The sequence below is a fragment of the Flavobacterium calami genome (assembly GCF_038290035.1).
GTDB classification, from domain to species: domain Bacteria; phylum Bacteroidota; class Bacteroidia; order Flavobacteriales; family Flavobacteriaceae; genus Flavobacterium; species Flavobacterium calami.
Genome location: NZ_JBBYHS010000013.1, coordinates 25,265 through 82,935 on the forward strand (window position 1 = coordinate 25,265; position 57,671 = coordinate 82,935).

A 57,671-nucleotide genomic window follows, 5' to 3' on the forward strand; every position below is an offset into this window, starting at 1 on the left:
CCCAGCAACTAATTGTGAAAGCGCTGTTAGACTGCAGGTTGCTGTAACAATAAACGATCCAGGCACACCGACTACCGCAGATGCAACACAGGATTTCTGTTTAGTGAATGCGCCGACAGTTGCCAATATTCAGGTGAATGAATCCAACGTAGTTTGGTATAATTCATTGACAAGCACAACTGCTATTGCACCGACAACTGCTTTGGTAAACGGAACTTATTTTGGAGCTATTTTAGACCCAGCAACTAATTGTGAAAGCGCTGTTAGACTGCAGGTTGCTGTAACAATAAACGATCCAGGCACACCGACTACCGCAGATGCAACACAGGATTTCTGTTTAGTGAATGCGCCGACAGTTGCGAATATTCAGGTGAATGAATCCAATGTGGTTTGGTATAATTCATTGACCAGCACTACAGCGATTGCACCAACAACTGCTTTGGTAAACGGAACTTATTTTGGAGCGATTTTAGATCCGGTAACAGGTTGTGAAAGTGCTGTGAGATTACAAGTTGCAGTAACTGTTACTAATCCATTAACACCAACTACCGCAGATGCAACACAGGATTTCTGTTTGGTAAATGCGCCGACAGTTGCCAATATTCAGGTAAACGAGGCTAACGTAGTTTGGTATAATTCATTGACCAGCAGCACAGCGATTGCACCAACAACGGCTTTGGTAAACGGAACATATTTTGGAGCGATTTTAGACCCAGCCACCAATTGCGAAAGCGCTGTTAGACTACAGGTTGCTGTAACAATAAATGATCCGGGCACACCGACTACAACAGATAATACACAGGATTTCTGTTTGGCAAATGCGCCAACGGTTGCCAATATTCAGGTAAATCAGGCTAATCTGGTTTGGTATAATTCATTGACCAGCACTACAGCTATCGCACCAACAACCGCTTTAGCAAACGGAACATATTTTGGAGCGATTTTAGATCCGGTAACAGGTTGTGAAAGTGCTGTGAGATTACAGGTTACGGTTACAGTAACCAATCCGGGTACACCAACTACTACAAATAATTCACAAAATTTCTGTGTCTCAAATTCACCTACAGTAGCTAATATTCAGGTGAATGAAACAAATGTAGTTTGGTATGGTACTTTAACAGGAGTAACACCATTAGCGCCTACAACAGCTTTAGTAAACGGAATTTATTATGGAGCTATCCTGAATCCGATGACAGGTTGCCAGAGTAATACGAGACTACAGGTAAATGTGACAATTAATAACCCAACTGCAACACCAACTACAAATTCAGCAACTCAAAACTTCTGTTCATTAAACGCACCAACAGTAGCTAATATTCAGGTAAATGAGTCAAATGTAGTTTGGTACAGCAATCCAATTGGCGGAACACCATTAGCACCAACAACAGCCTTGACTACAGGTCTTTATTATGGAGCTATTTCAAGTGCAATAGGATGTGAAAATTCTGTTCGATTGGTTGTTACGGTAAATGTAAACGCTCCAGGAGTGGTTACAACAATAAGCACAGCGCAAAAGTTTTGTTTATCTAAAATACCGACAATTGCCAATATTCAGGTAAATGAATCTAATGTAGTCTGGTACAGTAATCCAATTGGAGGAACTCCATTAGCAGCAAATACACCGCTTACAGCTACAACCTATTATGCTACATTGCTTAGTAATACAACAAATGGCTGTACAAATGCTACACGTCTGGCAATAGCGGTTAGTTTTGAAAACGATGCGTTGGCTCAAATCACTTCTTCAGATGATACACCATGTGTTTTCCAGGGAGTAGCGTATTCAATAGCTAACGGAAAATCAAACTATGTGTGGTCTGTTACTAACGGAACAATAACTTCTGGTGGAGGAACTGCTGATGGAACTGCAACAGTTTCATGGTCTGATGTCGGTTCGGGAACAGTTTCGGTAACTTATATTAATACATGTGATGAAACTACTACAAAAACATTAAATGTAACAGTAGCAACATGTTCAGATCTTACGATAACCAATACAGTTAGTAATCCAACCCCTAATTTTGGTGATGAGGTAACCTTTACAATAACTGTAAATAACGTGGGTCAGGGCATTATTCTTAACACGCTTGTTAGCGAATTAATTCCAAGCGGATATGAATTAGTATCGTCTTCGACAACTACAGGAGTATATGATCCTGCGACTCAGATATGGACAATTCCAACTTTAAATCCGGGAGAAAGTGAAACACTTGAAGTTAGAGTGATTGTACTACCAAATGGTGATTACTTAAACGTTGCCACTATCGAAATTTCAACTCCTTTAGATGTTGATCCTACAAACAATTCGGCTTCAGCTTCTGTAGAACCAATTTGTCTAACGGTTTACAATGAGTTCACACCAAATAATGACGGATCAAATGATCTTTTCAGAATTGATTGTATAGAATCATATCCAAATAATGAATTGAAAGTTTTTAATAGATACGGCGCTTTAGTATACAGCAAAAAAGGTTATGAAAATGATTGGAACGGTACTGCAAATGTATCCGGGGTTATAAATAGAGGAGATATGCTGCCAACCGGTACTTATTTTTATGTAATAGAAATTGGAGACGGAAAAGTTAAAAAAGGCTGGTTATCTATAATGAGATAAACACCGTTATTAATCATCTAATTAATTAAAACTAAATAAGTATCGTTATGAAACTATATATAAAATCATTAGAAGCGTATTTAATCTTAATATGTTCTATAATCACATTTAGTGCAAAGGCACAACAGGATCCTGAGTATACACAATATATGTATAACACCATGGCGGTAAATCCGGCTTATGCCGGGTCTACCGGTGTTCTGGAAGCTACACTTTTACATCGTTCACAATGGGTAGGAATTTCAGGTGCTCCTCAAACACAGTCTTTTTCGATACATGCACCGCTTCGAAACGAAAAAATTGGTTTAGGATTAAGCGTTGTCAATGACAAAATTGGTCCTTCTGACGAATTGTACCTTGACGGAAACTTTTCTTATTCTTTGGCATTAGGTTACGAAAAAAGACTTGCTTTTGGTTTAAAAGCCGGTATGCGAATGCTGAATATTGACTGGACCAAAGGAAGATATTATGATCCTAATGACGTTCTGTTGAATCAGAATATCGACAATCAGATGAAACTAGCCGTAGGAGCAGGGGTTTATTATTATACTGACAAATGGTATTTAGGATTTTCAATTCCTAGTTTTATCGAAAACGATTATTATGACGATGTTCAGGAATCTGTAAATTATGATCGTCTGCATTATTATTTTATGGGAGGATACGTGTTTGATTTGAATCCGAATTTAAAATTCAAACCGGCATTTTTAGTTAAAGCCGTGAGCGGAGCGCCGCTTACAGCTGATATTTCTGCAAACTTCATGCTTTATGAAAAATTTGTTATAGGAGGTGCTTACCGAACAGATGACTCTGTGAGTATCCTGGCAGGTTTTCAGATCTCAAGAAGCTTTTATATCGGATATGCTTTTGATTATACAGTAAGCGAATTGAATAAGTATAATGATGGTTCGCACGAAATCATTCTGAAATATCAGTTTAACAAAAATCAAAGCAAAATCAAATCACCTAGATTCTTCTAAAAATGAACCTTATGAAAAAACTATATATCCTAAGTCTGGTTTTGAGCTTTACGGTTTGTTTTGCTCAGACTAATTTAAAAAAGGCCGATGCATTGTTTAAAAACTATTCGTATGCTGATGCATCAAAAGCCTATGAAGAAATTTTACAAAACATCAAAAAGCCTTCGACACAAACGATAAAAAATGCGGCCGACTCGTATTATTTTATTTCTGATTCCCGAAACGCACTAAAATGGTACCGAAAATTATACGAAATTCAGGGTAATAATTTAACAGATATTTACTATTTGAGATACATTCAATCCATGAAAGCTGTAATGGATTATGATGAAGCAAACAGGGTAACAAAAGAATATCTGGATAAAAAAGGCGATAAAAACGAAATCAACCGTTATCTGACTCAAAAGAAGCAAATGGATAGTCTCGCTAAAGTAAAATCTCTTTACGAAATAAAAAATCTGGATATTAATACCAGTAAATCTGATTTTGGAGCCACATTTTTTCAGGAAAAAGTGGTGTTCACTTCTGCCAGAGATACTACTAAATTTAGCGAAAAGTTATATACCTGGAACAATCAGCCTTTCCTTAATTTATATGTGTCTGAAAGAAATGCTGCTGATGGGAGTTTATTTAATGAAACTGTTTTTTTGCCAAACGTAATGACCAAATACCACGAAGCAACAGCCAGTTTTGATGCCAGCGGAAAAACAATTTATTATTCGACAAATATTGTTAAAAAGAACAAACTGGTTGTAGACGAAACCAAAACCAATAATTTTCAGATTATCAAAGGTTCTATAGTCGACAATAAATTAGAAAACCCACAAAAAGTGTTTTTTAACAGTGAAGAATATTCTGTAGGACATCCATCATTAAGTGAAGACGGAGAATGGCTTTTCTTTGCATCCGATATGCCTGGCGGATTTGGTGAAACCGATTTGTATTATGTGAAAATTGCTGCTGACGGAACCATGAGTTCTCCTGTAAATTTAGGCCCAAAAATTAATACTATTGGCAACGATCTTTTTCCGTTTTTTAGTAAAGGAGTACTTTATTTTTCTTCTGACGGGCATTACGGATGGGGTGATCTGGATGTATATGAAAGTAAGCTTTTGTCTAATGGAAGTTTTTCAGATCCAAAAAATCTGGGTGCGCCAATAAATAGTAACAAAGATGATTTTGCTTTTATAATTGACAAAACTGCTCATTTTGGTTATTTGTCTTCCAACAGGGAAGGAGGAAAAGGAGACGACGATATTTATTCTTTTACAAAAGCAGATCCGGTTTGTAATCAGACAATTTCAGGAATTGCTGTAGATCGTAAAACAAAATTACCTCTTGCAGACGTTACTATTATGGGTTACAATTCTTTTAGCGATATTCTTGGCGAAACAAAAACAAATTTTGAAGGTAAGTATGCCCTGATTGTGCCGTGCAACAAAACTGTTAAAATGATTGCGGCAAAACCAAATTACAGCAGTGACGAAAAAACCGTAGAAACCACATTAGAAAACGAAGGAGAGATTCCAAATGTCAATTTTGAACTTAGTAATTATGATGATTTGGTGGTAAAGAAAAAAGGTGTTGAGAAAGTGGATGTAAAACCAATTTATTTTGATTACGACAAATATGATATAACTCCTTTGGCAATAGAAGAATTGTCTAAAGTAGTTTTTATCATGCAAAAATTTCCTAACATTCGTATCAAAATAGAATCACATACAGATTCTCGCGGAAAAGACGCTTACAATCTGAAACTTTCCGATAACAGGGCAAAATCGACGCGCGATTATATTATTTCACAAAATATAGAGGCTTCACGAATAGAAAGTGCCATTGGTTACGGAGAAAGCCGATTAATTAATAAATGTAAAAATGGTGTAAAATGTACAGAAGAAGAGCATTTGCTAAACAGACGTTCAGATTTTATTATTATTCAAAAATAAATTTGGTTGTTGATTAGTTTGTTGATTATCACTTTTGAAAGGTGGACAAAGTAAAACCATTTGGAAGCTGGTTTTGTTTAAATTCTTTTTTAAGAATAATGGACAAGAAGAAAATCAAGTTGCAAAATAATGCAACTTGATTTTTGATTTTATAAAACTTTTAGTTTTTAATATTTTACAACAAAAAATAATCCTAATTTTGAAACTCAGTTTTTCTAAATTACAATCTGCATTATTTTAATATTTATGAGTATTCAAGAGACAATTCAGGCTTTAAGAAATGAACTTAATCAGCACAATTACAATTATTATGTACTTGATGATGCTACGATTTCGGATTATGATTTTGATCTTAAACTTAAAGAACTTCAGGATTTAGAGAACAAACATCCTGAGTTTTTTGATGAACATTCTCCAACACAAAGGGTTGGTGGAACGATTACCAAAAATTTTAAAACTATTGCACATCAGTTCCGAATGTATTCTCTGGATAATTCGTACTCAAAAGAAGATTTATTGGATTGGGAAAACCGAATTCAGAGAGTTTTGGGCAATGTTGATTTACAATATACATGTGAATTAAAATATGACGGAGCTTCAATAAGCATTACATACGAAAACGGAAAACTGATTCAGGCTTTGACACGTGGAGATGGTTTTCAGGGGGATGAGGTTACAAATAACATTAAAACCATAAAATCAATCCCTTTGAAATTGAAAGGAAATTATCCTGCTAGATTCGATATTCGTGGTGAAATTATTTTGCCTTTAAAAGGTTTCGAAAAAATGAATCAGGATTTGATTGAAATTGGAGAAATACCGTATTCAAACCCAAGAAATACAGCTTCAGGAAGTTTAAAATTGCAAGATAGTGCTGAGGTTGCCAAACGACCTTTAGAATGTTTGTTATACTCTGTAGTAAGTAATAATTTGCCATTTTCTTCTCAAATTGAAGGATTGCAGTCAGCCAGAGACTGGGGGTTCAAAGTACCAAGCGAAGCAAAACTGGCCAATAACATGCAGGAAGTTTTCGATTTTATTGATTATTGGGATACACATCGTCATAAATTACCTTATGAAACCGATGGCGTTGTTGTAAAAGTAAACAGTTTTCGCCATCAGGAAGAATTGGGTTATACCGCAAAATCACCTCGCTGGGCGATAGCGTATAAATTTAAAGCAGAACAGGTTTCTACTAAACTGAAGTCGATTTCTTATCAGGTTGGGCGTACAGGAGCGATTACTCCGGTAGCAAATTTAGAACCGGTACAGTTGGCTGGAACGATTGTAAAAAGAGCTTCTTTACACAATGCAGACCAGATAGAAAAATTAGACATCAGAATAAATGATACCGTTTTTGTTGAAAAAGGAGGCGAAATTATTCCTAAAATTATTGCTGTGGATTTAGAACAGCGTCCTGAAGATTCTCAAAAAACACATTATATTACGCATTGTCCTGAATGTGAGACAGAATTAGTTCGAAATGAAGGAGAAGCCAATCACTATTGTCCTAATTTTTATGGATGCCCTCCTCAGATTATTGGCAGGGTTCAGCATTATATTTCGAGAAAAGCTATGGATATTGAAGGGCTTGGCGGAGAAACGGTTGCCCTGCTTTTCAAAAATAACCTGGTTCACAATTATGCTGATTTGTATGAATTAAAGGTAGAAGATATTTTGCATCTGGAAAGAATGGCGCAAAAATCAGCTGAAAATCTGGTAAATGGTGTTGAAAAATCAAAAGAAATCCCTTTTGAAAGCGTTTTGTTTGCTCTCGGAATTCGTTTTGTTGGAGAAACTGTTGCCAAAAAATTAGCCAAGCATTACAAAAATATCGAGGCATTAAGTCAGGCTTCATTGATGGATTTGATTTTAGTAGATGAAATTGGAGAGCGGATTGCAAAAAGTGTAATTGAATTTTTCGAAAATGAAGAGAATAAAAGGATTATCGAAAGATTAAAAAAATATGGGGTTCAGTTTGAAATTGTTGAAAAAATAAACCCAAATGCAACCGATAAATTTATTGGGAAAACATTTGTAGTTTCGGGTGTTTTTACTGAGTTTTCAAGAGATGAATTAAAGAAAACCATAGAAGATAACGGAGGAAAAGTTGGAAGCTCCATTTCTGCAAAAACAGATTTTGTTGTAGCCGGAGATAATATGGGACCTGCCAAATTAGAAAAAGCGAATAAACTAAATATTCCAATACTATCTGAACAGGAATTTATAACCAAACTCAATGAAAGCGAGTAGACCTTCACTTATTCTATTTTCGACGGCATTTTTATTTACAATTATGTTCGATGTTCTGCAATACGAATATCTTACGACTTGTATGAAATCAATTGTTATTCCTTCGGTTTTTTTTTATTTCTATTCGTCAAATAACTTTAAAATCAACAGAAATCAGGCTCTGATTTACATACTGTGTTTTACTGGAGAAGTTTTTCATATCATGGATGTAGAAATCTCCGATGAAGGCTCAATGATATGTTTTTTGTTTGTGTATTTATTACTTATTAAAACAATAGTTAACGACTATGAAAGGGTCAAATTAAGGAAGAATGATATGCTGCCAATAATTTTGGTGGCAGTATTGATTGTCTATTTATTATGTTCTGTTCTAAGTTTGCAGTTTGAGAAAATGAATAAATTTCATTTTCTATATACCTTATATGGCGTTGTTTTAAGTGTTTTAGGATTTATTTGTTATGCAAATTACATAACCAGAGGTTCGTATGTTACTTTGCTAATGACATTAATGGTTACTTGCTTTATTATTTCTGATATGTTTTTTATTTTCAACAAATCGTCTTATTCCTTAGTATTAGTCTTAATTTGTGATGTAACTCAAATTCTGGCTTACTTTTTCATGTCAAAATTCTTTATAAATTCCGGTAAAAAGAGAGTTAGACGATAATTGATTTTCCTTGATTGGTATGCGATTTATTTTTATCAAAATAAAAATCGATTCGGCCTAAATTTATTCCGTAGCATCCCACCTGATTTACGAGAACGTCTTCACCTGCTTTGTTTTTTACAATGGTAGGTTTGTCTAAAAAAGTGTGAGTGTGTCCGCCTATAATTAAATCAATATCCTGAGTCAATTCGGCCAATTTTAAGTCGCAGATTTTTGTAGCGTTGTCTTTGTATTTATAGCCTAAATGTGAAAGACAAATAATAAGATCGCATTTTTCTTCCTTTTTTAGCACTTGAGTCATATCCTGAGCAATTTCTACAGGATTGTTATAGACTGTTTCTTTGTACATTTTTTTATCAACCAGTCCTTCAAGCTCTATTCCTAATCCAAAAACGCCAACTTTAATTCCGTTTTTATTAAAGATTTTATATGGTTTTACAAGTCCGTTCATGACCGTATTTTTAAAGTCATAATTAGAATTAATGAATTCAAATTTGGCATGAGGCATTTGAGCATACAAACCATCAACACCATTGTCAAAATCATGGTTTCCAATTGTTGAGGCATCATATTTCATCATGCTCATCAATTTAAATTCCAATTCACCTCCATAGTAATTAAAGTAAGGGGTTCCCTGAAAAATATCGCCGGCATCCAGCAACAATACATTTGGGTTTTCTTTACGAATACTTTCAATAAGTGCGGCACGACGTGATACTCCGCCTTTATTAGGATTGCGGGGGTCATCAGCCGGAAAAGGATCTATATGACTGTGCACATCATTGGTGTGCAGGACGGTTAGATGTTTTATATCGTTGGTTTCAAAACTGCTCAATGATAAACCTAGGCTTAATAAAGCAGTACTTGCAGCGGTTTTTTCGATAAATTCTCTTCTTTTCATTGTGTATGTTTTTTGCGATAACGCCTGTATTTTTATTTTGAATTTGTGTCTGAATTATTCTTCGGTGATTCTAATGTCTTTTGGAACCGGAATCGTATCTACGTCTTTAAAATAATCGATTAATACGTTTCTAAGTTTATAATTCAGATCGTATTTCTGTACCGCTTTTAGAAAAAAGTTCATGCTGTCACCGCCATTTGCCAGATAATCATTTGTGGCAACATAATAGGTTTTATTGGTATCAAGTGGTTTTCCCTGAATTTGAATATTTTTGGCAGTATTCTCTTTTGAAATTGTAAAAGTCATTCCGGCCAGTGGATGAGGTTTTTTCTCTTTAATTATATAGTCAGTCATTTCAAGAATCTGATCACCTTTTAAAGCCAGGACAACCAATTTGTTTTCAAAAGGCATAATTTCGAAAGCAGTTCTTGTCGTTACATTTCCTTTTGGTAGTATAGCCCTGATCCCGCCATGATTTAAAAAGCATAAATCAATATCTTTTTTCTCCCGGGTTTTAAAAACCTGATTTCCTTTTTGTAAACAAATATCAGCCATTAGGTTTCCAATGCTGGTTTGCCATTTTCCGGTACTTTTATCCAGTGTTTCAGGACAATATGCCAATACGTTGTCTAAATCTTTATTAATGTGATCGCGATAAGGTTTTATGAAATTTTCAATCTCAGGAGTCTGACTGTCCTTTTCTGTAACCGGAAGCTGTTTTCCTTCTATCTTAGTTAAGTTGTAATTCTGACTGCAAGAGAATATAAAAAAAAGTGTTAAGAATATAACAAAAAGTTTTAAAAATCCGTTATACTTTTTTAGTTTTACCATCTTAAATGCGACTTAAATAATTAATTTTGTAATCTGGTAAAAGTACTATGTTTTTAAATTATTTGAAGGATTTTTTCATAAAAAAAACATTAAATAATAATTTGCATAATGTAAAAAAAGAGATTTTTACCAGTAATGTACAAACGGTTGGTTTGTTGATCGATGAGAGTAATTTCAGTCATTCAGAAGCTCTCATGAAAGAGTTGGTTTCAAAAGGAATTGATTCAGGGAACATTAAGATTGTCGTGTACAGGAATAAATTTAAGGATAAAAAAGAGTATTCGTATCCAACTTTTGGACAAAAGCATGTTGACTGGAACGGAGATGTTAAAATAACTTTTTTAACCGGATTTATTGAGACAGAATTTGATATTTTGATTAGTTATTATGATGTTCAGAAACCAATTTTGAAACTGATAACAAATAAATCAAAGGCTAAATTTAAAGTTGGATTTGCTTCCATTGATAAAAATATAAATCGTTGGATGATAAATACAGCTTTAGAGAATTATGAGCTTTTCGTTTTCGAATTGTTTAAGTATTTAAAAAGTATAAAATAAAAATATAATTTAGAATATGCAATCATTAATAGGAACTGGTGTTGCCCTTGTTACTCCATTTAAAAAAGATTTTTCAATTGATATTGAAGCTTTACACAGAATTGTTAATTTTTCGATAGACGGAGGGGTTGAATATCTTGTTGTGATGGGGACAACTGCAGAAAATGCGACCTTGACGCAAACCGAAAAAGAACTCGTTATTAATACCGTTATTGAAGTTAATAACGGAAGATTGCCTTTGGTTCTTGGGGTTGGGGGTAATAATACAATACAGGTTGTTGAAGAGCTAAAAACCAGGGATTTTTCAGCATTTGAAGCTATTTTGTCGGTTTCTCCTTATTATAATAAACCTACTCAGGAAGGAATTTATCAGCATTTTAAAGCTATTGCAGAAGCTTCGCCTGTTCCGGTGATTTTATATAATGTTCCGGGAAGAACATCAAGCAATATGGCTCCGTCAACAGTTATCCGTCTTGCAAATGATTTTGATAATGTTGTAGCGATAAAAGAAGCAGCAGGTGATATGGCTCAGGCTTTGCAGCTGATTAAAAATGCACCAAAAGATTTTCTGGTAATTTCAGGTGATGATATTATTGCTTTGCCAATGGTTTTAGCAGGAGGAGCAGGAGTTATTTCTGTTATTGGTCAGGGATTTCCAAAAGAATTTTCAGAAATGATTCGTTTAGGACTGAACCGAAAAGTAAATGAAGCTTTCAAAACCCAATATTTTTTATCTGATTGTATTGATATGATTTTTGAACAGGGAAATCCTGCCGGAATTAAACATGTGTTCCAGTCTTTAGGGATTGCAGATAATACAGTTCGTTTGCCATTAGTTTCTGTTGATGAGTCATTAGCGGGCCGCTTGGATAAATTTGTAAAAGAAGCACTAAAATAGTCTGAAAATAAGGGTTTTTATTATACCTAAAAAATATTTTGCAGTAGCTAAATTAATAACTAAATTTGCCACCGAATCTTCGGTGTGATTTTGCTTTGGCATAATTGTCTAAGAAATAATCATAATATAAAGTAAGAAAATGAAAAAAATAGTATCGCTGTTAATTGTTGTTGTCCTTTTTTGTTCGTGTAGTGATTACCAAAAAGCATTAAAAAATGAGGACGTTGCTGCAAAATTTGAAATTGCAACAAAAATGTATGAGGCAGGTAAATATAATAAGGCAATCAGACTTTTTGAGCAATTAGCGCCGACATACAGAGGGAAACCTCAGGCAGAAAAACTGTTTTATATGTTTTCTCAGTCTTATTATAAAACAAAGCAATATTATCTGGCAGGTTATCAGTTTGAAAGTTTTGTTTCAGGATACCCACGAAGTGAAAAAGTTCAGGAAGCGGCTTTTTTAGGAGCTTACAGCTATTCGAAATTAGCTCCGGTTTATAGCTTGGATCAGACAGATACAGTTAAGGCATTAGATAAATTACAGGCTTTTATTGATAATTATCCAAATTCAGAATATATACCTCAGGCAAATGAGGCTGTAAAAATTCTAAACGGTAAGTTGGAGAAAAAAGCATACGAGAATGCTAAAGGTTATAATACGATTTCAGATTACAAATCAGCATTAATCGCTTTTGATAATTTTATTGCAGATTATCCGGGAACCCCATTTAAAGAAGATGCTTTGTTTTACAAATATGATTCTGCATATCAATTGGCTATAAACAGTGTTTCTCAAAAAATGGAGGAACGTTTGAATGTTGCAAAAGTGGCTTACAATAATTTGCTTAAGTTTAAAAGCGATACAAAATATAAAAAACAGGCAGACGAAATGAATGCCAGAGTTGAAACAGATTTACAAAAATTTACTAAATAAATAAAGTCATGGATTTAAAAAAGACGAATGCTCCTGTTAATACAATAACTTATAATAAAACAGTTATTGAAGAGCCAACAGGAAATGTGTATGAGGCAATTACCATTATGGCTAAAAGAGCAAACCAGATTAATTCTGAAATTAAAAAAGAATTGACTGAAAAATTAGAAGAGTTTGCCACTTATAATGACAGTCTTGAAGAAGTTTTTGAAAATAAAGAACAAATTGAGGTTTCTAAATTTTACGAAAAATTACCAAAACCACACGCTTTAGCTGTTCAGGAATGGTTAGACGGTAAAACATACCACAGAAGCTCAAACAAATAATACAGTACAATGTCAGTTTTAAACGGGAAGAAAATTTTACTGGGGGTTTCCGGTGGAATTGCAGCCTATAAAACAGCCTCATTAGTACGACTCTTTATAAAAGCAGGTGCACATGTTCAGGTGATCATGACACCTGCTTCTAAGGATTTTGTAACTCCACTTACGTTATCTACGTTATCAAAAAATCCTGTGTTTTCCAGTTTTTTTAATGAAGACGATCAGGATGCTGTCTGGAACAATCATGTAGATCTGGCACTTTGGGCTGATCTTATGTTAATTGCTCCGGCAACTGCAAACACGTTATCTAAAATGGTAACAGGAAACAGTGATAATCTCTTAATTGCTACTTATTTATCGGCTAAATGTCCTGTTTATTTCGCTCCTGCAATGGATTTGGATATGTATAAGCACCCTTCTACTTTGTCCAGTTTTAATGCTTTAAAGCAATTTGGAAATACAATGATTCCTGCTGAAAATGGAGAGCTTGCAAGTGGTTTATCAGGTGAAGGCCGAATGGCAGAGCCTGAAAATATAATTGCCTTTTTAGAAGCAGATTTAGAAAGTAAATTACCTTTAAAAGGAAAAAAAATACTTGTTACAGCAGGGCCTACCTACGAAGCTATTGATCCTGTGCGTTTTATAGGGAATCATTCTTCAGGAAAAATGGGGTTTGATATTGCAAAGGTAGCTGCAGATTTGGGAGCTTCTGTTGTTTTGGTTTCAGGTCCTACTAATTTAAGGATTGAAAACTCTCTCATTGAAGTTATTAACGTAGTTTCAGCCCAGGAAATGTATGATGCCTGTCATTTGCATTTTAATGATTCAGATGTGGCTATTGCAGCTGCGGCTGTTGCGGATTATAAACCAAAAGTAATTGCAGCTCAGAAAATTAAGAAATCAACTGATGAGTTTTCCATTGAACTAGAAAAAACTAAAGATATTTTATTCTCATTAGGGAAAATTAAAAAAAATCAGTTTTTGATTGGTTTCGCTTTGGAAACTGAGAATGAAATTGAAAATGCCAAGTTGAAAATCCAGAAAAAAAACTTAGATTTGATTGTTTTAAATTCATTGCAGGATAAAGGAGCTGGTTTTCAACAGCCGACTAATAAAGTCACTTTTATAGACAAGGAATTTAAAATTGAACCAATGGATTTAAAATCAAAAGAATCTGTTGCAGTAGATATTTTAAACAAAGTTATAGGGCATTTTTATGTATAAATTAGTTACTTTTTTAACGCTTCTGTTTTTTGGTTTTGCACAGGCACAACAGTTAAATTGCACGGTTACAATAAATACGGAAAGATTGCCAAATCCAAATCTGCAGGTTTATAAAACACTTCAGACTTCCTTATCTGAATTTGTGAATAAAACCGATTGGATGGGAGCTGTTTTAAAACAAAATGAGCGTATAAACTGTTCCATGTATATTACTCTTATGTCTCATAACTCAGACCAATTTTCAGGAACAATACAAGTACAGTCTTCGAGATTAATTTATAATTCAACGTATTCGTCACCTGTTTTTAATTTTAATGATAAAGATTTTAATTTCAGGTATACAGAATATGAGCCTCTATTGTATAATCCTGCCACATTTGAATCTAATTTGGTTTCGGTAATATCCTTTTACAGTTATATGATTTTAGGAATGGATGCTGATACATTTCAGTTTGCCGGAGGAAATCCTTATTTTGAAACCGCACAGAATATTGCCAATGTAGCCCAGCAGGGTGGTTCTAAGGGCTGGACTCAGGCTGATGGACTTCAGAATCGTTATTTTCTGATAAACGACATGGCTGCTCCGGTTTATTCTGACCTGAGACAAACTACTTTTCTTTATTTTTCAGGTTTAGATATAATGAGTCAGGATTTAAAAGCAGCAAAGGAGAAAATAAAATCGTCTTTAATGTTAATAGGAAAACTGAACTCAGTTAAGCCTAATGCTTTTTTAACAAGAGTGCTTTTTGATGCAAAATCAGATGAGATTGTTTCAATTTTCTCAGGAGGTCCAAGTATTACTATTACAGATTTAGTAGATAATCTAAACCGTGTATCGCCATTGAACTCTACAAAATGGTCACAGATTAAATATTAATTATTTTTATTTACGTCAATAAATTTACTTTAAAACTATATGATCACTTCGCTGTCAATTAAAAATTACGCATTAATTGAAAAACTTTCTATAGATTTTTCGAAAGGATTTTCTATAATCACAGGTGAAACTGGGGCGGGGAAATCCATTATTTTAGGGGCTTTAGGGTTGGTTTTGGGAAAAAGGGCCGATTTGACATCTCTTAAAAATAAAGAAGAAAAGTGCGTAATCGAAGCACAATTTGAAATTTCAAAATACAATTTGAAAGCTTTTTTTGAAGAAAATGATCTGGATTATGAAGATGAAACGATTATCAGACGCGAAATCCTCCCTTCTGGTAAATCTCGTGCTTTTATCAATGACAGTCCGGTAAATCTTCAGGAATTACAGGATCTTAGTCTGTTTTTGATTGATATTCATTCGCAACAGCAAACACAGGAACTTTCAGATGAAGAAGTACAGTTTAAAATAATTGATGCAATTGCGCAGAATTTAGAAACTATAGATTCGTATCAAAAATTGCTTAAATTATATAAATCAGATAAATCAAAATTAAATGCTTTGCTTAAAAAACAAAGTGATGCAGGGAAAGAGCAGGAATACAATACTTTTTTATTGAATGAATTGGTTGCTGCGAAATTAAAATCAGGAGAACAGGAAGAACTGGAGGCTGATTTTGAGAAACTTAATAATGTTGAGATTATCAAAGAATCGATTGATAAATCGCTGGTAATAGCAAATGAAGAACAATTTGGTGTTTTTCATAATTTGAATGAAATTAAGGCTTCATTGCATAAAATTGTTGCTTTTTCATCGGAATACCAAAGTTTATTTGATAGAATTTCAAGTGTTGCAATAGAATTTGATGATGTTTCGAAAGAGTTGCAAAATGCTGTAGAAAAATTATTAAACGATCCAGAGAAGTTAGAGCTGACTAATCAGAAATTGCAGTTGATCCATAATTTACAGAAAAAACATAAGGTTACAACAGTAGATGAATTATTGCAAATTCAGTCAAATCTGGAAAATTCAGTTTTGGAATTAGGAAATATTGAAGAAGAAATAACCGTTTTGTCAAAATCAATTGAGCAAAAAACAGAAGAATTAGACAATCTGTCAGCCAAAATTCATTCGAATAGGGAAAAAGCTATTCCCGTTTTGTCAAAACAATTGATATCGATACTGGAAAATTTAGGGATGCCTAATGTGCAATTTAGGATGGAACTTATTCCTTCTGAAACTTATTTTCAAAACGGAAAAGATGAATTGCAGTTTTTGTTTTCGGCAAATAGAGGAACAGACTTTGGTTTACTCAAAAAAGTAGCTTCTGGTGGTGAAATGTCGCGTATAATGTTGGCAGTAAAAGCAATTTTAGCTCAATATTCTAAATTACCAACTTTGATCTTTGACGAAATAGACACAGGTGTTTCAGGGGAAATTGCTATTAGAATGGGGGAAATCATGAAAGAGATGAGCGCAAAAATGCAAATCTTTGCTATTACGCATTTACCTCAGATTGCCGCAAAAGGCGATTCCCATTTCAAGGTGTTCAAATCTACAAGAAATGAAGACACGCAATCTGAGTTAAAACTTTTATCTCAGGATGAAAGGGTAACAGAAATTGCTCAAATGTTGTCAGGAGCCAATATCTCTGATTCGGCATTGAATCACGCAAAACAATTATTAAATTAATTCAAAATGGAAAGTCTGAGTTATTACGAAAATCAATTTATAAAAGCAGATTCACTGATTTCTGATGGAAATATTGCAGAAGGAAAGGAGTTGCTGGAAGAGATATTATCCCAATACCCGGATTTTGGTAAAGCACATAATCATCTGGGATGGATTTATTATAATAAGCTAAGTAATTATGATAAAGGGATTTATCATTATAAGCTGGCGATGAAATTTGAACCAAAATACCCTGCAGCTTATATAAATTATACTTACCTGCTTATTGATATCGGCAGGTACAAGGAAGCAAAAGAGCATATTAGTTTTACTATGCAAACTCTCGAGAATTTTGATTCGTCATCTTATAATAGCGAATTAGGAAGAATGGCAGAATATGAAAGCCAATATATAGCTGCTTACAATTACTACAAACTAGCCAAAAAAAATGCCTTAAATCCTAGTTTTATAGACAATATGAATGCAAACATGAAAAGGGTTAAGGATAAAATGTCTATTTTTGAAAAATTAAAACAGAAATTGAATTAATACAATAAATAATTACATGATGATTATAGAACCTAGAATGAGAGGATTTATTTGTTTGACATCACACCCAAAAGGATGCGAGCAAAATGTTAAAAATCAAATCGAATATATCAAATCAAAAGGCCCTATTGAAGGAGCTAAAAAAGTGCTTGTAATTGGTGCTTCAACAGGTTTTGGACTAGCTTCAAGAATTACAAGTGCTTTTGGATCAGATGCAGCAACTATTGGTGTGTTTTTCGAAAAACCATCTGCTGAAGGTAAAACGGCTACACCAGGCTGGTATAACTCAGCAGCTTTTGAATCAGAAGCTCATAAAGCGGGATTATATGCGAAAAGTATTAATGGAGACGCTTTCTCTAATGAGGTAAAAAGAGAAGCTTTAGATTTGATTAAGGCAGATTTAGGACAAGTAGATCTTGTAATTTATAGTTTGGCATCTCCTGTACGTACAAATCCTATAACAGGAGTTACGCATCGTTCAGTTTTAAAACCAATTGGACAAACCTATACTAATAAAACTGTTGATTTTCATACAGGAAAAGTAACTGAGGTTTCAATTGCTCCTGCTAATGAGGAAGATATTGCTAATACGGTAGAAGTAATGGGGGGTGATGACTGGTCAATGTGGATTGAAGCTTTAAAAAAAGAAAATTTACTGGCTGATGGTGCTACAACAATTGCATACTCATACATTGGACCTGAATTAACAGAAGCGGTTTACCGTAAAGGAACTATTGGTCGTGCAAAAGATCATTTAGAAGCTACAGCGTTTACTATTGCTGATAGTTTGAAATCAATAGGAGGAAAAGCCTATGTCTCTGTTAATAAAGCATTGGTAACACAATCAAGTTCAGCTATCCCGGTGGTTCCTTTATATATTTCCCTTTTGTATAAAGTTATGAAAGAGAAAGGTATTCACGAAGGTTGTATTGAGCAGATTCAGCGTTTGTTTAAAGACAGATTGTATAGCGGATCTGAAATGCTTACTGATGATAAAGGAAGAATCAGAATTGATGATTGGGAAATGCGTGAAGATGTTCAGGAAGAAGTAGCTAAACTTTGGCTGGAAACTACAACAGAAACATTACCAGAGATTGGAGATTTAGAAGGCTACAGAAATGATTTTCTGAATCTGTTTGGCTTTGAATTAGAAGGAATAGATTATAAAGCTGAAGCAAATGAATTAGTTCAGGTAGAAAGTATCAAATAATCTCTATAAATCATTATAAATGAAAACCATCAACCTAAAGTTGGTGGTTTTTTTATGAATATAACATATCTTTGCGCAAAATTTGAAAATTATAAAATCTGCATTTAATTCCATTATTTTATCATGGTCTTTTCTTTAATAATACCCGTTTATAATCGCCCCGATGAAGTAGATGAACTTTTGGAAAGTTTATCAAAATCCGATTATAATGAAGCATTTGAAATTGTTCTTGTCGAAGACGGTTCGTCAAATCCCTGTAAAAGTGTTGTAATGAATTATCAGGGGAAACTCAATATATCATATTATTTTAAACAAAATTCAGGACCTGGAGATTCAAGAAATTTTGGAATGCAAAAGGCAGTGGGAAATTATTTTATCATTTTCGATTCTGATTGTATTATTCCGTCTAATTATTTAACAGAAGTCAGAAAAGAGCTGGATAGGGAATATGTTGATTGTTTTGGTGGGCCAGACAGAGCTTTAGACAGTTTTTCGGATGTTCAGAAGGCAATAAATTTCGCAATGACTTCTTTTTTGACGACTGGTGGAATTAGAGGAGGTTCTGAAAAAATCGATAAATTTCAACCAAGAAGTTTTAATATGGGGATTTCAAAAAAAGCTTTTGAAGCATCAAAAGGTTTTGGGAATATTCATCCTGGTGAAGATCCTGATTTATCCATAAGGTTATGGAATTTAGGTTTTGAAACCAGATTGTTTCCTAAGGCATTTGTTTATCACAAGCGAAGAATAGACTGGGAGAAATTTTCGATTCAGGTCAATAAGTTTGGAAAAGCAAGGCCAATATTAAATAGCTGGTATCCAGAACATAATAAGCTTACTTTTTTCTTTCCTACCTTTTTTATGCTTGGTTTATTATTAGCTTTTTTATTGTTAATTTTCAATTTTGATTTATTATTACAAATATATTTTGTATATTTCGTTATAATTTTTCTTACATCTGGAATTCAAAATAAAAGCATTAAGATTGGGTGTCTTTCAGTAATTGCTGTCTGGAAACAATTTTATGGTTACGGAACAGGTTTTTTAGAATCTTTTGTAAAAATTATTCTTTTAAAGAGAAAACCACAGACAACCTTCCCTAATATGTTTTTTAAAGTATAGTATGACAAAGATTATAGGTTTAACAGGGGGGATAGGAAGTGGGAAAACAACCATTGCAAATTTCTTTAGAGAAATGGGGGTTCCGGTTTATATCGCTGACAATGAGGCCAGAAAAATAATGCAGTCAAAACTTATAGAGGCAGAAATTAAAGCAGTCTTTGGTGATTTTTTATTTGAAAATGAAGTTCTGAACAGAGCAGAATTAGCTAAAATTGTTTTTAATGATAGTGAGAAGCTAAATCAGTTAAACGCTATTGTGCATCCGGCTGTTAAAAAAGATTTCGAATTATGGCTTGAAAAGAATGTAAATTATGATTATGTGATTTATGAAGCTGCCATTTTGTTTGAGAGTGGCAGGTACACAGATTGTGATATTATTATAACTGTTACGGCTCCTGAAGAAACCAGAATTGAAAGGGTTATTAAACGTGACAAAACTGACAGGGAGCAGGTCTTAAACAGGATGAAAATGCAATGGAAAGATGAAGAGCGTATTTCAAAGAGCAATTTTGTGATTTTCAATGAAAATCTTAAAACAGCAAAAGAAGAAGTTGTTAAAATTCTTAAAATTTTAAATATAAAACAAAATCAGTCTTAAATGTTAATATTTGGTTAATGTATTATTTGGTATATTGTTAAAATATTAATTTTGTCTCGATGAATAAATTATTTTTTAGAATACTTGTTTTGCTGATGAGTCTATCCTTAATAGGGATAATTCTGGTTCAGGTATATTGGTTCAATTCTTCGTTCGAAAATAATGATGAACAATTTAAATTTCATGTAACGCAGGTAATCAGTGACGTTTCAGATAAACTTGAACAACAAGAAGAATATAGTTTTTACGATAAAATTAATCATATAAAAGACAGCACCGGTAAAATTCCGCAAAAGGAAGATTTGCTGGAAATTTTATTTGTTCAAAGAAATACGAAAACAAATAAAACAATTGTTTATAAAAACAGTATCACTTCTGAGAATTACGATATTAATGGATCGCTATTTAATAAAAAATTTGGATCTGATGGATTTAAAAGTTTTAGTTCCAAAAGATTAACGGAGGTTTATAACAATAATAGTATTATTGATAATTCAAATTTGAATCAAAGTACAATTCCGGATAAAAAAATAGAAATAGACGGAAACTTAGATATTTTAAATAAAGCACAGTTAAAAATTACATATAAGGATTATGCTTCAATACTGCCAATAGAGGAAAGAATTACAAAAGATAAATTGCAATCTCTTTTGAAGAAAGAACTTAAAGAACATGGAATAAAAACTAAATTCGAGTTTGGAATTTATAGTAATGGGGTTTCTACAAAAATAAAATCGAATGGGTTTCATTATGATAAAGATGCTACTTATAATATTCCGGTCTTTGCAGATAATGAAGAAAATAGTAAATATGAATTATTAGTTACTTTTCCGTATAAAAAGAAGTTTTTATTGTCTCAGTTGGTAAGTATTACGATATTATCTATAGTTTTTACACTAATTATAATAATTGCTTATACAAGTGCTTTAAATCAGTTAATACGTCAAAAACAAATATCAGAAATCAAAACTGATTTTATAAATAATATGACGCATGAGTTTAAAACTCCGATTGCGACAATAAATCTGGCGCTTGATGCAATTCGAAATCCTAAAATAATAGAGGACAAAGAGAAGGTCTATCGTTATCTTCAAATGATCAGGGACGAAAATAAAAGGATGCATGCACAGGTTGAAAATGTGCTGCGAATTTCAAAACTGGAGAAAAAAGAATTAGACATAAGTAAAGAGCCTACAGTAATTCATGATATTATTGAAGATGCTATAGAGCATGTTAATTTAATTTTAGAAGATAAAAAAGGTTCGATTGTAAAACATTATAACGCAGCAAGAACCACTTGTCTGGTTAATGAGGTGCATTTTACAAATGTTTTGGTTAATATACTGGAAAATGCTATAAAATATTCGCCTGACGTTCCTGAAATAGAGGTTTTTACAGAGAATATAAAGGATATGATTCTTATAAAAATCAAAGACAATGGTTTAGGAATGAGTAAAGTAGCCCAAAAAAGAGTCTTTGAAAAATTTTACAGGGAACATACTGGTGACTTGCATAATGTGAAAGGACATGGTTTAGGCCTTGCTTATGTAAAAAGAATTGTAGAAGACCATAATGGTCAGGTTTATGTAGAAAGTGAAAAGGGAAAAGGTAGTACCTTCATAATAAAAATACCACTAATAAATTAAAATATGGAAAATATTAATAAGAGAATACTTTTAGTAGAGGATGACCTTAATTTTGGTGCGGTTCTTAAAGATTATTTAATGCTGAATGATTTTGAAGTTACTTTGGCAAAAAATGGTATGGAAGGTTTTGAAAAATTCAAAAAGGACGTTTATGATTTGTGCATCCTTGATGTAATGATGCCTTATAAGGACGGGTATACTTTAGCAAAAGAAATCAGGGAGAAAAACAGTGAGGTGCCGATTATTTTTTTAACGGCAAAATCAATGAAAGAAGATGTTTTAAAAGGATATAAAGCGGGTGCTGATGATTATCTGAACAAGCCTTTTGATTCTGAAGTTTTATTGATGAAAATTAAAGCGATTATTCAAAGAAAATCGTCAGACACTAAAGCAGAGCAAGTTCAATTTGAGTTCAATATTGGTAAATTTCATTTAAATTCTAAATTGAGGTTTTTAACATACCAGGATGAAGAGCCAATAAAGTTATCTCCAAAAGAGAACGAATTATTAAAAATGCTGATTTTGCATGAAAATGATTTAATGCCAAGAGAATTAGCTTTGACAAAAATCTGGAGAGATGATAATTACTTTACTTCAAGAAGTATGGATGTATACATTGCCAAACTTAGAAAATATCTAAAAGCTGATGAAGATGTTGAAATTTTAAACATTCACGGTGAAGGTTTCAGATTGGTTGTCAAAAGTAAAGCAGTGTCTGAATAAATATACAAAAACAAGAAAAAAGCTCCGATTATCCGGAGCTTTTTTTATGGATAAAAATTAATCTTTAACCTAAAGCAAGTTCACACTTAATGTGATTTGAGTTTTTAATAGTTTTGAAATAGGGCAGATTTCTTTTGCTTTGGTTGCAATTTCGGCAAACTTTTCGGCTGTAATAGATGGTACTTTTCCTTTGAGTTCCAAATGAATTAAAGTAATCGTTCCGTCTTCAAAAGTAACAGTTGCTTCTGTAGCTAAATCGTCAGCGACAAATCCTTCTTCGTTTAGCAGAAAACTTAATTGCATTGTAAAACAGCCTGAATGGGCTGCAGCGATGAGTTCTTCAGGATTTGTTCCAACTCCTTCAGCAAATCTTGTTTTAAAAGACAGCTGTGCATTGTTTAAGGTTGTACTTTGTGTACTAATTGCCCCTGTTCCTTCCATGCCTGATCCTTTCCAGTTGGCATTAGCTTTTCTTGTAAATTTCATTTTTGTTGTTGTTAGAATTAATAAAATTATTAGAGTGTATTTTTGAAATAAAGTGTAATTCAAATATAATCAATATTTTATATTTTTTTCTTTATTGGTTTGTTACTGAAAAGTAAAGCAATAAAAAAAGGTGTATTGAGATTTCTCATTACACCTTTTAAAATTTGTAGACTAAATCTTTACTGATTTAAATTACGCAATTGTTTCAGTTTGTCTTTCCAGACCTCCAGGCTTTCTTTGTGAATAGCAATGTTTTTACGGACTTCAAGCACTATAGAATTTTCCTTTTTTGCATTCTTAGTGTTTGTGAAGAACTGGATGTTATTTTCTAATTGAAAAATTTCATTTTGAACTTCTTCGATTTTACGCATGATGAAAATCTTTTCATTGTCTAATTTTCGAGTATCGTTGTTTTCTGATAAAGAATCAATTCTATTAGAAAAACGCATCATTTCGCTGTCTTTCTTGCTTAGACTTAATTTTTCAAAAAGAGCATCCAGGATTTTATTGAATTTGCCTTCAATATGGCGTCTTGAAAAAGGTACTTTTCCAAATCCTTTCCAGGTTTCAATATGTAATTTAATCGCATCCAGATCTGTTTTATGATCTCCGGTAAGTTCAAAAGCTCTTAAGGTGTCTAAATATGCTTTTTTATTATCAAATGCGGCAACTTCTTCTGTGTTTTCCTCAGACTTATGTTCCTTTAACTTGTCAAAATAATGATTGCAGGCATCTTTAAATTCCTTCCAGATTTTATCCGAATATTTTTTAGGAACATGCCCAATTTGTTTCCATTCCTCCTGAATTTGCTTCATAATTGGAGTAGTGGTATTAAAGTCTGTGCTTTCCTGTAACTCTTTGGCTTTTGCAACAAGAGCCATTTTTTTGTTTAAATTGTCGGTTTGGTCTTTTTTGATGTCTTTATAAAACGAATTTTTGAAAGAATTGAAGTTTCTGACTGCGTTTTTAAATGCAGCCCATGTTTCTTCATTTACTTCATTCGGTACCTTTCCGGCAGCAAAAAAATCATTTCTCAGGCTTTCAACTTTTTGTATTTGTAAAAGCCATTGTGCATGTGAGTTAACTTTTTCAGTGCCTAAAACTTCAATTTTAGCGATTATTTCTTTTTTGGCTTCAAGATTTTTTTGTTCGTTGGCTCTTTGACTTTCAAATAAAAGCTCTCTTTTATCATGGATTTTTTTAGTTAACTCACTAAATGTATTCCAAATCGCATCGCGGTGTTCTTTTGAAACAGGCCCAATATCTTCTTTCCAGATTCTGTGTAAATCCTGAAGTTCACGAAATGCTTTACTAATATCTGCTTCATTTACCAATTCTTCAACGCGTGTGATGATTTTTTGTTTTTGCTCCAGATTGTATTTAAAATCTAAATCTCTAGCCTCACGGTCTAAATGCAAATAATCATAGAAATTTTCAAGATGAAAATGGTAGTTGTTCCATACGTGATTGTATTTATCTTTCGGAATTGGTCCGGCATTTTTCCATCTTTCTCTTAAATCATTAAAATGTTTAAGAACGTCCTTTATATTTTCCTGTGGGTTTATAAGTTCCTTTAGTTCTTCAACTATGGCTAACCTGTTTTCTAAATTTGATTTTAAATTGGTTTGCAGATGTTTAAAATGAGCATTTCTTTTTTCTCTAAAAACATTATAATATTCATCAAATTTTGATTTTAATGGAGAATGATATTCGAATTCTTCATTAGGATCTTGATTTGAAGCGTTAAATTCTTCCTTTTTTTCTTCTATGAAATGATTAAACTGAAGTAAAAAAGATTTTTTAATTTCTTCAATATGATCTTTTACAGACATTATTTTGTCTGTGTTTACAAGCTTTTTTAATTCATCAACAAGTGCATCCAAAGAAAAAGTGTGATAGTCCTTCATAGGGATATCATGACGTTCTTTTAGTGTTTCGTCTTCACTTTCTTCTGCATTAGAATTTGTTATAGCATCCAATGCTGTTTGATGATTAGTATCTTCTGAAATTTGCTCAGTGCTTTCAGTTTCACTCAATGAAATTGCATTTTCTGTTTCAGAATTAGATGTTTCAATTGCATCATTTTGTACAGAATCGTTAATTTCGATTCCTGTTTTTCCATCTGCTTCCTGCAGGTTATCATTCTTTTCTTCTAACATCTTTAAATGTGTAAGGTTTTTATTTTAAACAGAGCGAAAGATAGTAAAGGTGTTTCTAAATACAAAATAATTCGTTTGTTTATATGTTGTTTTACTATGAAATTCTTATTTATTCAAGTAATTTGAAATTTTGTAGCGGTTTTTTTTATTGATTTCTTAAAGTTAAATTAAGTCTTAAAAAGAGGGTTTTTGTAAAAGTTTTGCACTTCTTAAAAAAAGTTAAGTTTTGGAAATAAATTTTTATGGGTGATTAAAATAAAATCAGCATTCCGACTTCAAGTCCAAAATTATAAGTTTTATGGTTTCCAAAAGCTACACTTGGATGAATATATGCGATATCATTTTTAGTTATTCTTTTTCCAAATTCTAAGTAGGCATTATTTGGATAACCTTTGTTGATGGCATTATATCTAAAAGCGACATCTCCAGCAATCCAGTGAGAGCCAAATATGTACATGAAATAATTCTCGAAAGTGGTTAAATTGATATCGTTTCTGTTTTTAGATCCTGCAAAACTGATTTGGTTTTCTAAAGATGTAATCCATAAAATGTTGTGTGTGAAATATTTTCCAAAGAAAAACGCAGGCGAAAATACCCATTTTCCTGTGCCAATAGCCGGGTCGGCAGCTGAGTTGGAAATAACTCTTGCACGAAAAGCGATTCCTTCATCTTTGTATTTCATATAAGGGATATAACTCAGGCCGGCTCCAATATCACCTATTCCGGTTTTATTGTCTGAATTTGTATTGGTAGAAACTAATGGAAGGTCTACTCGTAAATTCCAGGCTTTGCTGGCGATTGGATGTAAAAAACGAAGTTGAGTTGTGTTGAACGAGCCTTTGTCGGTATCTAAATATTCATTAAAAAGTAAAATCGTTTTCAGGTAGTAATGATAACGGGCTTCTGTGTAAATATTTTTTTTTTGAACAATTGTGTCCTGAGCCTTAAGCGAAGTGCAAAATATAAAACTTAATAATAAAAAAGTTAAAGTATTTTTCATAACTAGCTATTTATGAGTGATCTAAGTTATGAAAAAATACTTTAATATTTAATTAGAGGCATTTTTATTTGTTCCATATTTTCCAGGCTTTTTCTGCCTGAAAAATAAGCATATCATATCCGTTTTTTATTATTGCGCCTCTTTCTTTGGCATTTTTTAAGAACTGGGTTTCTGCCGGGTTATAAATCAAATCGTAAGCAATATGTTTATCTGTAAAAAAATCATAAGGCAAATCAGGGCAAGCTTCAGTGTTAGGACTTGTTCCGACTGGTGTGCAATTGATTATGATTTGAAAATTATCAAAAGTGGTACCGTTGATTAAGTCGTAATTGATTATGTTTTCTTTTGCTTCTCTTGATACGAATGTGTAAGGAATGTTAAGTTCGTCAAGGGCAAATGCAACACCTTTTGAAGCTCCGCCGGTTCCCAGAATAAGAGCTTTTTTGTGATGCGGCTCTAATAATGGTTTTAATGATTTTTTAAAACCGTAATAATCGGTGTTGTATCCTTTTAATTTTTCATTTTTGGTAAATTTGATGGTATTCACAGCGCCAATTAAAGTTGCTTTTTTCGAAAGTTTATCCAGAAACGGAATGACTTGCTCTTTATAGGGTATTGTTACGTTTAAGCCTTTTAAATCCGGATTGTTTTTAACTAGTTCAGTAAAATAATTGATTTCAGGGATATCGAAATTTTCGTAGCTGTTGCCGGCAAATACTTCATCTTTAAATTTTTCTGTAAAATATCCTTTAGAAAAGGAATAGCTAATATTACGGCCTAATAAGCCAAAGCGTCTTCTTAAAATATCAATCATTATTATTTTCTGTGTTTTTCAATATAATTTCGTACCATTTTTTTTGTCCAGACTACCGGAAATAAATCTTCAATCAATATATAATTATCAAAGTTTAAGCGTAGACCATTACTTAGGTGAAATTTAGCTTTTGTGTTGTCCTGAATCATAAAATACAATCCGGCTAAACGGTATTCTATTTCATTTTCTTCAGGAAAGTATTCAGAAGCCTGTAGAAGAGTTTGTATGGCACTTTCAAATTCGCCTAAAAATTGTAAAATATCAGCCCAGAACAGCCAGGTGTCCAATGCGTAATCACCAAACTCAACTGCTTTTCGATAACCAAATTCAGCTTCTTCAAAAAAGTTCATTTGTTTGTTTATCATGGCATAACGTTTCCAGTACAAACGATTCTGGTTGTCAATTGCTAATGCTTTATTGACAAAAAATAATGCTTTCTGGAAGTTTTTCTGGCGAACGTAAAAATCAGTAATAGCAATCCATCCTTTGTCCAGTAGAGGATCTTCGTGAACTGTTTGGTTGTAGTATTTCAGGGCTAAAATTGTGTTCCCTAATTTTTCATAGCATTTACCAATTCGTAATAGAGCATAGGAGGTTGCATCATCCAATTCGATGGTTCGGTTATAACTTTCTATTGCCTGAGTATATTTTTTAAGGCGTTCATAAGCTTTAGCTTTTTCCATGAATGCACCCAAAAATTCTTCGTCGATCAGGGTTGCGTAGTCAAAAGCGCGAATTGCATTTTCGTATTCTTTTACTCCATAATGCAATCTGCCAAGCTGATGCCATGCGATTTCGCTGTAAGGATTTTTGTTGATGTATTCGTTAAGATAGACTATAGCTTCCTGATTTTGGTCTAAAAATTCAAAGCAGTAAACCACGTTGTATAAGGCAGATTGATCTTCCAGGTCTTCTTCAAGACATTTAATGAAACTATCTTTTGCCATCTCAAGGTTATCCATAAAGAGATATTCCATTCCGATTAAGTTGTACACATCAGCAAAATCATCTGTGTATTGCAGGGCAATTTTAAGCAGTTCAACTGCTTTTTCATGCTGATCTCTTTTGGAACAAATATTAGCTTTCTGGATATAAATTTCCTCGTTGTTCGGTTCGATTGCATACAACTCGTTCAAAAGCTTCTCTGCTATATCGAGTTTGTCGTCGTAGACCAGCATTTCTACTTGTACTAATTTTAAGCCTGTAGATTTTGGGTGTTGGTCTAATGCAAGTTTTAAGGCCTTTTTTGCTAAATTAGCCTTGCCTATATCTAAATAATGAAGAATAATTTCTTCGAATTCTTCAGAATCAAAAAAGAGTACTTTGTTGGTTTTTAACATCGACTCAAATTTGGATAGGGATAGGTTATAATCTTCTTCTTCGTTGCTTAATTGCATACTTTGTCTTTTTGAAATTAGCCTGTTATAAATTTAGGCAACCATATTATTTTGTGAGGAAAGGGAACTAATTGTTTTGAACAATTTAATTAACAATATGGACAGGATTTGTGTTCTGTTTTTAATCGTAATCTTCTGATATGTAAAAGATTAATTTGATTATTATTCTGATTTTTATTTTTAATTCTGGGGCCTAGCCCAGATAGGAACGACATCCTTTTGTTTTTTTCTTTAAAAAAACAAAAGATATAGTGTATAGCTGGAAATAGCTCCTTATTAAACTTTTTGTTCTTTTTTCAAAATTTCATCCATAACTTCAAGAATTATAGCGCATCCTTCCTTAATTTCTTCTTCAGAAATGGTTAACGGCGGTGTTATTCTTATGGCGCATCCTTCAAATAATAACCAGAATAAAATGAGTCCTTTTTCCTGACAGTTTAAAATTACCTGATTGGTTATTTCGGGGCTCTCAGTCATTGGAGCAAGCATTAATCCTTTTCCTCTAATTTCTTTTATCAAAGGGTGTACCAAAAGTGATCTGAAGAGTTTTTCCTTTTCTAAAGTTTGCTCAATCAGATTAGTCTCAGTTAATTCCTTCAAAGTCGCTAGGCAAGCTGACGCAATGACAGGATGACCTCCAAAAGTTGTAATATGTCCTAATTTTGGATTCTCGGTTAAAAGATCCATTCTTTCAGCAGATGCCGTAAAAGCACCCACCGGCATTCCGCCACCCATTCCTTTTCCCATTACTACAATATCCGGTACGACATCATAGTTTTGAAAACCGAATAATTTTCCGGTGCGGCCAAAACCAGGCTGAATTTCGTCTACAATCATCATAGCGCCTACTTCGTCACAGCGTTTGCGTACTTTTTGAAGAAAGTTGTCTTTCGGTTCAATAAAACCTGCGCCACCCTGAATGGTCTCAAGTAAAATGGCAGCTGTTCTTGTGGTTATTTTTTGTAAATCTTCTTCGTTGTTGAAGGTTATAAAATCGACATCAGGGAGCAATGGGCGGAAAGCTTGTTTGCGTTCCTCGAATCCCATAACACTCATAGACCCCATAGTATTTCCGTGGTATGCATTGTGACAGGAAATCAACTGGCTGCGGCCTGTTGTGCGTTTGGCTAATTTAAGTGCTCCTTCGATTGCTTCAGTGCCTGAGTTTACTAAATAGGTTTTATTTAAAGATTCCGGCAGGAGTGAAGCCATTAATTTGCAATACTGAACGGCCGGGCTTTGTGAATATTCTCCGTAAACCATTACATGCGAATATTTGTCCAGCTGATCTTTTATTGCCTGATTTACTCTGGGATGCTGATGCCCAAGTGTGCAGGCAGAAACTCCGGCAACAAAATCTAAATATTTTTTATCGCTGGTATCGTAAATATAAGAGCCTATGGCGTGTGAAACCTCCATTCCGAGTGGATATGGAGAAGTTTGTGCCTGATATTTTATAAAATCTGGATTCATTTTTTAGCTTCTAAGTACCAAAGATACTAAGGTTCTGAGTTTTTAATTTTAAGCTTATGTTAGTTTTTGCCAACTGAAGTTTTGTAAATCGAAAATCAGTGATTATTTTTTAGTTTTTGTGCGTGGCATTGTACCGTTCTTTGCAGCAGGTTTCTTTTTGTCGTAATTCAATGTCTCTTTCCTGACTTTCATCGGGACATTTGGTTTGGCAGCTTCAGCTTTTCCTTCTTTGATTAATTTTTCATTTAGCTCATTCTCCTCAGGAGGAAAAATATCCTCTTTTGATTTTATTCGTTCATCACCGCGCCAGACAAAACCTCTTAATTTTCGATCGTTTTCAGCTAAATCGGCTTCGGGATAAATATCACCGTCAACATTCTTGAAAAAAGTGATGTTTTCTACAGCATTATTCTCTAAAATAAGGTTGATTTTACTGCTTACGTTTTTATTGATTCCTATAAGTTCATTGGCATCATTACGCATATAATAAACCACTTCCGTATTTTTTATTACGTCAACATCGTGGAGTTTTCCGTCTCTGAATTTTCCAAATAAATTGAGTCCCTTGACCTGATTGTAACCAGTACTGAGGGTGTCTTTGGATATGAGAAAAGTGTTTCCGAGTACTTTGAGCGAGTCTAATTTCCGGGTGTTGTTGTCACCAATTAAATGCATAATAGTTCCGGTGATCTGACTTTCTCCATTCCATAAAATCGGACTTCCGATTAATTTTGTCAATGCCGTTTTACTGTCCGAATGAAGGGAGTCGCATTTTCCGCTCATGTCGATTTTGTAAAACCGGACGTTATTATAAGCTCTGATGATTCTTTCGCCTTCTTTTCCGGTCACCATTAATTTTTTACCATGGATATAAACCGAATCTTTTTCAACCAGATTTATGGCGACAGCTCTTTTAGTTACAAACATTGAGTCTTTTAGTTTGTATAATTCGGCATAATGTCCTTTTACCATTCCCTTGTTTATAGAATCTGTAATTTTTACGTTTCGGGTTGCAGAAGCAAATTCGGTATTCCGATTATAGAATAAGCTGTCTCCTTCGATACGCCGGTCATCATATTTTATATAAGATTTTCGAAGAAAATGTGCCAGATTTTTCTTGGTGTCGTAAAATCCATTTTCGGTGTAAATGTAATTTGTTTTGCTTGTAATTGTTGAAGGGCCAAACAAATAAGAGTGTCCGGAATTGCTGTAGTAATCTAAATGATTAGACTTCATAACATATTTCGGATTGGTCAGTGTGACTTCTGTTAAAAACTGAAATTTTTTCTGAGCTACGTAATATCTTCCGGATTTACTTACTAAAGTATTGTCTTTATTGACGATTGTTCCTTTGGTATTGTAAAAAACCTCCTGAACATTTCGGTCAAAATTAATAGTGTCGGTTTGCAGGGTAGCGTCCGGAGAAGTCATAACAGCATTTCCGGTTGCGAAAGCTTTTTTTACATTTCCGTTATATTCTGCGTATTTACTGTTTAAGTATAAAGTGTCTCCCTGTACCAGCTGTACATCTCCAAAAGCTTTAATATAATTTTCTTTTTGAAAATAATAGGCTTTATTACAGGTTAGGACAACTCCGTCGTGATTAATTTTTACATTTCCTGTAAGAAGAAGAGCACCGGGAATTTCTGCTTCATTAACATCTGAGAAGTCTGAGTTTTCTACTATAATTTTTTTAGGTGTTTGAGCAAAAATATTTTGTACACTTACCAAAAACAAGCAAAAAGACATGAAAAAGAGTAATTTCTTCAATTGATTTAATTTTTGTCAAATTTATGAAAAAGGTTAAAACCTTAACCGATATTATGATTTATTTATAATGCTAAATCATGCTCTCTGGAAGGCGTAAATAAAAAATAAGGCAGAGTAAAAACTTTGCCTTTTGAATTATTGTAAATTATTGAAATAAAAATCTAAATCTTGCTTTTTAGTGCTTCAGCATCAATACTGCTGTGTGAAACATCATAAACCGCTTTTCCGTTTTTGATTAAAATTAATTGCGGGGATTCATGGTACACATTAAATCTGTCTGCAATCTCATTTGAAATATCACGATGTGCAATTAAATCCAAAAAATATGGATCTACTGCATTTTCAAGATCATATTCTCTTTCAAATTGTTTCAATGCCATTCTGCTTATGCTGCATCGTGTGCTATGTTTGAAAATTACAACTGGTTTTTCGTTTGATATTGCTTCTACTTCCTGTAACTGAAGAATATCTGTTAATTCGGTCCAGTTTACTTTGCTTTTTGGTGCTTCTGAATTATCTGAATTTCCGAAAATTGAATTGAAAAAACTCATATTTGGCTTGTTTTACGACTTTTTGACAGGTAAAAACCTTTTAAAACTGATTTAAACAGTCATTTTGTCTGTTTTTTTACTATGGAATATAATTTGTCTATTCGAAATACAAAGTTAATTTTTTTTGAGTTAAAAATATAGCTCTATAAATCTTAACTTTAATGGTATTAAATATTTCAACAATAAATCATCAAATCATAAAAATATGAATATTAATAAATTTACAATTAAATCGCAGGAAGCCATTCAGTTGTCTCAGCAATTAGCACAGCGAAATGGCCAGCAGCAAATTGAAAATGAACACATTTTCAAGGCTATCTTTGAAGTAGATGAAAACGTGGCGCCATTTATTTTGAAAAAATTAAACGTAAATGTGCCTTTGTTTTTGCAAATTTTAGACAGTACAATTCAGAGTTTTCCAAAAGTTTCGGGAGGTGAAATTATGCTTTCAAGAGATGCTAATAAAGCTTTGAACGAGGCCGAAATTATTGCGCACAAAATGAACGATGAATACGTTTCGATCGAACATTTAATATTAGCCATTTTTGATTCAAAAAGTAAAGTTTCCCAAATTTTAAAAGATCAGGGCGTTACAGGAAAAGGTCTTAAGGCAGCAATTGAAGAATTAAGAAAAGGCGAGAGAGTAACTTCGGCTTCGGCTGAAGAAACTTATAATTCGTTGAATAAATACGCTAAAAATTTAAACGAACTAGCTCGTACAGGAAAATTAGATCCAGTAATTGGTCGTGATGAAGAAATTCGTCGTGTTTTGCAGATTCTAACCCGTAGAACCAAAAATAATCCAATGCTTATTGGGGAGCCCGGGGTTGGAAAAACGGCTATTGCCGAAGGTTTAGCGCATAGAATTGTAGATGGTGACGTTCCGGAAAACTTAAAAGAAAAAATCGTTTTCTCATTGGATATGGGAGCATTGATTGCCGGAGCGAAGTATAAAGGTGAATTTGAAGAGCGCTTAAAATCGGTTGTAAAAGAAGTTACGGCTGCAGAAGGCGATATCGTTTTATTTATAGATGAGATTCATACGCTTGTAGGAGCAGGTGGAGGTGAAGGCGCCATGGATGCTGCGAACATTCTGAAACCAGCTCTGGCTCGTGGAGAATTGAGAGCAATTGGTGCTACGACTTTAGATGAATATCAAAAATATTTTGAAAAAGATAAAGCACTTGAAAGACGTTTTCAAAAAGTTCTGATCGATGAACCGGATACTGAAAGTGCGATTTCGATTCTTCGTGGAATTAAAGAAAAATATGAAACGCACCATAAAGTTCAAATCAAAGATGAGGCGATTATTGCGGCAGTTGAACTTTCACAAAGATATATTACAAATCGTTTTTTACCTGATAAAGCGATTGACTTAATGGATGAAGCGGCTTCTAAACTGCGTATGGAAATCAATTCAAAACCTGAAGAATTAGATGTTTTGGATCGTAAAATCATGCAGTTGGAGATTGAGATTGAAGCGATTAAACGCGAAAAAGAAGAAAATAAACTGAAGATTCTGCGTATGGATTTGGCGAACTTAAAAGAAGAACGCAATGAAATCTATGCAAGATGGAAGTCTGAAAAAGATATTGTCGACGGAATTCAGGCAGTAAAACTTGAAATCGAAGACTTTAAATACGAAGCAGAACGAGCAGAACGAGAAGGGGATTACGGAAAAGTAGCCGAAATTCGTTACGGTAAAATAAAAGAAGCTCAGGAACGTCAGGAATCTTTGCAAAAACAATTGTTAGAATTTCAATCTGGTAATTCTTTGATTAAAGAAGAAGTTACCAGAGAAGATATTGCAGAGGTTGTAGCAAAATGGACAGGGATTCCGGTTACTAAAATGCTTCAGACCGAAAGAGAAAAACTATTGCATCTGGAAGATGAATTACACAAACGCGTGGTAGGTCAGGAAGAGGCGATAGAAGCGGTGAGTGATGCAGTTCGAAGAAGCCGCGCCGGATTACAGGATATGAAAAAACCAGTAGGAACATTTTTATTCTTAGGAACAACCGGAGTGGGTAAAACCGAATTAGCAAAAGCTCTTGCAGAATATCTTTTTGATGATGAAAATGCCATGACGCGTATCGATATGAGTGAGTACCAGGAACGTCACAGTGTGAGCCGTTTGGTTGGTGCACCTCCAGGATATGTAGGTTATGATGAAGGTGGGCAATTAACAGAAGCAGTTCGCAGAAAACCGTATTCTGTGATTTTGTTAGACGAAATCGAAAAAGCGCATCCAGATACGTTTAATATTTTGTTGCAGGTTCTTGATGAAGGCCGACTGACTGATAACAAAGGACGTCTGGCCGATTTTAAAAACACCATTATCATCATGACATCTAATATGGGAAGTCAGATTATACAAGAGAAATTCGAAAATCTTAAGGGCGGTGTTGAAGCGGCAACGGAAGCAGCAAAAAATGAAGTTTTAGGCTTATTAAAACAAACGGTTCGTCCGGAATTTATCAACCGTATCGATGAAATTGTAATGTTTACACCGCTTACAGTAGATAATATTTCCAGAATTGTAAGCTTACAATTAAAAGGAGTTACTAAAATGCTGGCACAGCAAGGTGTTACAATGGATGCTACTCCGGAAGCGATTGCCTACTTGTCTGACAAAGGATTTGATCCTCAGTTTGGTGCAAGACCAGTAAAACGTGTTGTGCAAAGAGAAGTATTGAATCAATTGTCGAAAGAAATTCTGGCGGGTAACATTACGACAGACAGTATTATTTTAATTGATGCTTTTGACGGAAAACTGGTTTTTAGAAATCAGTCGCCAAAAGTAGAATAACTTTTAGGGAATTTAAGGAAAACACCAGTCATTTTTTGACTGGTGTTTTTTTGTTTACGCATGTGAAACTTTAAAATTAATGTTATTTAGGAATGATTTTTATTTCACAATAATCTTTTTTGTTTGTTTGAAATTTTGGGATTCTACAGTTACAAAATAGATACCTTGGGATAAACCTCCTGTGTAATATGGCTCTTCCGGATTGTAATTTTCTTTTTCGAATATGATTTGGCCCTGAATATTGGTTATTTTTAAACCGAAAGAATCAGAAGATGTATTTGGTAATTTAATATTAATCAAAGAAGAAATGTTTGTTGGGTTTGGATAAATAATAAAATTGGAAGCAGAACCTGAATTATCAACAACAGAAAGATTTTCAGAAATTGTAGCTTTCCAGTCCCACCAGTTTTTGTTTACACTAGCCGTACTCACAGCTCCGTCTCCCAGTTTAATTTTATAATTGAACTTAGCGGTACGGGTAGATTCTCCCTGAAAAATATAATCTGAATTACAAACTACAGCAAATACAACACCGTTTGCCGGCACTCCTTCTGTAAAAGTGATTGTACAGTCTCCGGCATATACGGGCTGCGAATAAATGGTTTTTCCTTCTTTGGTACGATAGCATAACTGTAAAGACATGTTTTTACCTAAAGGCTGAAAAAATACAGTTGCCTGATTTCCTTGTACATGAATGGGTATGAAATTAGCTCCCGACCATCCAGGAAGCGTTTTTTCTTCAGGAATTAAAAAATCATTTTCATCTAAAGTTGTTACTGCATAAGGAGTAGCATTCCATTTTTCTACATTTATTACAGCAGGCTGCTCAGACTTTACTTCAAGTCCCATATTATTTCGATACAAGCTTAAAATTGGTTTTTCGAATTTTCCAAAATCTGCTAATGCTAATCTGGCTCTGTATTCCTGAATCATTTTACGGGTTTTGGCATCTCCGATACCATTAACTGTTTCATTGCCATTGGCAATACCTTCCAGTACGCGTCCTTCGCAATAATTCCATATCCATGGTAAACTTTTTTCCCCTACAATTTCCCCTAAAAAGGTTGGGAAAACAGAACTATATTGAACACCTCCAATAACATTTCGGGTTAATATTAAATTATTTCCGTTTCCATCCTGAACTCCTGAGGCTACGCCTTCTGCAGAAGGCCCTCCAAAAGTTCCATCCTGAAGCCATCCGCTGTAACATTCGATTGGAATAAAAGGAGCTATAACAGAACCGGCGCTTAACCATCCCAAATCAACATTGCTATAGTCTTCACTGCCTGTTTTTTTAATATCTAAAACAGTTTGTAGCCAAACGTTTGAACCTTCATGAAACCATGCAGCATTTCTACATCCTGGTAATGATGCATATATAGCGTGAATTCCTTCGTGTACACAAGCCCCGGTTTGATATTTAGCATCCGGAAAAGTAGTGGCAGGATCAAAACTGGCAACCGGATAATAAGACAAAAGCACCATTGGCCAACTTTGTCCATCCGGAGTTCCAACACCACTTTGCCATCCTCCTAAATCTGTATTTGAAGCAGTATCGGTACATAACTGTGAACCGTATAAATATACAGAACTGCGATATCCTTCTCTATATAATTTGTCCGGAGGCCAGCCCATATTATCTCTAAGAAAAGTAAAATCATCATCTAAACGTTTTAGCATCAAATCTACAGCAGTATCTGTAACTAAAGGATTTGCATTTGGTCCTGCAACAAAGGTCCATGAACCATAGTTTCTGGACTTAGCCACATTACAGCCATTATATCCGGGATAATCTTCCTCCAGATTTTTGGTGGGTTTTGGAAAATTCGGATAGTCACTTTTAAAATCGTAATGAAGAGCAGTGCCATAAGAAGGCCAGGAAGTAAAATCACCATCTGCTCCTTTAACGGTCAGGTAAAAATCTACAGAACTTTCGGTACCACAGCTGTTAACATACAAAAAGGTATAAGTTCCTGAATTGACTTCCTGTATATCTGATAAAGTTATATTTTGGTCTAAAGATTCAAAATTATTTGGGCCGGTCCATTTCATTTTGGCTCCGGTTTCATTATTTGGGACAGCTGCTTTAAACTGTACACTTTCCCCTGAAGAAACAACCGCATAATTGATGTTTTTTTCTTGCCCGTTGTTTACGATGACACTGGAGGCTAATTCACTCGCATCACAAGCAGTAGTCTCAATACCAAATACCTGAAATTCAATTATACCTGTTGCGGTAGCGCTTTTCATGTAAATTCTTAATTTTCGAGATTTAAAGTTTAAATTTTGGATGGTATTAAACTGATTTAGTGCCAGTCCGATAGCGCCGCCGTTAACCCAATTAATCCCATCCCAATATTGAATGTACGCATCTGTAGGCTGTCCGATACCGCCATAATCTGTAAACCAATAAACTCCGGCAGAATTTATTTCATGTGCAAAATCCCATTCGTATTCAATCCAATTATAAGTATTGTAAGCGGCATCTCCATCCCAGTTTCCATAAACGGGGTTGGTTCTGTCGTCAGAACTAATTGGTGCAAAACCATCATTAACAGCATTAAGGCTTTCCCAGGGAGATACGTGGGATGTCTTAACTTTTGTTGAATTCAACAGTGCTAAATTGACTTGTGCATTTGATTTTCCTACAAGTAGCATTAAGGTGCTAAAAAATAGAAATGGTAAAAAATGAAGTAGTTTTTTTTCTTTCATTGTGTAAAATTTTGGATGTTAATTTTTTGAAATAAAATGTTTAGTACTACATTAATAAGTATTCTAAATTTCTTTTTGTTTATTGCAAAAAAGCTCTTTAAAATGCCTTGTTAATTTTTAACCTTCTTTGATAAAGCAAGTTAGGTGTATTTTGTTCTCTTAATATGGACTTAATTACCTAATAGTTAGTAAAAGTTAACCAGTATTGGTCTGAAGAATGAAAAAAGATTGTTTAAAATTCCGGATGGAATTTTCAAGATTTATGATCCGTGAATCCTGTAAGTTATTTTAAAAGTTTTGTAAGTAAAATGATTATTAACTTCTGAAATTTACCTTATAAATAAATTTAGAATATTATGAACAATATATTTAGAGGATTGCTGGCCGGATATGGGGCAAAAAAATTAGGAGGAGGGTGCTTTGGTACCATAATCGTTTTTATAATTCTGTGGTTTTTGTTAGGTCAGTGCAGTTGAAATTAATCCCTGTTCCGTTAAAAAGATTAGGATAAAAAGTAGTAGATTCGCACCACTAACATTAAAAAAAGCAAAATATAATGGCATCAGGTTTTTTCGTACTATTAGACGATATAGCAGCAATTATGGACGACGTTGCAGTAATGAGTAAGGTTGCAGCAAAGAAAACAGCAGGAATTTTAGGTGATGACTTAGCAGTAAATGCTGAGAAAGCTTCGGGGTTTGCTTCATCAAGAGAGCTTCCGGTTTTGTGGGCGATAAGTAAAGGTTCGCTTCTTAATAAAATAATTATTTTGCCGATTGCATTTCTTTTAAGTGCCTTTCTTCCCATTGCAATTATCGTAGTTTTAGTACTTGGCGGACTTTTTCTGGCTTATGAAGGTGCTGAAAAGATATACGAATTTATTTTTCCACATCATCATGAAGAATCTGAAGGAATAACAGAAGAGGCTTTAACTGAAGAACAAATTCTAGAACTTGAAAAAGGTAAAATAAAATCAGCTATTGTAACCGATTTTATATTGTCTGTAGAAATTGTAATTATAGCTTTGGGTACTGTAATTGAAGAGCCTTTAGTACAGCAAATCGTAGTAACTTCAATAATCGCCTTAATTGCTACTATTGGTGTATACGGAATTGTAGCTCTTATCGTCAGAATGGATGAAGCAGGTTATAAACTTATCAAGTTTAGTAAAAACGAAAAAAGTATTTCAAAATTTATCGGTAATATACTTGTAAAAGCACTTCCATTGGTGATTAAAAGTTTAACTGTTATTGGTACAATTGCCTTGATTTTAGTGGCGGGCGGGATCTTTGTACATTACATCCCGTATTTTCATCATTTAGCAGAGGGAATTAAACTTCCTTCTATACTAAAAGAATTTGTAACCGGACTTGTTTTAGGTTTTGTTGTTTTAGTGTTGGTTAATCTGTTTAAAAAGATTTTTGGAAAGAAAGCATAAAGCATAAAACACCCATCATATAAAAAGAAAAACACCAGCAATTACTGGTGTTTTTTTATGGAATTATCTTAAAGCTGCTCCGAGTTCTGTTTCGAAAGTCTGCTGTAGTTTAGACATGATTTTATCAATCTGGCTATCGGTTAGCGTTTTGGTGTTGTCCTGGATTGTGAAACTCAAGGCATACGATTTTTTGCCATCCGGAAGATTTTTGCCCTCATACACATCAAACAGATTCACTTCTTTTAAAAGTACTTTTTCTGTCTGTTTGGCCAGCGTGTAAATACTTTCGTATGTTGTGTTTTGATCAATTAATAATGCTAAATCCCTGCGAACTTCAGGATATTTAGGGATCTCGGTGTATTTTATTTTTCCGGTGATTATTTTTAAAATCAAATCCCAGTTAAAATCAGCGTAATAAACGTCTTGTTTGATTCCGAAGTGTTTCAAAATGGATTTTTTTACTACTCCAATTTCAACTAGAACCTCATTGTTGTAAACTTTTGAAGTTGCTTCAGAAAATACATCTGACTTAGACGGAACATTTGAAATTTTGTCTATTCCTAAACGATTTAAAATAGCTGTTACATATCCTTTCAATAAAAAGAAATCAGTTGTTTTTTGAGGATTTGTCCAGCTTTCTTTGTTTCTGTTTCCTGTAATAAACAACGTAAGATGTTTGTGCTCTTCGTATCCGTTAAGATATTTATGATATGTTTTCCCGAATTCGAATAATTTCAAATCAGAATTTTTTCTGTTAATGTTGTATGAAATCGCTTCTAAACCTGAAAATAATAATGATTGGCGCATCGTTGCTAAATCACTGCTCAAAGGATTCAACATTGTTACATTGTGTTCTTCTTTTAAGTCGGCAGATAATCTTGCGTAAGCAGCCGTAGTTAAAGAATTTGCCATCATTTCATGAAAACCTTGCGAGTTTAATTGTGATGCAATTACATTTTGTACTTTATAATCTTCGGTTCTTGGCGAATTAGAAACAGTTGCATTGAATTTTTTAGAAAACTCAATGTTGTTATATCCATATACTCTCAGGATTTCTTCGATAACATCAATTTCACGCTGAACATCCACACGATATGCCGGAATTGTTAATCCTAAACCTGAATCAGAAACACTGTTTACTTTGATATCCAGTGAAACCAATATTTTTTTAATAGTGTCTTTCGGGATTTCCTGTCCGATGATTTTAGATACATGGCTAAAATTTAGCAGAACAGAAAAATCTTCTACTTTTTTAGGATACACTTCAATTACATCAGAAGTTACTTTTCCGCCAGCTACTTCCTGAATTAAAAGTGCTGCACGTTTTAGTGCATATTCTGTGATAGTAGGGTCAATACCTCTTTCAAATCTAAAAGAAGCATCGGTGTTTAACTGATGTCTTTTGGCTGTTTTACGAACGCTTACGGCATCAAAATAAGCACTTTCTAAAAATATAGAAGTAGTTCCTTCTGAAACTCCGGATTTTTTTCCGCCGAAAACCCCTGCGATGCAAAGTGGTCCTTTTTCGTCACAAATCATCAGGTCTTCTTTATGTAATGTTCTTTCAACATCATCCAAAGTTGTAAACTTTGTGCCTTCCGGAAGAGTTTTTACAATTATTTTTCCGTTGATTTTGGCTGCATCAAAAGCATGCAGAGGCTGCCCTAATTCATGTAAAACATAATTAGTAACGTCTACGATATTATTTTTAGGCGTTAAACCTATCGCTTTTAAGCGGTCTTTTAGCCATGTTGGAGATTCTTCTACTGTAATACCTGAAATAGTAACCCCGCAATATCTTGGTGCAAGGGTTGGTTCTTCTACGCTTACGTCAATTTTTAAAGTACGCATGTCAACTCTGAAATTGCTTACAGAAGGCGTAATCAATTCTACGTTTATACCACGCTGCAGCATTCCGGCTCTTAAATCGCGTGCTGTACCAAAATGACTCATGGCATCAGCACGATTTGGGGTTAACCCAATTTCGAAAACTTCATCATTTACTATTTTAAAAACTTCTGAAGCAGGAGTTCCCGATACTAATTCAGCATCTAAAACCATAATACCGTCATGACCTGTTCCGAGACCTAATTCGTCTTCAGCACAAATCATTCCGTGGCTTTCCTGACCACGAATTTTACCTTTTTTAATAGTAAATTCTCCTCCTTCTTTATCATATAAAATTGTTCCAATAGTAGCAACAGGTACTTTTTGACCAGCCGCAACATTTGAAGCCCCGCAGACTACCTGAATAGGATTTTCTAAACCAATATCTAAGGTTGTTACTTTTAACCGGTCTGCATCAGGATGTTTTTCGCAGGTAAGTACATGTCCTACAACAACTCCTTCCAGGCCCCCTTTTACTGATTGGTATTTTTCGACAACTTCAACTTCCAGACCTAAATCTGTAAGTAATTCTGAAGTTTGCTCTGATGTCCAGTCTGTTTTAATGAATTGTTTTAACCAGTTGTAAGATATTTTCATGTTGATTTCAGTATTCTTGAATAAGGTTACAAATATAAGGATTGATTGCGGGAGTTTGAAACTATTTTTTTTGTTTTCTAAAATTCCTTAATCAAAATTATAAAGGGCAATAAACTAAAATTTTAAAGTGATAAATTAGATTCAGATCAACTCCTCCACATGTCTTTTGATGTTTTCTGCTATCTTTTGAGTTGGTAAATCATTGGCATCAGTACCAAACGGGTCTTCGATCTCTTCTGCAATTAATTCTAAACTGGCTAATACATAAAAAATAAAAACCACAACCGGAATTACGAAATAGCCTAATGTAAAAACATAGCCAAAAGGAAGGGTAAGTACGTATATAAAAATGAATTTTTTGATAAAAGCACTGTAAGAATAGGGTATAGGAGTGTTTTTTATTCTTTCGCAGGCACCACAAATATCTGTAAAAGAAGTTAGCTCATTATTCAGCGTAATAAGTTGATCTCCCGAAATCTTGTTTGTTGAATAAAGATCCTGAATTTTTTGAAAAATAATTTTTGCAATCTGATTCGGTCTGTGTTTGTGATGATCAATTTCTAAATCAACGTCGTCAAAAAGCTGTTTTCCAGTTTCTTCATCTTTTAAATGTTTATTTAAAATGGAAGCATATCCCGGAATCATTTTTCTAAAAAAAACTTTGTCTTTTTCTTCTGTTAAAATAACTGAAAGTTTTAAAGCAAAGTTACGGCTGCTATTGACTAAACTTCCCCACATTTTACGTCCTTCCCACCAGCGGTCATAGGCGGTGTTGGTTCTGTATGCCAATAATAATGATATTACAAAACCAAGCATACCGTGCATTACAGAAATGTTTTTGACATGGCTGTCTTCAGTTAATTTCCAGTATTCAATTTCCAGATAAGCGATTCCGGCACTGTAAATTCCAATAATAATCATTACAGGAATTAACTTTCGAAATGTGTCAGCTTTGCTAAAATGAAAAATAAAACTAAACCAGTCTTTTGGATTGTATGAAGTCATTTAAAAATATTTTTCAGCAAAATTAAGCTAAAAACTAATATTTCCTGCTAATTCTTTTAATGCAATTTCAGATAATTTTGCCTGATATTGTGCATTGCTGTAACGTACTTTTGCATTGACATAATTGAGCTGTGCAGTTCTGAAATCAAGTGTTGTAATGGTTCCAATTTTGAATTTATCTAAAGTAATCTGCATGTTTTGTCGGGCAATTGCTTCATTGTTTTCTTCCAGATTAATTAACTCCAGATTGGTTAAATACGTCTGAAAAGCAGTGCTTAATTGCGTATTTAAAATCATATTTTGCTGTTCAATAGCAATTTGAGAGTTTTCGATTTCCAGTTTAGCTACTTTTTCATTTCGATGCTGATTAAAACCATCGAAAATGTTGAGTGTCGCATTAAAACCATAATTTAAACCCCTTGACGAGGTTTGGCTGGTAAATCCTAAGCTGGACTGGCTTTCTGCAAAATTGTAACCCGAAGTCAGGTTTACCACAGGATATCGATCTGCTTTGACTTGTTTCAACTGTAATTCGGCAATTCGTTTGTTGATGATCTGGGCTTCTAAGGCAGGGTTTTGTTTTTGTGCCAGATCCATCAAATCTGCCAAAACCAAAGTATTGTCAACTGTAACCGAATCGGTCACGGTAAAGTCGGTTTTCGGATCACGTGCCAGATACTGGTTCAGTAAAATTTTAGCATTTGCGTAGGATTCTTTTTGTCTTAATAAAGTAACCTGATCTGTGTTCAAATCTACCTGAGCGTTTAATACTTCTAATTTTGAGGCTTTTCCAATACTAAAACGGTTTTGTGCTAATTCTAATCTTTTGGTAGAAATCACAATTGTGGTATCCAGCGCAGACAATTGCTGTTGCTGCTGTACCAGGTCAAAGTAAGCCGAATTCACCTGACCAATTTTGATCAAAATGGTTCTTTTTAATTCTGAATCGCCTAATTTTTGAAGTTCTTTCAGCTGGTCTAATCGGGCAAACATTTTCATTCCGTCAAAAACCGTCCAGCCAAGACTAACGCCGTAATTTAAACTATTGTTTTTGGCATTATCCAAAGAAACAGATGTCCCGTCCTGACGTGTCTGTGATGAATTTTGAACACTGTTGTTGTCTGTAACCGAGGCTGTAAGACTTGGGAGCATGCCTGCATTTCCGATCGTTACATTGGTTTCAGATATTTTGGAATTGTTTTTAGCAATTTTAATTTCAAAATTATTTTCTAAAGCTATTTTCATCGCCTCTTCAATAGTCAGGACTTCCTGTGCATTGGTTTTGCCAATACAGAATAAGAGGATTATTAAAATGCTGTATAAATTTCTACTATTCATATTTGTTTTCTTTTGCAGAAATCAGGAATTCTAAAGTTTAAAATTCATGATTTTCAGCGCTATTTTATACTTTCTTTTTCGTATTCGTCAATATGATCAAATTCCGGATAATGTTTTCGGGCTTTCGACCACATCAGGTAAATCGCCGGAATCACAAAAAGCGTTAATGCCAAAGAGAAAATAGTTCCTCCTACAATAACAACCCCCATCCCGATTCTGCTCGTAGAAGCCGCTCCAAGTGACATTGCAATTGGCAAAGCTCCCAATGCGATGGCTAAACTCGTCATTAAAATAGGTCGTAAACGTGCTTCTGAAGCTTCTAAAATAGCTTCCAATTTTGGTTTGCCCTGTTCACGCAACTGATTGGCAAATTCGACAATTAAAATACCGTTTTTGGTTACGAGTCCAATCAACATTACGGTACCGATCTGGCTGAAAATATTCCACGTCTGATTGAAAAGCCATAAAGAGAATAAAGCTCCGGCAACCGCCATTGGCACGGTTAAAATGATAATTAACGGATCAATAAAACTTTCGAACTGAGCTGCCAGAATTAAGAAAATCAACAACAATGCTAATCCGAAGGCGAATGAAGTATTGGAGCTACTTTCGACAAAATCTCGTGATTCTCCACTCAAATCAGTGGTGAAACTCTGATCTAAAACTTTCGCTTTAATTCGGTCCATTTCCTCAATACCATCGCTGATGCTTTTTCCGGGTGCCAAACCAGCAGAAACTGTTGCAGACATGTATCGGTTATTATGGTACAACTGAGGCGGATTACTTTGCTCTTCAATTTTTACCACATTATCCATCTGAATTAATTCCCCGTTTTTGTTTTTTACAAAAATAGAAGTCAAATCAAGCGGTTTCGAACGGTCTTCCTGATTAAACTGACCAATTACCTGATATTGTTTTCCGTTTTTAATGAAATATCCAAAACGCTGTCCGCTTAAAGAAAGCTGCAAAGTCTGGGCAATATCCATAATAGAAATCCCTAAACTCTCCGCTTTTTCACGATCGATACTTACGTTGATTTCAGGTTTATTGAATTTTAGATTCACATCACTAATGGAGAACACATCACTTTTACCGACTTCCTCCATGAAAACAGGGATTTTCTCTCTTAATTTTTCAAAAGTTGTTGCCTGTACAATGTATTGAATCGGCAAACCGCCACGTCTGTTAACCGCAATGGTAGGCTGTTGAATGACAGATGTTTTAGCATCCGGATATTGCTTGGTCCATTTGGTTAATTTATCCGCAATCTCTTTTTGAGAACGAACTCTTTCGTCGGGTTGCTTTAGCGAAAGCCTGATAAAACCACTGTTTACAGATGAAGAACCAAATCCCGGTGAGGTAATCACCAGACTCACTTTTTTCTCCGGAATAGAATCGTCTACCAATTTTGAAATCTCCTGCATAAAACGGTCCGTATATTCATAAGATGACCCTTCAGGAGTTGTCATACGCATTACCACAGAACTACGGTCGTCTAAAGGAGCTGTTTCTTTTGGAAGGATGGTAAAAAACAGATAAATGATTCCGAAGCAGGCAATCAGGATTGGAAAACTGATCCATTTTCTATCCATAAATTTAGAAAGACTTTCTGCATACGTGCTGTTCATTTTTTCGAAAAACGGCTCCGTCTTCATGTAGAATTTTGATTTTTTCTGTTCGCCGCCTTTCATTAAATAAGCGTTCAGCATTGGTGTTAAAGTCAACGATACAAAAGCAGAAATCAATACCGCCGAGCCAATGACAACGCCGAATTCCCTAAAAAGACGTCCTACGAAACCTTCCAGAAAAATTACCGGTAAAAATACGGCTGCCAGGGTTACAGATATCGAAATTACAGCATAGAAAATTTCGTTAGAACCTTTTATAGCTGCTTCAATCGGCGACATTCCCTCTTCTACTTTTTTGAAGATATTTTCGGTAACTACAATCCCGTCATCCACTACCAGACCTGTTGCCAGAACAATAGCCAAAAGGGTTAATACATTTATGGAAAACCCGAGCATCCACATGATAAAAAATGTAGCAATCAGGGAAACAGGTATATCAATTAAAGGTCTGAAGGCAATTGCCCAGTCTCTGAAAAACAAGTAAATAATGATGATTACAAGCAGAATAGAAATTCCTAAAGTTTCAGCAACTTCCAATACCGATTTCTTTACAAACAGTGTATTGTCCAGTGCAATATTTAGTTTGATATCTTTCGGTAAATCCTTTTTCAGGGCTTCGTATTTTTTATAAAATTCGGAGGAGATATCTAAATAATTGGCTCCTGGCATTGGCACAATAGCCAGACCAATCATGGGAAGCCCGGAGGATGTTAATTGTGTTTCGATATTTTCAGGTCCTAATTCTGCGCCTCCAACATCGCTCAGACGGATAATTTTATCGCCCTCTGTACGAATGATAATGTTATTGAATTCTTCCGGCTTAGAAAGATTTCCGATTGTTTTTACGGTTAGTTCGGTATTGTCTCCGGTCAGTTTACCTGAAGGCAATTCGACATTTTGTGCATTTAAGGCATTACGAACATCGGCTACGGTACATTTGTAAGCCGTTAATTTTACCGGATCAATCCATAAACGCATGGCGTACCGTTTTTGTCCCCAAATCTGAACGCCACTTACGCCCGGAATGGTTTCTAAACGCTGCGAAATTACATTCTCTGCATAATCACTCAATTCCAGTGAGCTTCGGGTATCACTCTGAACTGTCATCGAAATAATAGATTCACTATCGGCATCAGCTTTGGATACTACCGGTGGCGCATCAATATCCTGAGGTAAATTCCGAACAGCCTGCGAAACCTTGTCACGAACATCATTTGCCGCTTCTTCAAGGTTTTTGTCTAAGTTAAATTCGATGGTAATATTACTGCTACCCTGATTACTGGATGACGTAATATTTCGGATTCCGTCAATAGCATTTACGGCTTTTTCCAGAGGTTCGGTAATTTGTGATTCAATGATATCCGAATTGGCTCCGGTATAATTGGTACGAATAGAAACCTGTGCCGGATCTATCGAAGGAAATTCACGAACGCCCAAAAAGGTATAACCAATAAAACCGAATAAAATAATTAAAAGATTCAGTACAATGGTTAAAACAGGTCTTTTTATACTTGTAGTTGATAAACTCATTTTGTTTTATGATTTTAAGTCTCTAAAATTAAATTTCAAAACTTTAGACTTTATGACTTTAGACTTTAAGACTTATTTTACTTTAACTTTTATCGGAGCTTCGTCTTTTAAAGACATTACACCACTTGTTATCAAAGTGTCGCCTGCTTTTAACCCTGATAGAATTAAAACAGAAGCATCGGTTCTGGTGGCTGCTTCTACTTTAATTTCTTTGGCTTTGCCCATATTGGCAATGTATACTTTTTTACCATCCTGAATCGGTACAATAGCTTCTGATGGAATCACGATTGCGTCTTTAATGATGTTTAAAGGCAGTTTTACATCGGCAAAGGTTCCCGGAAAAAGTTTTCCGTCACTGTTTTCCGCAATGGCACGGATTTTTAAAGTACGTGTTGCCACTTCTACTTCCGGTTCGATTGCGTATATTTTTGCTTTATACACTTTGTCTGATCCTGAAACAGAAAAATCAATAACAGAACCCGAAGTTACCTGAGCAGCATATTTTTCGGGTATAGAGAATGTGATTTTTAATTTGCCCGTATTGACCAGTTTTGCTACTAAAACCGTTGGCGTAATATAAGTTCCCGGTGAAATAGAACGTAAACCGATTTTTCCTGAAAAAGGTGCTTTTACAGAAGTTTTGGCAATCTGTGCGCTTATCAATTGTGTCTGTGCTTTCGCGGAAGCGTAATCTGCATTGGCAACATCAAATTCTTCCTGACTTATAGCTTCTTTTTGTAACAATAATTTAGCTCTTCTTTGATTTTCGCCTGCCAGGCCTTCTTTGGTCTGAGCCTGTCTCAGCTGAGCTCTCAATTCAATATCATTTACCTTAAAAAGTACCTGACCTTTGTTTACATAAGTTCCCTCGCTAAAGTAAATCCCTTCCACAATTCCTGAAATTTCGCTGTGAATTTCAACCTGTTCATTGGCTTCAATAGATCCTGATAACGATAAGTTGTTGTCAAAAGTTGAAGTGTTAACCACAATTCCGGTTACAGCAGTCGGTTTGTCTTTATCGCCGAATTTTTTAGATTCTTCGTTTTTCTTTTTGTTGGACATCACGCGGTAAGCGATAAAACCTCCGAGTACTATAATGATAAGGGCGTAAATCAGGTTTTTTACTTTCATAAAATTAAGGTAAAAATGTTTTAGGTATTGAATTAGTAACTGCACAAAATTAGCTTTTTGGTGCGAATACAAAAGGGCTTAATGGTTATTTAACACTTGTATGTACAACTGTTTTTAAGCCTGACAAGGTTAGACAGCTGTTTTGAAAAAAGGTTTAATCTAAATGTTCTTTTTTTATAATAATTTTCAGGAGCTCATCCTGCTCTCCACTATATCTGTTGTTGCGAACCCCGCAACAACAGGATGCCGTTACGATCAGGGCTAGGACTTTAGGGGTAAAACTACAATGAGTTATTCTACCCAATATCTCTTTTGTACAAGCTTTATCCTGAGTTTATTAGGCTTCGCTCAGGATAAAATTAGTCGAAGGCTTGTCTATTCGAAAGGGCTTCGACTCCGCTCAGCCGGACAATATCTTTATTAAACCAATATCAGACAAGCTTAAAAAAAATGCAATAAAACATTATAGTCTTATTGCATTTAAATTATCGATTTTCAAAACTTGTTAAGAATTGCTAAACTGAAGATTACTCAGGTTTTTATAAATACCGTTTTCAAGATTAATGAGTTCCTGATGCGTTCCTTCCTCGGTGATTTTTCCGTTATCTAAAACTAAGATTTTATCAGCATTTCTAATCGTCGAAAGGCGATGTGCAATAATAATGCTTGTTCTGCCTTCCATCAAAACTTCTAAAGCTTCCTGAACCAGTTTTTCGCTTTCACTATCTAAAGAAGATGTTGCTTCGTCCAAAATTAAAATACTCGGATTTTTTAATAAAGCTCTTGCAATTGCAATACGCTGACGTTGCCCTCCTGATAATTTCACACCGCGTTCTCCCACCAGTGTTTCGAATTTTTCAGGGAAACCTTCTATAAAATTCAATGCATTGGCCTGTTTTGCAGCCAGCATTATTTCTTCATCTGAAGCGTCCGGTTTTCCGTAGGCGATATTTTCACGGATGGTTCCGCCAAATAAAATCACATCCTGAGGAACGATACTCATATTACCGCGAAGATTTTCAAGATCGTAGTCGTAAATGCTTTTTCCATCCACTAAAATTTCTCCTGAAGTAATATCGTAAAAACGTAATAGTAACGAAGAAATAGTCGATTTTCCAGCGCCACTCGGACCGACAAGTGCAATCTTCTGACCAAATTCGGCATTAAAATTAACCTCTTTTAATACCTGAATTTCTTTTCTTGACGGGTAACTGAAAGCCACATTTTTGAAAGCTACGTTTCCTTTTATTTTTTCTACAGGAAGGGCTTTCGGGTTTGCATTGATGGCTTCAGGTGTTTCTTCCAGTAATTCAAAAACACGTTCTGTAGCACCCACCGCTTTTTGAATCTGAGCATACATTTCGGCAATACCGCCAAAAGAAGCACCAATAAAAGTGGTATACAGTACAAACGAAATCAGATCACCCACGCCTTCAACTTCACCTTTTATCGTTAAGGTAATTCCGTACCATACTACGGCAACCACACATCCGAAAAGGCATAAAATAATGAAGGAAGCGAAATATCCTCTGTACTGACCGCCTTTGATCGCGATTTTTACAATTTCTCTGATTTTGTTTTTATAACGCTGAATTTCGTACCATTCGTTAGCAAACGCTTTTACATTGCTGATTCCCTGCAAGGTTTCTTCTACAATGACCTGACTTTCGGCTACTTTGTCCTGCGTTTTTTTTCCGTATTTACGAATAAACCTTCCGAAGATAACCGCAGCTACGGCTACAACCGGAACGATGGCGAGCATCATCAAAGTTAATTTCGGGCTGATGCTTCCTAAGATGATAAATCCGCCAATAATTAAAATAAACTGACGCAAAAACTCAGCAATTGTGGTGGTAAAAGTGTCCTGCAATTGTGAAATATCAGCGCTGATTCGGCTGTTTAATTCCCCAACACGTTTTTGAGCATAAAAAGACATTGGAAGTTTTACCAGATTTTCATACAACGCAAAACGAATATTTGATAATGAATTCTCCGTAAAATTGACAAAAAGAGAAATTCTGAAAAAGGAGAAAACCGCCTGTAAAACCAGAATTCCCATAAGAGCTATGGCAATTTCGTTTGCTTTGTCAAGATTTTTATTGGTCACACAGTCTACCAGCATTCCCATTAATTTCGGAAAGGCGAGGGCAGTGGCACTGGTTAAGAGTAAAAAAACTAAACCCAGGAAGAATTTCCATTTGTGGTTTTTAGCATATTTAAAAATTCGGATTGCTTTTTGAAGGGAGTTAGCGTCTAATTTAGCTTTTGGTAAATCATTTTCCTGATATCTTGCCATTTGAGTATACAATTAAGGTATGCAAATGTATGACTATAGCAAGTGAATACAAAAGGAATAATTAAAATTAGCTTTCGGGATTTCGTTTTTTAACTAAACGCTAAGATAAGACCCGATTTTATTTGGTTTTTAAGAAGCTGAAAAATAGTGCTCTAAAGCTATTTGAAAATTTTATTTGATATTTTTCATAAAAAAGACTTGCAAATACAAAATCTAGGTGTATATTTGCACTCGCAATCACGAAATGATAGCAGCCTAATAAAATAGGGCGATTAGCTCAGCTGGTTCAGAGCACCTCGTTTACACCGAGGGGGTCGGGGGTTCGAACCCCTCATCGCCCACCAAAAACTCCTTAAGAAATTAAGGAGTTTTTTTTACGATTTTCCGAGTGTCGATGAATTTTAGATTGACATTCGAATTTGGGGAGATACTCAAGCGGCCAACGAGGGCAGACTGTAAATCTGCTGTGTGAACTTCGCAGGTTCGAATCCTGCTCTCCCCACAAAAATTACCCAAAACTCCAAAGTCTTGCGATTTTGGAGTTTTTTTATTCCCTAAACTCATGGGTTTATTGTTTATGGATTAATATTTTCTCAGATTCTCTAATCTTTTTACTGAATCCCAAACTCTCAACTAATCCATTAATATAGTACTTCAATCAGGATTTGTAAGATAAATGATTGTAGGATTTATATAATTTATTTATTTTCACAGACTATCTTTTGAAATGGATAAATTCAGGAATAAATATAAAATAGGTTCACACCGATTACGCAATTGGGATTATTCTTCAAACGCTTTATATTTTCTTACCATTGTTACCCAAAACAGGGAATGTATTTTGGGTGATATTATCGCCGGGGAAATTAAATTATCCGAAATGGGTAAAATTGTAGAGAATGAATTTTTGAAATCATTTGAAATTCGCAATGAATTGTTTTTGCACGCATATATTATTATGCCCAACCATTTGCATATGATTGTGGAAATATGTCATCCCGGCAATGAATCAAACGATTTGATTGATAACGTACAATCGCACGGCCACAATGTGGAATCGCAGGGGGATAACGTACAACCGTACGGGTACGACGTAGAACCGCACGGCCGTGCGGTTCTACAATGGCAATCAATAAAACCGAATCGCCCCGTCCGATTACCCAAATCCATATCATCATTTATTGCGGGATTTAAATCGGGGGTAAATACCAAAATTGACGATTATATTGACGAACATCATTTACCAATACCAAAATACAACAAACAAAATCATTTTTTTCAACCGAATTATCACGACCACATTGTCAGAAATGATTTTGAATATCAAAGAATAGCGGATTATATTATACAAAATCCGACTGTGTGGGAAAATGATAAATTAAACCATAAGAAATGAGTAAGTGTTCTTTTTTATATTTGAAAACGGGTGTTGGTTTTCATGCATTATCCATGCACTATCTATGCTTTATCCATGCTTTATCTATGGCTTTGCTATATAGTGTGACCCGTCCTAAAATAACTATACAGATTATTAAATAAATCCTGTTTTAGCTATACAACTATAATTCTTAATCCTAAACTTACTATACAACTGTTTTTTCATGGTTAAATTTTTTATTATAATTCTTCCATCGCTTCTTCAAGTTCTCTGATTGCAAATGAGCTTGATTTGGGTGACCCGTCCTAAAATAACTATACAGATTATTAAATAAATCCTGTTTTAGCTATACACCTGTAATTCTTAATCCTAAACTTACTATACAGCTGTTTTTTCATGGTTAAATTTTTTATTATAATTCTGACCCATCCAAAATTTTTCAGGATGAAAAAGGTGTAAGCTGGCTCTAAAATTATTTTTCACCTTGTTTATTTATATAAAAAACCATCTCTACTTTGTCAGCAAAGATGGTTTTATAAGATGATTAGTTTTTATTAAACAATAAATATATTGGCGATGTCTACTACCTGTTGTGTTGTTAAGGGTTCATCATAAGCTTCTGATCCTGCTGCTGCTCCAAAGGCCGTAGCGGTATTGAATCCGGCCTGTATCGTTACGCCCTCTCCGTCATAAACGGCCTGTGTTGCCGGAGGCATGCCGGCTCCTCTTTCTGCGTTAGAAATCCATCCCTTGAGACCGCGAAGTCTTCTGACTTCAGAGGCGTGTCTGGCTTCTACGGAATGGATTTGTAATGCAGCAGTTAGTAAATCAGGTGTTGTAATTAAATTGGCTGCCTGGCCTTTGTATGCTCTTACTCCGGTATCTTCAAAAGCTTGTGCCAATGCGAGAAATGTCGGATAGTCATTAAAGGGATCAAATGCCCCGCCGACAGTAAAGTCAAAGGTAGGTTTTGGAACAAAGTTTGCGCTGGCTGTTCCGCCCAGACCCGCTATTAAAAATTTGACGTGATCTGCCTCATGATCCGCAATCTGCTGAAAGACTTTTAAATCACGTCCGCCGTTTTCAGATGCCGGAATTACTCCATGATCTAAGGCCATAGCATAAAATTCATTTTCAAGGTATTCTAATGTAAGGGCAAACTGAAGTGCCCCGATTGGAGTTGCAGGAGTCGCGGTTATATCTTTAGCCATTGCCTTACTGGCAAGTGCCGACAGACCAAACGGAATTGAAGCGAACGCCAGATTTTTACCGATATTTCCAAATTGTGAGAAACTGTCTCTTCGGGAGGTGGTGGTTCTCATTGCATTATCATCTGTGAAGGATTCTATAAATTTTAAAATATTCATAATTTCTAGTTTTAACGGTTAGCATTAAGGCAAATATTTTGCAGTAAATTTTGTGGTGATAAATCCTCCGGCAACCGGAAGAATTTTGGAAGGGTTAGAAGCTGCATCTAAACCTGTAGAAGCGCTTACAATATCATCACCTGCAAAATCCTTAGAATTTGGATTGATTAAGCTTCTAATTGCCGAAGCGTGTCTGGCTTCAACAGAAACAATTTTACCTGCCAACAGGAGATAATCGGCACTTTTGATAAGTTTCCCTGCTCCATTGTACGCCGCCACACCGGTATCTTCAAGTGCCTTTGCAGTCGCAAGGACTTCATTTCGGCTGTTGAAATTTAATGAGCCGTAGTTAAAAGCTAAGGAAGGAAGTAATTGTGTGCCCGGATCAGGAAGTGCAAGAGTCAAAGCTGCTTTAAAGAAATCTCTGTGAACCACTTCGTGATGATACAAATCTGTTAATACCTCACGTTCTGTGGCATTAAATGTGGTGTTGAAATTGGAGGAGTTTACGACTTTGGTATAAAAGTCAGCTTCCAATTGTTCGAGGGCATAGGCATAGGTTAGGACTCCAAAATCTCCGGAACCTAAATCAAATATTCCATTTTTTATTCCAGGCAGGGAATTATCCTGCATATCGTCATTATCGTTGTCGCTGCAGCCAGCCAAAACCAAACCTGCGGTAACCATTGTAAGTCCGCTGAGCTTAAGGAAGCTCCTTCTGCTGTCCAGGATTGGGTTGACTTCCTGAATTTTAACTTCGTTTTTCATAATAAAGTTTTTATCGGTTAATAACATGTATTTTAGTATTAACGAAATTTTATGATGTGCGGTTTTTGAATATTGACTTATTCTTTAAGAATTTTCTTTTAATTTTTAAAAAGGTCCGTTTTTAAAGGAGTAAATGATGAATAATTTTTTTAGATAACTGGATGATTGTGTTTGTATTCAGGATTTTGATATCGAGGGATTTTTGTTTCCATAAGCCTTCGACTCCGCTCAGGATGACAATTGTAGCTTGTTTGGTTTGATTTATGATACGGTATCGTAGGCTTTTTGTTTTCATAAGCCTTCGACTCCGCTCAGGGTGACAATTGTTCTGCTTTGCTTTGAAGTTTATTCCTCTTCTTCGTCTTTTTCAAAGTATATTAATTTGTCTTCAATGACCAGATGGTGTAATTCGAAGATTAGTTTTTCGACGATGAGGTTCATTTGGACTACCTGTTCTTTGTCTAGTTTTGACAGCCTGTGGTGGAGGGTCATGTGTTTGTCTGTATAAAGAAAAATGTCTGTCGGGAATTGTTCGAGCAGGTAATGGTATTTTCTTATGCCGGGGCCTGCGTAGCTGCACAGCTGCCATAAGCACTGAGCGGACAGGTAATGGGGCAGGTAATATGTTTTGACGAAAATATAGGTTCTGCAAAACGACAGAAAAAACAATGCAAACAGGTAGTCTAAACCCTGGTAGTTTTGTTTGGGATTGCCGGCTATTGTAAAAAACTGTAAAGCCACATTTTTGGCTGCTTTATAGTGAAAATACAAATCGGCGTGAGAGGGTTCGAAGGGTACTTCCCAATGCAACTCTGGATGGTACGGGGCAGATGACCAGATGAGGTTCTGCTCCTGAATAATATCGGAAAAGAAATGCTGATACTGATACAGATTTTTCTGGATCCAGTAACGGCTGTGACTTAACAGTACAAAATCGTATTGGTCGCCCATTTTGCTTTTGAGGGAGTGGGTTAGGGCTCTTATTTTTTCGTTGCCAACGGTATCGGCAATAAGCAGCAGGTAATAGGTTGTTTTTTCGCCCCAGGTGATTTGATGATAAGCGTAAATTTGCTCGACTTCTACCGAATTTAGAATATTTTCGACGGCGGTGTCAAGTATGCTGTCTTTTGGTTTCTTATCGATTTGAGGGGGAAGCTCTTGTTTTTTGGATGATTCTTTTTTGATTCTTTTTTTTAATTCGGCAAAGCGTTCTGTGATCAGGCGAAGGAGATTTTGTTCGGTGGTTTCCACTGCCTGATACATTTCGTCTTTGTAGATTGCATCATTCTCTGAGGCTGCTTGTTTTGCTTTTTCAAAAAGGGCTGTCAGGAAATATTGGTTCCGGTTGGTTTGGACGAAGTATTTTTGAATTTCGGGAATGCATGCGGTCAGGTTCCGGATTCTTTCGTCGAGGCTTAGGGTGTTGCAAATGTTTCCGGTATAGAGTCCTTCTAAACATTCGATGTCATGTTCCAGCAGTCTGGCATAGGAGGTAAAAACACTGTTTGAGGCGCCTTCTGCCATGAGGTTTTTAATCTGCCATTTCTGAAGTTCGTGATCGTGGTAAAAATTGTTTTGATAAGCATTCAACTTCTTCTTGTATTTTTTCCATTCTCCTGTACTGAAAATAGCCTCTTCTAATTCTTTATTTTGATAGATCACAGCAGACGGACGGCAGTAAAACGCTGTGAAAGGCGCTCCTAAAGCATACTGACGATGCAGTTTTGAAGAATAGATAAAACACACATTGATCTGATACTGGGTTTTCATTTTGGCTACCCATTTGCTCTGCCGAAGCTCCTGGACAGAGGTATTTTTTTCGGTATGGATGATGAGTTGTGAAAACAGGGGCGAAGGCTCTCCGGTAAAAAAGACCTGAACGATGCTGTGCTGACTGACCAACTGGCGCAGAATGTTTGCTATATATTCGTTTTGGAGTTTTGGGAATGAAAGTTTTGCTGCTGTTTTCATGCTGTTGTGGTTTTATGATTTTGGTCTGGATCGTTGAAATAGACATATACTGATTCTGTAAACAGCCTGGTCATTGCAAACCAAACCATCAGGTCAAAGTGTTCCTGCAGTTCAGGGTCACTCTCCAGCAATATGGCGTTTTGTGTTTCAAAATTGAAGTGCTGTATTTTTTGCCGATACTTTTTATAATAGTCTACTCCTGTGACTGTGATCACTATAAGGAGCAATTCGTTTATGAACTCTGAGGCGGTGATCGATTTTAAAATATACCGAAGACTATCAAACTGATGATGAGCCGGATTTGGGTTTTCTTTTAGGTCATAACAAAAGTATATTAGTACCTGCAGGCACGAAAGAATTCCTGCTGTTTTGACGTCCTGTTTGTTAGTATCAGGGATTTCCAGATTGCCTGAAAGCAGTTCTTCTAAGTCGTATTGCTGTAAAAGGTCGGGATAGTTGTCGAATATTCTATTGACACCGGGATTTTTGAGTTTTTCGAGCAGTGCTGCAATTCCTTTTTCGAGTTTCATTTTTTCCGGATGCTGCAAAAACATATTCAATGCGGTCTTTGCCTGTTCAGGCGTTATTATGAGCCTTTTTTCTCTCTTACTGTTTTTATTATTTTTCATAGTGAGTAGCTTACGATTCACGAACGAAGTTCTATTCTTTCAAAAGGATAAACTATTCCTGATTTGGATATACTATCTGACAAAGGGATATTTTACGGATATTTTTTTATCTTTGAAATTCACACTATTTAATGCAGATGGCTTTATCTTTGAGCCTTCAGAAATTGTACTCGATATGGAACAAAAAATACATCAGGGAAGAAACGTAAAGCGTTTCAGAGAAATGCTTAACATCAAGCAGGAGGCATTGGCTTATGATCTGGGAGAAGACTGGAATCAAAAGAAAATTTCTATGCTGGAGCAGAAAGATGTAATTGAGGATAGTCTGTTGAAACAAATCTCAGCAGTATTAAAAATTCCTGTGGAAGCTTTTCAGAATTTTGATGAGGAGCAGGCGATAAATATTATTTCTAATACTTTTCATGATGAAGCATTCATCGGTAATTCTGGTGGTACTTATAATGTTAATCCATTGCAAGAAATTTTAAAGCTTCACGAAGAAAAAATTGCTTTGTATGAAAGGATGTTGAAGGAGAAAGATGAGATGATGGCAAGGCTTGAAAAATTAATTTCGAAATAATATTTATAAAAGGATATAATTTCACAAGAGACTTTCGGGTCTCTTTTTTCTTTTTCGGACTAATTTCATAACTGCATTTAAAGTTTTTAACCGTGGTAGTTTTACACAATTACATTCCAAATCATTTCATTATGTTTGTATACTTATACGTTTGTAAGAAATAAAACCAATCTTTTTACAATAATGGAATCAAAATTTTCATTTCTACGGAATAACTATCCAGAGCTTTTCACAATTAGTGAATTAGCAGAAAAGCTATATTACATGGATCCAAGTTCGTCATTAGCCAAATCACGTTTATTTTCAGAAAAAATGGCGGTTTTAATCTGGCAATTTGAAAATTTAAGCGCTTTTGATGGTAATCAGGCAGAACGTATAAACCAATTATTTTATAGTAATTCTATACCAGAAGTTGTAAAAGATATATTTC

Annotated in this window: 45 protein-coding genes and 2 tRNA genes (1 of these 47 cut by a window edge); 25 read left to right on the top strand and 22 right to left on the bottom strand. The window is 34.8% G+C overall.

What is annotated here, in order from left to right:
* From AAEO57_RS13045 to AAEO57_RS13065, 5 genes are all read left to right on the top strand, one after another.
* A partial coding sequence (locus AAEO57_RS13045) for a T9SS type B sorting domain-containing protein (RefSeq protein ID WP_341693292.1) occupies positions 1-2,614 on the top strand: 2,614 nt, incomplete at its 5' end.
* Positions 2,615-2,661: 47 nt separating this feature from the next.
* A complete protein-coding gene (locus tag AAEO57_RS13050) occupies positions 2,662-3,594 on the top strand; it encodes a PorP/SprF family type IX secretion system membrane protein (RefSeq protein ID WP_341693294.1) in 933 nt (310 codons plus the stop codon).
* Positions 3,595-3,605: 11 nt separating this feature from the next.
* Positions 3,606-5,540 carry an OmpA family protein gene (locus tag AAEO57_RS13055; RefSeq protein ID WP_341693296.1) on the top strand — a complete coding sequence of 645 codons (1,935 nt, stop codon included), beginning with the start codon at positions 3,606-3,608 and terminating at the stop codon, positions 5,538-5,540.
* Positions 5,541-5,786: 246 nt separating this feature from the next.
* Positions 5,787-7,793 carry an NAD-dependent DNA ligase LigA gene (ligA, locus tag AAEO57_RS13060; RefSeq protein WP_341693298.1) on the top strand — a complete coding sequence of 669 codons (2,007 nt, stop codon included), beginning with the start codon at positions 5,787-5,789 and terminating at the stop codon, positions 7,791-7,793.
* Complete coding sequence (locus AAEO57_RS13065; protein WP_341693300.1) at positions 7,780-8,460, top strand: lysoplasmalogenase family protein; 681 nt, start codon at positions 7,780-7,782, stop codon at positions 8,458-8,460. The genes ligA and AAEO57_RS13065 overlap by 14 nt, the downstream gene beginning before the upstream one ends.
* On the opposite strand, the gene AAEO57_RS13070 is transcribed toward AAEO57_RS13065, so the two are convergent.
* On the bottom strand, positions 8,450-9,361 hold the full coding sequence (locus AAEO57_RS13070; protein WP_341693302.1) for a bifunctional metallophosphatase/5'-nucleotidase: 912 nt from the start codon (positions 9,359-9,361) through the stop codon (positions 8,450-8,452). The genes AAEO57_RS13065 and AAEO57_RS13070 overlap by 11 nt on opposite strands.
* 54 nt (positions 9,362-9,415) lie before the next feature.
* On the bottom strand, positions 9,416-10,192 hold the full coding sequence (locus AAEO57_RS13075) for a 5'-nucleotidase C-terminal domain-containing protein (protein ID WP_341693305.1): 777 nt from the start codon (positions 10,190-10,192) through the stop codon (positions 9,416-9,418).
* A 62-nt stretch (positions 10,193-10,254) separates the two neighbouring features.
* Between AAEO57_RS13075 and AAEO57_RS13080 the strand changes: the two genes are divergently transcribed.
* The 13 genes from AAEO57_RS13080 (at position 10,255) to AAEO57_RS13140 (ending at position 22,527) form a co-directional block, all read left to right on the top strand.
* The gene (locus tag AAEO57_RS13080; protein WP_341693307.1) at positions 10,255-10,752 is read left to right on the top strand and encodes a DUF6913 domain-containing protein; all 498 of its coding nucleotides are present in this window, start codon (positions 10,255-10,257) and stop codon (positions 10,750-10,752) included.
* Positions 10,753-10,768: 16 nt separating this feature from the next.
* The gene (gene dapA / locus AAEO57_RS13085; protein WP_341693309.1) at positions 10,769-11,650 is read left to right on the top strand and encodes a 4-hydroxy-tetrahydrodipicolinate synthase; all 882 of its coding nucleotides are present in this window, start codon (positions 10,769-10,771) and stop codon (positions 11,648-11,650) included.
* A gap of 139 nt (positions 11,651-11,789) precedes the next feature.
* Positions 11,790-12,584 (top strand): outer membrane protein assembly factor BamD, encoded by a 795-nt coding sequence (locus tag AAEO57_RS13090; RefSeq protein ID WP_341693311.1) that lies wholly within the window; start codon positions 11,790-11,792, stop codon positions 12,582-12,584.
* A gap of 8 nt (positions 12,585-12,592) precedes the next feature.
* Entirely contained in the window at positions 12,593-12,910 is a 318-nt protein-coding gene (locus AAEO57_RS13095; protein ID WP_008463064.1) for a DNA-directed RNA polymerase subunit omega, read from the top strand.
* Between the two features lie 9 nt (positions 12,911-12,919).
* The gene (gene coaBC, locus AAEO57_RS13100) at positions 12,920-14,131 is read left to right on the top strand and encodes a bifunctional phosphopantothenoylcysteine decarboxylase/phosphopantothenate--cysteine ligase CoaBC (RefSeq protein ID WP_341693326.1); all 1,212 of its coding nucleotides are present in this window, start codon (positions 12,920-12,922) and stop codon (positions 14,129-14,131) included.
* Positions 14,124-15,008 carry a type IX secretion system protein PorD gene (porD, locus tag AAEO57_RS13105; protein ID WP_341693327.1) on the top strand — a complete coding sequence of 295 codons (885 nt, stop codon included), beginning with the start codon at positions 14,124-14,126 and terminating at the stop codon, positions 15,006-15,008. Before coaBC ends, porD begins: the two co-directional genes overlap by 8 nt.
* Positions 15,009-15,047: 39 nt before the next feature.
* The gene (gene recN, locus AAEO57_RS13110; RefSeq protein WP_341693328.1) at positions 15,048-16,700 is read left to right on the top strand and encodes a DNA repair protein RecN; all 1,653 of its coding nucleotides are present in this window, start codon (positions 15,048-15,050) and stop codon (positions 16,698-16,700) included.
* Positions 16,701-16,706: 6 nt separating this feature from the next.
* A complete protein-coding gene (locus AAEO57_RS13115) occupies positions 16,707-17,228 on the top strand; it encodes a tetratricopeptide repeat protein (RefSeq protein WP_341693329.1) in 522 nt (173 codons plus the stop codon).
* Positions 17,229-17,247: 19 nt separating this feature from the next.
* Complete coding sequence (fabV, locus tag AAEO57_RS13120) at positions 17,248-18,438, top strand: enoyl-ACP reductase FabV (protein ID WP_341693537.1); 1,191 nt, start codon at positions 17,248-17,250, stop codon at positions 18,436-18,438.
* Between the two features lie 123 nt (positions 18,439-18,561).
* Complete coding sequence (locus tag AAEO57_RS13125) at positions 18,562-19,560, top strand: glycosyltransferase family 2 protein (RefSeq protein WP_341693331.1); 999 nt, start codon at positions 18,562-18,564, stop codon at positions 19,558-19,560.
* A 1-nt stretch (position 19,561) separates the two neighbouring features.
* Complete coding sequence (gene coaE / locus AAEO57_RS13130; RefSeq protein ID WP_341693333.1) at positions 19,562-20,158, top strand: dephospho-CoA kinase; 597 nt, start codon at positions 19,562-19,564, stop codon at positions 20,156-20,158.
* 59 nt (positions 20,159-20,217) lie between these two features.
* Complete coding sequence (locus tag AAEO57_RS13135) at positions 20,218-21,804, top strand: sensor histidine kinase (RefSeq protein WP_341693335.1); 1,587 nt, start codon at positions 20,218-20,220, stop codon at positions 21,802-21,804.
* 3 nt (positions 21,805-21,807) lie between these two features.
* Positions 21,808-22,527, top strand: a complete 720-nt coding sequence (locus tag AAEO57_RS13140) for a response regulator transcription factor (protein WP_341693337.1) — start codon at positions 21,808-21,810, stop codon at positions 22,525-22,527.
* A 69-nt stretch (positions 22,528-22,596) separates the two neighbouring features.
* Here AAEO57_RS13140 and AAEO57_RS13145 read toward each other — a convergent pair whose 3' ends face one another.
* The 8 genes from AAEO57_RS13145 to ytxJ all read right to left on the bottom strand — a co-directional run bounded on the left by AAEO57_RS13145 (position 22,597) and on the right by ytxJ (position 32,177).
* Complete coding sequence (locus AAEO57_RS13145) at positions 22,597-23,013, bottom strand: OsmC family protein (protein ID WP_341693339.1); 417 nt, start codon at positions 23,011-23,013, stop codon at positions 22,597-22,599.
* A gap of 179 nt (positions 23,014-23,192) precedes the next feature.
* Positions 23,193-25,172, bottom strand: coding sequence for a DUF349 domain-containing protein (locus AAEO57_RS13150; RefSeq protein WP_341693341.1), 1,980 nt, complete (start codon positions 25,170-25,172; stop codon positions 23,193-23,195).
* Between the two features lie 250 nt (positions 25,173-25,422).
* Positions 25,423-26,172, bottom strand: a complete 750-nt coding sequence (locus tag AAEO57_RS13155; RefSeq protein WP_341693343.1) for a lipid A phosphoethanolamine transferase — start codon at positions 26,170-26,172, stop codon at positions 25,423-25,425.
* Between the two features lie 64 nt (positions 26,173-26,236).
* On the bottom strand, positions 26,237-26,986 hold the full coding sequence (locus tag AAEO57_RS13160) for a shikimate dehydrogenase family protein (protein ID WP_341693345.1): 750 nt from the start codon (positions 26,984-26,986) through the stop codon (positions 26,237-26,239).
* 2 nt (positions 26,987-26,988) lie between these two features.
* Positions 26,989-28,383 (bottom strand): tetratricopeptide repeat protein, encoded by a 1,395-nt coding sequence (locus AAEO57_RS13165; RefSeq protein WP_341693348.1) that lies wholly within the window; start codon positions 28,381-28,383, stop codon positions 26,989-26,991.
* Between the two features lie 276 nt (positions 28,384-28,659).
* A complete protein-coding gene (locus tag AAEO57_RS13170) occupies positions 28,660-29,856 on the bottom strand; it encodes an aspartate aminotransferase family protein (RefSeq protein ID WP_341693350.1) in 1,197 nt (398 codons plus the stop codon).
* A 102-nt stretch (positions 29,857-29,958) separates the two neighbouring features.
* Positions 29,959-31,605 carry an OstA-like protein gene (locus AAEO57_RS13175; protein WP_341693539.1) on the bottom strand — a complete coding sequence of 549 codons (1,647 nt, stop codon included), beginning with the start codon at positions 31,603-31,605 and terminating at the stop codon, positions 29,959-29,961.
* Positions 31,606-31,787: 182 nt separating this feature from the next.
* The gene (gene ytxJ / locus AAEO57_RS13180) at positions 31,788-32,177 is read right to left on the bottom strand and encodes a bacillithiol system redox-active protein YtxJ (protein ID WP_341693351.1); all 390 of its coding nucleotides are present in this window, start codon (positions 32,175-32,177) and stop codon (positions 31,788-31,790) included.
* Positions 32,178-32,382: 205 nt separating this feature from the next.
* Between ytxJ and clpB the strand changes: the two genes are divergently transcribed.
* Complete coding sequence (gene clpB, locus AAEO57_RS13185) at positions 32,383-34,986, top strand: ATP-dependent chaperone ClpB (protein ID WP_341693353.1); 2,604 nt, start codon at positions 32,383-32,385, stop codon at positions 34,984-34,986.
* 99 nt (positions 34,987-35,085) lie between these two features.
* Here the strand turns inward: clpB and AAEO57_RS13190 are convergent, their stop codons facing one another.
* Entirely contained in the window at positions 35,086-37,698 is a 2,613-nt protein-coding gene (locus AAEO57_RS13190) for a T9SS type A sorting domain-containing protein (protein ID WP_341693355.1), read from the bottom strand.
* 556 nt (positions 37,699-38,254) lie between these two features.
* Here AAEO57_RS13190 and AAEO57_RS13195 point away from each other — a divergent pair.
* Positions 38,255-39,136 carry a DUF808 domain-containing protein gene (locus AAEO57_RS13195; RefSeq protein WP_341693358.1) on the top strand — a complete coding sequence of 294 codons (882 nt, stop codon included), beginning with the start codon at positions 38,255-38,257 and terminating at the stop codon, positions 39,134-39,136.
* Positions 39,137-39,199: 63 nt separating this feature from the next.
* Here the strand turns inward: AAEO57_RS13195 and pheT are convergent, their stop codons facing one another.
* The 6 genes from pheT to AAEO57_RS13225 form a co-directional block, all read right to left on the bottom strand.
* Positions 39,200-41,620: a phenylalanine--tRNA ligase subunit beta gene (pheT, locus tag AAEO57_RS13200; protein WP_341693360.1), complete on the bottom strand. Its 2,421-nt coding sequence runs from the start codon at positions 41,618-41,620 to the stop codon at positions 39,200-39,202.
* A gap of 141 nt (positions 41,621-41,761) precedes the next feature.
* On the bottom strand, positions 41,762-42,625 hold the full coding sequence (locus AAEO57_RS13205) for a bestrophin family protein (protein WP_341693361.1): 864 nt from the start codon (positions 42,623-42,625) through the stop codon (positions 41,762-41,764).
* Positions 42,626-42,652: 27 nt separating this feature from the next.
* Positions 42,653-43,963 (bottom strand): TolC family protein, encoded by a 1,311-nt coding sequence (locus tag AAEO57_RS13210; RefSeq protein WP_341693363.1) that lies wholly within the window; start codon positions 43,961-43,963, stop codon positions 42,653-42,655.
* 59 nt (positions 43,964-44,022) lie between these two features.
* Positions 44,023-47,121 carry an efflux RND transporter permease subunit gene (locus AAEO57_RS13215; protein WP_341693365.1) on the bottom strand — a complete coding sequence of 1,033 codons (3,099 nt, stop codon included), beginning with the start codon at positions 47,119-47,121 and terminating at the stop codon, positions 44,023-44,025.
* Positions 47,122-47,193: 72 nt separating this feature from the next.
* Positions 47,194-48,252, bottom strand: a complete 1,059-nt coding sequence (locus AAEO57_RS13220) for an efflux RND transporter periplasmic adaptor subunit (RefSeq protein ID WP_341693366.1) — start codon at positions 48,250-48,252, stop codon at positions 47,194-47,196.
* A gap of 505 nt (positions 48,253-48,757) precedes the next feature.
* A complete protein-coding gene (locus tag AAEO57_RS13225) occupies positions 48,758-50,548 on the bottom strand; it encodes an ABC transporter ATP-binding protein (RefSeq protein WP_341693368.1) in 1,791 nt (596 codons plus the stop codon).
* 266 nt (positions 50,549-50,814) lie between these two features.
* On the opposite strand from AAEO57_RS13225, the gene AAEO57_RS13230 reads away from it, so the two are divergent.
* The 3 genes from AAEO57_RS13230 (at position 50,815) to AAEO57_RS13240 (ending at position 51,944) form a co-directional block, all read left to right on the top strand.
* Positions 50,815-50,892: transfer RNA gene (locus AAEO57_RS13230), tRNA-Val, on the top strand.
* Positions 50,893-50,969: 77 nt separating this feature from the next.
* Positions 50,970-51,050: transfer RNA gene (locus AAEO57_RS13235), tRNA-Tyr, on the top strand.
* Positions 51,051-51,275: 225 nt separating this feature from the next.
* Entirely contained in the window at positions 51,276-51,944 is a 669-nt protein-coding gene (locus tag AAEO57_RS13240) for a transposase (protein ID WP_341693370.1), read from the top strand.
* 536 nt (positions 51,945-52,480) lie between these two features.
* Here AAEO57_RS13240 and AAEO57_RS13245 read toward each other — a convergent pair.
* The 5 genes from AAEO57_RS13245 to AAEO57_RS13265 all read right to left on the bottom strand — a co-directional run bounded on the left by AAEO57_RS13245 (position 52,481) and on the right by AAEO57_RS13265 (position 56,661).
* Positions 52,481-53,293: a ferritin-like domain-containing protein gene (locus AAEO57_RS13245; protein ID WP_341693372.1), complete on the bottom strand. Its 813-nt coding sequence runs from the start codon at positions 53,291-53,293 to the stop codon at positions 52,481-52,483.
* Positions 53,294-53,317: 24 nt separating this feature from the next.
* On the bottom strand, positions 53,318-54,061 hold the full coding sequence (locus tag AAEO57_RS13250; protein ID WP_341693374.1) for a ferritin-like domain-containing protein: 744 nt from the start codon (positions 54,059-54,061) through the stop codon (positions 53,318-53,320).
* Positions 54,062-54,182: 121 nt separating this feature from the next.
* On the bottom strand, positions 54,183-54,356 hold the full coding sequence (locus tag AAEO57_RS13255) for a hypothetical protein (RefSeq protein WP_341693376.1): 174 nt from the start codon (positions 54,354-54,356) through the stop codon (positions 54,183-54,185).
* Positions 54,357-54,406: 50 nt separating this feature from the next.
* The gene (locus tag AAEO57_RS13260) at positions 54,407-56,032 is read right to left on the bottom strand and encodes a hypothetical protein (protein WP_341693378.1); all 1,626 of its coding nucleotides are present in this window, start codon (positions 56,030-56,032) and stop codon (positions 54,407-54,409) included.
* Positions 56,029-56,661, bottom strand: a complete 633-nt coding sequence (locus AAEO57_RS13265) for a hypothetical protein (RefSeq protein WP_341693380.1) — start codon at positions 56,659-56,661, stop codon at positions 56,029-56,031. Before AAEO57_RS13265 ends, AAEO57_RS13260 begins: the two co-directional genes overlap by 4 nt.
* A 175-nt stretch (positions 56,662-56,836) precedes the next feature.
* Here AAEO57_RS13265 and AAEO57_RS13270 point away from each other — a divergent pair, with 175 nt between their 5' ends.
* Both AAEO57_RS13270 and hsdR read left to right on the top strand, forming a co-directional pair.
* Positions 56,837-57,241: a helix-turn-helix domain-containing protein gene (locus tag AAEO57_RS13270; RefSeq protein ID WP_341693382.1), complete on the top strand. Its 405-nt coding sequence runs from the start codon at positions 56,837-56,839 to the stop codon at positions 57,239-57,241.
* A gap of 183 nt (positions 57,242-57,424) precedes the next feature.
* Positions 57,425-57,671, top strand: partial view of a type I restriction-modification system endonuclease gene (gene hsdR / locus AAEO57_RS13275; protein ID WP_341693384.1) — the 5' portion only. Its footprint extends 2,972 nt past the window's final position; only the first 247 of its 3,219 coding nucleotides appear in the window; the start codon lies at positions 57,425-57,427; its stop codon lies beyond the right edge, outside the window.

Bases quoted from the DNA above. Each gene is read 5' to 3' on its own strand.
- AAEO57_RS13050 (WP_341693294.1), top strand. From the start codon at position 2,662: ATGAAACTATATATAAAATCATTAGAAGCGTATTTAATCTTAATATGT.
- AAEO57_RS13055 (WP_341693296.1), top strand. From the start codon at position 3,606: ATGAAAAAACTATATATCCTAAGTCTGGTTTTGAGCTTTACGGTTTGT.
- ligA (WP_341693298.1), top strand. From the start codon at position 5,787: ATGAGTATTCAAGAGACAATTCAGGCTTTAAGAAATGAACTTAATCAG.
- AAEO57_RS13065 (WP_341693300.1), top strand. From the start codon at position 7,780: ATGAAAGCGAGTAGACCTTCACTTATTCTATTTTCGACGGCATTTTTA.
- AAEO57_RS13070 (WP_341693302.1), bottom strand. From the start codon at position 9,361: ATGAAAAGAAGAGAATTTATCGAAAAAACCGCTGCAAGTACTGCTTTA.
- AAEO57_RS13075 (WP_341693305.1), bottom strand. From the start codon at position 10,192: ATGGTAAAACTAAAAAAGTATAACGGATTTTTAAAACTTTTTGTTATA.
- dapA (WP_341693309.1), top strand. From the start codon at position 10,769: ATGCAATCATTAATAGGAACTGGTGTTGCCCTTGTTACTCCATTTAAA.
- AAEO57_RS13090 (WP_341693311.1), top strand. From the start codon at position 11,790: ATGAAAAAAATAGTATCGCTGTTAATTGTTGTTGTCCTTTTTTGTTCG.
- AAEO57_RS13095 (WP_008463064.1), top strand. From the start codon at position 12,593: ATGGATTTAAAAAAGACGAATGCTCCTGTTAATACAATAACTTATAAT.
- coaBC (WP_341693326.1), top strand. From the start codon at position 12,920: ATGTCAGTTTTAAACGGGAAGAAAATTTTACTGGGGGTTTCCGGTGGA.
- porD (WP_341693327.1), top strand. From the start codon at position 14,124: ATGTATAAATTAGTTACTTTTTTAACGCTTCTGTTTTTTGGTTTTGCA.
- recN (WP_341693328.1), top strand. From the start codon at position 15,048: ATGATCACTTCGCTGTCAATTAAAAATTACGCATTAATTGAAAAACTT.
- AAEO57_RS13115 (WP_341693329.1), top strand. From the start codon at position 16,707: ATGGAAAGTCTGAGTTATTACGAAAATCAATTTATAAAAGCAGATTCA.
- fabV (WP_341693537.1), top strand. From the start codon at position 17,248: ATGATTATAGAACCTAGAATGAGAGGATTTATTTGTTTGACATCACAC.
- AAEO57_RS13125 (WP_341693331.1), top strand. From the start codon at position 18,562: ATGGTCTTTTCTTTAATAATACCCGTTTATAATCGCCCCGATGAAGTA.
- coaE (WP_341693333.1), top strand. From the start codon at position 19,562: ATGACAAAGATTATAGGTTTAACAGGGGGGATAGGAAGTGGGAAAACA.
- AAEO57_RS13135 (WP_341693335.1), top strand. From the start codon at position 20,218: ATGAATAAATTATTTTTTAGAATACTTGTTTTGCTGATGAGTCTATCC.
- AAEO57_RS13140 (WP_341693337.1), top strand. From the start codon at position 21,808: ATGGAAAATATTAATAAGAGAATACTTTTAGTAGAGGATGACCTTAAT.
- AAEO57_RS13145 (WP_341693339.1), bottom strand. From the start codon at position 23,013: ATGAAATTTACAAGAAAAGCTAATGCCAACTGGAAAGGATCAGGCATG.
- AAEO57_RS13150 (WP_341693341.1), bottom strand. From the start codon at position 25,172: ATGTTAGAAGAAAAGAATGATAACCTGCAGGAAGCAGATGGAAAAACA.
- AAEO57_RS13155 (WP_341693343.1), bottom strand. From the start codon at position 26,172: ATGAAAAATACTTTAACTTTTTTATTATTAAGTTTTATATTTTGCACT.
- AAEO57_RS13160 (WP_341693345.1), bottom strand. From the start codon at position 26,986: ATGATTGATATTTTAAGAAGACGCTTTGGCTTATTAGGCCGTAATATT.
- AAEO57_RS13165 (WP_341693348.1), bottom strand. From the start codon at position 28,383: ATGCAATTAAGCAACGAAGAAGAAGATTATAACCTATCCCTATCCAAA.
- AAEO57_RS13170 (WP_341693350.1), bottom strand. From the start codon at position 29,856: ATGAATCCAGATTTTATAAAATATCAGGCACAAACTTCTCCATATCCA.
- AAEO57_RS13175 (WP_341693539.1), bottom strand. From the start codon at position 31,605: ATGTCTTTTTGCTTGTTTTTGGTAAGTGTACAAAATATTTTTGCTCAA.
- ytxJ (WP_341693351.1), bottom strand. From the start codon at position 32,177: ATGAGTTTTTTCAATTCAATTTTCGGAAATTCAGATAATTCAGAAGCA.
- clpB (WP_341693353.1), top strand. From the start codon at position 32,383: ATGAATATTAATAAATTTACAATTAAATCGCAGGAAGCCATTCAGTTG.
- AAEO57_RS13190 (WP_341693355.1), bottom strand. From the start codon at position 37,698: ATGAAAGAAAAAAAACTACTTCATTTTTTACCATTTCTATTTTTTAGC.
- AAEO57_RS13195 (WP_341693358.1), top strand. From the start codon at position 38,255: ATGGCATCAGGTTTTTTCGTACTATTAGACGATATAGCAGCAATTATG.
- pheT (WP_341693360.1), bottom strand. From the start codon at position 41,620: ATGAAAATATCTTACAACTGGTTAAAACAATTCATTAAAACAGACTGG.
- AAEO57_RS13205 (WP_341693361.1), bottom strand. From the start codon at position 42,625: ATGACTTCATACAATCCAAAAGACTGGTTTAGTTTTATTTTTCATTTT.
- AAEO57_RS13210 (WP_341693363.1), bottom strand. From the start codon at position 43,963: ATGAATAGTAGAAATTTATACAGCATTTTAATAATCCTCTTATTCTGT.
- AAEO57_RS13215 (WP_341693365.1), bottom strand. From the start codon at position 47,121: ATGAGTTTATCAACTACAAGTATAAAAAGACCTGTTTTAACCATTGTA.
- AAEO57_RS13220 (WP_341693366.1), bottom strand. From the start codon at position 48,252: ATGAAAGTAAAAAACCTGATTTACGCCCTTATCATTATAGTACTCGGA.
- AAEO57_RS13225 (WP_341693368.1), bottom strand. From the start codon at position 50,548: ATGGCAAGATATCAGGAAAATGATTTACCAAAAGCTAAATTAGACGCT.
- AAEO57_RS13240 (WP_341693370.1), top strand. From the start codon at position 51,276: ATGGATAAATTCAGGAATAAATATAAAATAGGTTCACACCGATTACGC.
- AAEO57_RS13245 (WP_341693372.1), bottom strand. From the start codon at position 53,293: ATGAATATTTTAAAATTTATAGAATCCTTCACAGATGATAATGCAATG.
- AAEO57_RS13250 (WP_341693374.1), bottom strand. From the start codon at position 54,061: ATGAAAAACGAAGTTAAAATTCAGGAAGTCAACCCAATCCTGGACAGC.
- AAEO57_RS13255 (WP_341693376.1), bottom strand. From the start codon at position 54,356: ATGAAAACAAAAAGCCTACGATACCGTATCATAAATCAAACCAAACAA.
- AAEO57_RS13260 (WP_341693378.1), bottom strand. From the start codon at position 56,032: ATGAAAACAGCAGCAAAACTTTCATTCCCAAAACTCCAAAACGAATAT.
- AAEO57_RS13265 (WP_341693380.1), bottom strand. From the start codon at position 56,661: ATGAAAAATAATAAAAACAGTAAGAGAGAAAAAAGGCTCATAATAACG.
- AAEO57_RS13270 (WP_341693382.1), top strand. From the start codon at position 56,837: ATGGAACAAAAAATACATCAGGGAAGAAACGTAAAGCGTTTCAGAGAA.